This is a genomic window from Saccharothrix violaceirubra, assembly GCF_014203755.1.
GTDB lineage: Bacteria > Actinomycetota > Actinomycetes > Mycobacteriales > Pseudonocardiaceae > Actinosynnema > Actinosynnema violaceirubrum.
Map to the genome: position 1 here is coordinate 963,553 of NZ_JACHJS010000001.1, position 54,318 is coordinate 1,017,870.

The window sequence follows — 54,318 nt, forward strand, 5'->3', positions numbered from 1 at the left end:
TGCGCGGTGCTGTTGGCCGCTGCCGCAAACGAGGGTGACGGCCCGGCCCGGTGGCACGCGCCCCGGCCGTTGCTCGTCGCGACCGCGGTGGTGCTCGGTGCCGTGCTCGTCAGCGGCACGCTGGTCACGGGTGCCGGGCCGCACGCGGGCGACGCCGGCACGCCTCGGCTCGCGCTTCCGGTCTCGGTGCTCGCGCAGGTCCACGCCGACCTGCTGTTCCTGTTCCTGGGCCTGGTGGTGGCGCTGGGGTTCGTCGCGCGAAACCGTCGCTACCCGCTGCTGGTCGCGGCCGTCCTGGCACAGGCGGTGGTCGGCGTGGTGCAGTACCGGATCGGCGTGCCGATCGTGCTCGCCGCCCTGCACGTCCTGGGCGCCATGCTCACGGTCGCCGCGCTCGCCGCCGTGTGGACCGCGTCCCGGGAGCGCGGAGTCCTAGACGTCCCGCAGCACGAGCCGGGCCTCGGCGGCGTCGGCGGGGAAGACCAGGAGCCGGTGTCCGTGGTCGCGGTTGACGACCGTCACCCGGATGCGGGACCTGCGCAAGCGTGACGCGAGCACCTGCGCCGCCTCGGGCGTGGGCACGACCGCGACCTCGGTCAGCAACCCGAAGTCGGTCCCGGTGTGGTCCGGCACGCCCCGGCGGTCGCTGCCGAACGCCCACCGCAGCACCAGGGCCAGCAGGCCGAGCACGACGGTCAGGATCAGCAGCGGGGTGAGCGTGGTCACGACCGACCATGCTCCTCCCGCCGCCGTCCGGTGGGCAATCGGTCAGCCCGTGACGTCCTTCGTGGACACGATCTGCGCGAACCGGCCGCCGGCCAGGTTGGTCGCGGTGGCCTGGGCGAGCTGGTCCGCGGTGAGGTCGCCGAGGTCGAACGTGTAGGTGGCGTCCAGCACGACCTTCACCCGGTAGCCGAGGTTGTGGCCGAGGCGGGCCGTGGTCTCGACGCACATGTTGGTCTGGATGCCCGCCAGCACGATCTCCGTGATGCCCCGTCCGGTCAGCCAGGCGTGCAGGTCGACCTCGCCGTGGAACGCCGAGTGGACCTTCTTGCCGAACAGCAGGTGCGGCACGACGCCGTCGAGCACGGGCTTGAACGTGTTGCCCTCGGTGCCGGGTTCCAGGGGCGAGCCGGGCTCGACGGAGTCGTGGCGGACGAGCACGAGCGTGCCGGTCCACGCGCCGAGCAGGGCCGCGATGTTGGCTTCGGCGTCGGGGTTGTTGCGCGGGCCCAGGACGGGGTTGTCGAAGCCGCGCTGCACGTCGATGAGGATCAGGGCTGAGGTCATGGCTGTGATCGTGGCTTTCCGCCACCACGCCCGGACAGTGGCAGAAGTGGCGCGATCCGGTACTTTCCTGCCATGCGGACGATCGGGGTCCTGGTGTTGCCGGGCAGTCGGATGTTCGACGTCGCCGTGGTCGGCGAGGTGTGGGGCGTCGGGCGGGTGGACGCCGGGGTCGGGCCGTTCGAGGTGCGGATGTGCGCGCCGGACGGGGTGTCCACGCCCGTGCACCCGTTCGGCGTGATCCCGGCGACGCACGACCTGTCCGGGCTCGTCGACTGCGATCTCGTCGTGGTTCCGGGGCGGGTCGACCCGTTCCAGCCGGTGCCCGCGGTGGCGGTCGAGGCGTTGCGGGACTTTGGGGGCGCGATCGCGGCGTTGTGCTCCGGTGCGTTCACGCTCGCGGCGGCCGGACTGCTCGACGGGCTCCCGGCCACCACGCACTGGATGTTGCTCGACGCCTTGGCCGAGCGCGCCCCGGCGGTCGACGTGCGGCACGACGTGCTGTTCACGTCCGAGGGCCGGGTGCTCACGTCGGCGGGCGTGGTCGGCGGGTTCGACCTGTGCCTGCACCTGGTGCGCCGCGAACTCGGGGCGGACGCCGCCGCGACCCTGGCCCGCCGCCTGGTGATGCCGCCCGTGCGCCACGGCGACCAGCGCCAGTACGTGGAGCCGCCGTTGCCCAGTCGGCCCGGTTCGGGGATCGCGGCCACCGTGGACTGGGCGGTCGACCGGCTCGCGGACCCCATCGGCGTGGCCGACCTCGCCGCGCACGCCGGGCTGAGCGAACGCACCTTCCACCGGACGTGGCTCGCGGTCACCGGCAGCACGCCCGGCCGGTGGCTCCAGACCCAGCGCGTGCTGCTCGCCCAACGGCTGCTGGAGACCACGGACCTGCCGGTGGACCGCGTGGCCGAACGCGCCGGGCTCGGCACGGCCGCCAACCTGCGTCGACGGCTGCGTGCCGAACTCGGCGTGGCGCCCGACGCGTACCGCCGGACGTTCCGGGTGCCGGCCTGACCTACGGCGCGGTCGCGACGTCGAACACGCCGCCGCCGGTGTCGAGGACCAGCCTGTTCCCCACCGGCTTCGACAGCTCGATCTTGTACTTCTTCGTCTTGACCTCCTGGGTGCGCACGCACTCGCCCGGGTCGCCGACGGTCTTCACGGACAGGGTCACGGACAGGTCCGACTCGACCGCGACGGCCTCGTTCGTCGCGGGCTGGTGGCCGGGGCACGGTGCCGGGGCGTCGGGCAGCACGACGGTCAGCGTCGAGCCCTGGGCGATCGCGCCGTTGCCGAGCGTCGTGGCCTTCAGGTTGTCCGGGTTCCAGAACAGGCTCGGGTCGATCGCGGGCCACGTCACCTCCCCGCCGCCGGCCAGGTGGAAGGACCATGCCGGGATGTCGATCCGGCCGCGGTCGGTGGTGACGGTGGCCTTGATCCGTTCGATCTCGACGATCTCGATCGCCGTCGGGTCGTCGGGCAGCGACGTCATGGCCTGGTACGCCTCGGCCGCGTCGATCACCCGCGTGGTGACCTTCTCGCCGGTCGGCAGGAAGATCTCCTGGGGGCCGGGGGTCTGCGGCGCCTGGACGGTCGTGCTCAGCTTGAACGCGTGGCGCCGGGCGGCCTCCCGTTGTGCCTCGGAGAAGTCGCCGAGCAGGCCGAGCCGACCGCCGGGCATGACGATCGGACGCGGGGTCGCGGTCACCGGGAAACCCGTGTCGACGGGCGCGAAACCCGGTGGCGTCGAGGTGCCCGGCGCGGCGCTCGGCTCGACCGGGGTGGTCGTGGGGTTCGAACCCGCCGGGGGCAGGGCGTTCCCCGACGCGCACCCCGTGAGCAGGAGGGCCAGCACCACCAAGCGGATTCTCATGGTCATGGGACGGTGGGCGGGGTCCCGGCGGTTGCAAGCTTGTAGAACAGGGTGGTCGGCCGCAGGGCGCCGCCCGGGTCGGCGGCGAAGTCCGGGATGCGGCCCACCTCGGTCCAGCCCGCCGACCGGTACAGGTTCTCGGCGGGCGAGCCCGTCTCGGTGTCCAGGACCAGCAGCGTCCGACCCAGCCGGGCCGCGCCGCGTTCGGCCGTGTCGAGCAGGCGGCGGCCGACGCCCCAACCCCGGGCGGACGGGGCGACCATCAGCTTGGCCACCTCCGCGCGGTGCGTGCCGTTGGGCATCGTGCCGTGCCTGAGCTGCACCGTGCCGACGATCCGGCCCTCGGCGCGGGCGACCCACAGCGTCAGCGCGCCGTTGGCCAGCGGCGCGGCCAGGCCACGCCACCACGTCACGGCTTCGGCGTGCGTCAACGTCGCCAGGAACCCGACCGACGAGCCGCCCGCGACGACCGTGAGCAGCAGGTCGGCCAGTTCGTCCGCGTCGGCGAGCAGGCCGGCCGAGGTCGACTCGGTGATCACGGCTGCGCGTGTTCGTGCAGCAGGAGCAGGGTGTACGCGGCGATCGACTGCGCGTCGGTGATCTCGCCGCGCGCCATCATCGCCTCGACCTCGGCACGCGGGAACCACGCCGAGCGCATGTCCTGCTCCTCCTGCTCGCGCTCGTGGTCGCCCTCGGTCAGCTCGGTCGCCAGGAACACCCGGCCGCGCTGGCTGGACATGCCCGGTGCCACGTCCAGGTTGCCGAGTTCGACCAGCTTCCCGGCGCGCAGGCCGGTCTCCTCGCGCAGTTCGCGGGCGGCGAGTTCGAGGGGGTCGGCCTCGGCCCGGTCGGGCGCGGTGCCCTGCGGGAACTCCCAGCGCCGCAGGCCCAGTGGGTAGCGGTACTGCTCGACCAGCCGCAGCCGTTCGCCGTCGAGCGGGACGACCAACGCGTACGCGGGTTTGTCGACCACGCCGTAGATGCCCGTGGTGCCGTCCGCCCGTCGGATGTCGTCCTCGCGGACCGTCATCCACGGGTTCGCGTACACCTGACGTGAGCCGAGCTTCTCCACCATCACACTCCCTGTGGCCGCCTTACGTAGCCGAAGTACACCACCAGTCCTCCCTCGGTCCACGTGGCGGGCGTCGGGCCCTCGGCCGGTGGGGCTGCGGGAGCCTCGTCGCAGGTCGGGCCGGTGTCCACGCTCGGCCTCGCCCGGTCGCCCGGCCGCACGGGCATGGCGAGCGTGGCGACCACCACACCGACGATCACCGTGTTGGCCGTGGGGGCGGTACCTGTCCGTGATGTGCGGGCGTCACGTGCGTAACCTGTCGGCCGTGCGCCTCGTCATCGCTCGCTGCCAGGTCGACTACGTCGGACGACTCACCGCCCACCTGCCGATGGCGCAGCGGTTGCTGCTGGTCAAGGCCGACGGGTCGGTGTCGATCCACTCCGACGACCGCGCTTACAAGCCGTTGAACTGGATGAGCCCGCCGTGCTGGCTCATCGAGGAGCCGGACCTGTGGGTGGTGCAGAACAAGGCCGGCGAGAAGTTGATCATCAGCCTGGCCGAGGTGCTGCACGACTCGAAGCACGAACTCGGTCCGGAGCCCGGCCTGGTGAAGGACGGGGTGGAGGCGGACCTCCAGAAGTTGCTGGCCGAGCACGTGACCACGTTGGGGGAGGGGTGGACCCTCGTCCGTCGCGAGTTCCCGACGGCGATCGGTCCGGTGGACCTGATGTGCCGGGATTCCTCGGGTTCCTCGGTGGCCGTGGAGATCAAGCGGCGCGGCGAGATCGATGGGGTCGAGCAGTTGACCCGGTACCTGGAGCTGCTCAACCGGGACCCGTTGTTGGCGCCGGTGTCCGGGGTGTTCGCCGCCCAGCAGATCCGGCCGCAGGCGCGGACTTTGGCGGAGGACCGGGGCATCCGGTGCGTGGTGTTGGACTACGACGCGTTGCGCGGGATCGAGTCGGACGAGTTCCGGCTGTTCTGACCCGTCTGGTGGCGTTGATCGCGGCGTACGACCCCGACGGCCCCGTCGCGATTACGACGGTGGCCGAGTTGGATGCCGTCGTGGACCAGGTGGTCGGGTGGGGTCATCGTGCCGTCGTCGAACTCAAGATCGCCCGACCGGTGGAGCCGCGGGGGCGGCAGTTGTCGTTGACCGTCGGAATACACGGTGCGGCGGGGCTGGGGACGCTGATCTACTCGTCGCCGGACGGGGTGTGGTTCGGCAAGGCGACTCCCGGGCCGGAGTGGGCCGAGGTGGACGAGCGGGTCCTGTACTTCCTGATGTCCGCCGACACCGAGTATCCGCCCGAGTCCGAGATTCCTCTGGACGTTGTGCGGCGGGCGGCCCAGGAGTACTGGCATGGTGGAGGATCGCGGCCGGGTGGTGTCGGCTGGTGTGCGCCGCCTCCGTGGTATCCGACGGCGTTTCGGTGATGCGATCTTCGTTGGCTGGAGCCGCATCGGCAGCGAACGCCGACCGGTACGCATTTACCTGCCGGTAAGCAGACGTTGATCGTGGTCGGCTCTGCCGCACCGCAGGGCTGGGTGTTCGCCGGGGTTCATTCGGGTCCCTGTGGCGGTCGGTGGCCGGTTTGCCAGGGCACGGTTTCCGGGCGTTGGTTGGTGGCGAGGTAGGCCACTACCGCGTCTTCCACATCGGCGGCGGTCACCTCGGAGTCGGGTGGGAATTCCGTGTCCGCTGTGACGTAGTAGTAGATCACCGGTTCGGAATTGGAAGGCATTCGGCTGTGGCTGTAGGCACCGTCGGGGTGGTCCTCGCCGGAGTAGTGCAGGACGCCCACGTCGCCGTCGAGGCCTGCGTTGAGTTCCGAAGACCAGGGGTCTTCGGCGTGGACGATCGTGAGCAGGACCGCGTTTCCCGCCGGGTGCTTGTCCCGCACTGTGGCGAGCAGTTCTCGGACCTGTTGTGGTGTGGTCACGACGACAGGGTCGTCGGCGTGTCCGGCGTCGTAGTAGACCTTCAGTCCTTGCGCCACGGTGGTTTCGCTCCTCCCCGATAGGTCTTCTCGAAGCCGTTCGCGCCGTGCACGGTCAGGGTGGCGCCTGCGGGCAGCAGGACCGGTACGAGCCGGTCGCAGCCGAATTCGCCCACGCACGGAGTGTTGTTGATGACCAGTGTGGCTGAGTGGATGCCGTGGTTGCGCATGTGGGCGGCCAGCTTCATCTCGACGTCCGACGCGCGGGTCAGTTTCCTGCGGAATCCCAGGTCGGCCAATGCGGTTGCGGACTCCGGGTACATCCCGTCCTCCCCGCTCTGGACGGCGTGGGTTCGACCGTCCGGACCGATCCACCTTCCGTGGGTCTTGGGACGGGGTGCGCCTGGTGGGCGTCGATCGGCGGGCGGAACATCGTCGGGAAGTTCCCCGCGGAGCCGTTCGATCCGTTCGGGCGGGACGACCGAAGACGTGTCGTCGACTGATGGCGAGGCCGAGAACGGAGTCGGGTGTGGGTTTTCCGGTGTCCGCGCGAGTTGCGGGATCGTCGGTGACCTGGCGCTGCCGGTCAAGGTGGTCAGCAAGGTCGTCGCGTCGGAGATGATCTTCTCGACGACCGCGCACAGCCTGGCTGCTCCATCGACCACTTGGTGAAGGACGGCTTTCGCCTGCTCGGCCTCGGCTGCCAAGTCGTGCGCACCCGTCAATGCGGTCGACAACGTCGTTCGCGCGTCCTCCGCGAGTTCGCGGGCCGACACCAGCATGTTCAAGCACTGTGACGCTTTGTCAGAAGCTCGGGAAACCTGCTCGGCGACTTCCCCCAGGGATGACACCTCGCAGCGGCCTCCTCCCGCAGTGCCGGTGCGGCCATTTGGCCGTTTACGACACCGGCCGCAACGACTGTGCGCAACGCACTACTGCGGATATCGCCGGTTCGAGAGTCGGCGATATCCGCTCGTGCTGCGGCGTGCGACCCACGAAAGGGCGCCTGCCGAGCCGCCTCCGGATGTGTGCGGTCAGCGGTCGAGGGTGTGGAGGAAGCGGCGCCATTCGGTGGTACTGAAGGAGAGCGCCGGGCCGGTGGGGTTTTTCGAGTCCCGGGTCAGGACTTGTTCGTTCGTTGGGGTCACCTCTACGCACGACTGCCCGTTGGCGCTGTGGGTGCTCGTGTGCCAGCCGACTTCTACGCAGGATGCGCCGTTGCCGCTGTGCGTGCTGGTTCGCCAGGCCACTTCCACGCAGCTTGGGCCTTCGCCGCTGTGGCTGCTGGTGCGCCAGGTCGTGGTGGTCGGGGTGGCTGGCATTTGGGCCTCCCGGTGCGTTGTGGCCTACCTGGTCGAATGTAGTTCGGCGGCGGCCAGTACCTCGTCTGCCAGTTCAGTGGTGGTGAGGTGGTCCGAGCGGAGTTTCAGGGTTCCGCTTGGTTGGTGGGCGGCGGCTGTGATGGCTGCGGTCATGCGTTCCAGGGCCCACTCGCGGGCCGTTTGGCCGGTTACCGGGGTGTCGGTGACGGGGCCTCGGGCGTCCAGTCTGGCGATCAGGACGGTGGGGTCGGCTTCCAGGAAGACGTGGAGGACTTCCTCGCCTGCCGTTGCCAGGCCGCCGAGGATCTCTGCCTGGTAGGCGGTGTTGGTCAAGGTCATCGGGATGATGAGGGTGTCCGTGTGGTGTCTGCGTAGCGAGATCGCTGTGGCGACCACCAGTTCGCGCCAGGCCGCGAGGTTTTGGAAGTCGTCGTTGGGCGGGACCCACTTCCACAGGGTGATGCCGAGTTCCTCGGGGTCGAAGACGACCGCCTGGGGGAGTCGCCTGAGCAACTCCCCGGCCAGCGTCGTTTTTCCTGCCGCGAAACTGCCGTTGAGCCAGATGATCACGGTCGGACGCTACCCCCAGCGGTTGTTAGGGGCGGTCGGCCCCTGTGAGGCTGGTGCAGAAGGTGCGCCACTGGTCGGCGGTGAAGGTCAGGACCGGGCCCGTGGGGTTCTTGGAGTCGCGGGCGGCGACCCGATCGTCTACCGGGGCCACTTCGACGCAAGCCTCCCCGTTGCCGCTGTAGCTGCTCGTGCGCCAAGCTGCGCCTGACAGGTCTTCGTACTTCATGGCCGTGCCTCATTTCGTCGGTACTCGGATGCGATCTCGGCGATGAACGCCGACGAGTCGTTGGGGCTCATGGCCACGGCGACCAGGTGGTCGAAGTCGGAGCGGAAACGCTTGATATCCGTCTCGGACTCCAGGAGCGTCTCACCGGCCTGTCCGTCGACGTAGATCAGGTCGGCATCCATCGGGTCCTCGAACTCCATTACGACGAACTGGCCAGGCATGCCGGGATGGGAACCCGAGCTGAACGGGATGATCTGGATCTTCACGGTGGCGACCATCGCCGTCTGACGCAGGTGTTCCAGTTGGGCGTGCATGACCTCTCGACCACCGATCTCCCTGCGCAGTGCGGCCTCGTCGATGACCGCCCAGAGGTGGAGTGGCCGCTCCTTGGTCAGGACGGCCCGCCGCTCCATGCGCGTACGGACACGATCTTCGATCTGCTCCGTGGTCGCGGAGTGCAAGACGCCACCGATTACTGCACGGGCGTAGTCCTCGGTCTGAAGCAGGCCTGGCATGAATAGTCCCGAGTAGTTGCGCATGCCTTGCGCTTCGTCCTCGAAGCTGATGTAGGTCGTGTACTCCTCGGCCAGGCTCTCGTGCCACGGGCGGATCCAGCCCGGCTTGACCGACTCCTTCGACAGGGTCTTCAGACGTTCCTGCTCATCGGCCGGGGTGTCGTAGAGGTCGAGGAGGGTCAGCAGTGTGCGGGTCTGTGGGCGCGACTTGGCGGTCTCGATCCGGTAGAGGGTGGCGGCGTTGATGTTCGTCCGCTCGGCCACCTCCTCGCGGGTGAGGTCGGCGCCTTCGCGAAGACGGCGGAGCTGAGTGGCCAACCGCCGTAGTCGAACGGTCGGCATGCTCTTCTTCGCGGCCACGATGTCCAATCCTTCCTCAACTCCCCTTGGGAGCCACGTCAGTGTGGCTGTGATCCGAGTCGGGCTCAAGCTCATCCGCAAGTGCACGACATGTACTTGCACGACTTGCATATTCCGACGTGCAGAGGCATTCTGATGTCCGCGTACCGTAGCGGGTCGCTGCGGACAGTCACCATCGAGTGAGGGGTTGGCATGGAAATCGACTTCGACACGCTGTTGCACGAGGTGGCGAGCGAGAGTGCGCCGCGGAAGTTCGCGATCGTGGAGGAATGGGTGGACGGGGACGTCGTGGTCTCCGCCTACGGCCTTGCCTACGCGGATCGGGCCGAGGCGGCGTCGGTGAGCAGTGAGTTCGCGGCCCACGCGGACACCGCCGAAGGGGTTCGCGCGCTGTTCGCGGTCGACGGTCAGGCTTACCTGGTGTGGCTGGACGAGGAGATCAGCGCCCCCGCAGCAGGACGATGATCGCGATGGCGAGGGTGAGCGTTCCCCCGAACGCCACCCCGCCCGTGATGATCGAACCGGGCACGTCGGCGGTCGAGAGCCAGGACAGCCAGCCCGCGACGAAGGCGACGCCGACCGCCACGAGGAGCGCGAACGCCATCCACACGAGCAGGAACTGTTTTTGAGCCGTCGTCGCGGGCATGAGATCCTCTTCTCTGAGCGTCGACCGAGGAGAAAGGGTTCCGCCGGGGTGTCAGATCTGTACATCTGACACGTCTGACACGTAGGGTACGGCTCGTCCGACCCCGCACGCAATCAGGGTGAACCCCGAGGAGAACGACCGTGGAGTCAGCAGCCGCTCGACTGACCGAAGAGCTGCGTGACCTCCACCTGCGCGCGGGTGCGCCGAGCATGCGGACCCTGGCGTCGTCGGCGGATATGAGCCATACCAGCGCGCACGACGCGCTCAACGGCAAGCGGCTCCCGTCGTGGTCCGTCGTGGCGAACCTGGTCCGCGCCCTCGACGGCGACGTCGACTACTTCCGCGACCTCTGGAACCGGGCCAACGCCCCCTCGGACGATCTGGTGCCGCTGTACTTGCGACAGGAGGCGAACCGGCTCAGGCGGCTGCTCGGTGTGGACCTCATGCCATTGCGGGTCGATGGTCCGTACGGGCCGGAGGTGCTCGACGACTTCGACGAGCAGTTGCGCCGGGCCCTGTTCATCGGCGAGCCCGGTTCGGGCAACTTCACGCTGCTCCTGGTGTTCGCCCGGGGACTGATGAAGCGGACCGTCGACCACGTGCCATTCGTGGTGTCGTTGGCCCGGTTCGGCGACGAGTACCCCCCACACCGGTCGATCGCCGGATTCGTCGAGCACCATGTGCGCACGGTCAACCAGCTCGACGTGCCCGACGGGTGGGTGTCGGGGCTCTTCGCGTCCGGTAGGGCACTGGTGTTGTTCGACGGGCTCAGCAAGGTGCCGGACGAGCGACGGGCCAGGATCGCCGAGGTCGTCGAGAACTTCGTCCTCCGGTACCCGGACCTCAGGGTGGCGCTGACCCTGCGACCGCGCGACGTCGGCCTGATCGACGAGAAGATGTTCGCGCACTACCGGATGCTGCCGCCCGAAACCCGCGACGTCGACCGGTACTGCGACCGGGAGCGGGTTCCGGTACCGGCGCCGGACGAGCTGTTGATCACTCCCGGGTTGGTCGTCGAAGCCGTGCGCGACGCGCGACGTGGGCAACCGTGGGGCCACTGCGCGACAGTCGAGGCGTACCTGCGCACGGTGTTGGCCGACATGATCACCGACGACACGGTCCTGGCGTTGGCCGCCCTCGCGTCGGCCAGGACCGAGTTCCGACGGGCGCCCGCCGTCGCCATGCTCCGGGAAGTGCTCGGCGACTACGCGGTCGCGCAGGATTTGTTCGATGCCTGTGTGCAGTACCTGCTGCTGGGGGACGGCGAGGGGACCTACTGGTTCACGACGCCGGCGGTTCACAGTTACCTCGTGGCGGTCCGTCTGGTGGCGCACGCGGCCGACGTCGAAGACCTGGTGGTGAGCGGGCCTCAGGTGCGGAGGTTCGTGTTCGAACTCGCCGATCGGCGGTGGCCGGACGGCGCCGAACTGCTCCGTGAAGCGCTGACCCGAACGGATGCGTCCCAGGGGAAACGGCCGGGTTAGGCTGACGGCCCGGTAGCGCCTTCTGGAGGATTCCGTGCGAAGACCCTGGTTGCCCGCTGTGTTCGTGGTGGTGCTGAGCGGTTGTTCGGTCGAGGCGGCGTCCACGCCCCTTCCGGTCCGGCAGGCCGATCCCGCGTTCGTCGCGCCGGTGACCACGACACGGCTCGCGACCGGCGCCCGGCTGTCCGCGCTGCCCATGGCCGGCAAGGCCGGGGACAAGGTCAAACTCACGGGCCAGGGGTTTCCGCCCAACGCCCGCGTCGTGCTGTCCTTCCACGACACCAAGGTGGGCGAGGTGACGGCCGACGCCGTCGGTGGATTCGCCGACGCCGAGGTGGTCGTGCCCGATTCGTTCGGTGGGTCCGGTCCGGGGACACAGTTCTTCCTGCGTGCGGGGGCCGGTCCGTATCAGGCCGAAGCACCTTTCGTACTCACCGGGTGAACAGGTTTCCGTCCGGGTAGTCCCGCGTACTGGCGGCGCGACCCGGGAGGTGGGCGATGGTGCCCCTGGCGGAAGCGGACCTGCGCTTGGACGCGGGTCCGCTCGACTACGCCCTGTTGGCGCTGTACTTCGTGTTCGTGCTCGGCATCGGGTTCCTGGCCCGCCGGTCGGTCACCTCCAGCCTGGACTTCCTGCTGTCCGGGCGGTCGCTGCCCGCGTGGGTCACGGGCCTGGCGTTCGTGTCCGCGAACCTGGGCGCGATCGAATTGCTCGGCATGTCGGCGAACGGCGCCCAGTACGGCATGGCGACCGTGCACTACTACTGGATCGGCGCGATCCCGGCCATGGTGTTCCTCGGCCTGGTGATGATGCCGTTCTACTACGGCTCCAAGGTGCGCAGCGTCCCCGAGTTCCTGCGCCGCCGGTTCGGCACGGGCGCGCACCTGGTCAACGCGATCAGCTTCGCCGTCGCCCAGGTGCTGATCGCGGGCGTGAACCTGTACGCGCTGGCGTTGCTGCTCAACCTCCTGCTGGGCTGGCCGATCCCGCTGTCGGTGGTCGCCGCCGCCGCGATCGTGCTCGTGTACACCACGCTCGGCGGGCTGTCGGCCGCGATCTACAACGAGGTGTTGCAGTTCTTCGTGATCCTGGCCGCGCTGCTGCCGTTGACGATCGTCGGCCTGCACAAGGTCGGCGGGTGGCAGGGCCTGGTCGACAAGGTCACGGCCGGTCCCGGCGGCGCCGACCAGCTCTCGGCCTGGCCCGCCACCGAACTCACCGGCATCTCGAACCCCGTGCTCAGCGTGCTGGGCATCGTGTTCGGGCTCGGGTTCGTGCTGTCGTTCGGCTACTGGACGACGAACTTCGCCGAGGTCCAGCGCGCCCTGTCGGCCAAGAGCATGTCGGCGGCGAAGCGGACGCCGATCATCGGCGCGTTCCCCAAGGCGCTGATCCCGTTCGTGGTGATCATCCCGGGCATCATCGCGGCGGTCGTCGTCCCGGAGATGGCCGCGCTCAAGGGCGGCGAGGCCACCGGCGTCACCTACAACAACGCGTTGCCGCTGCTCATGCGCGACCTGCTGCCCAACGGCATGCTCGGCATCGCGATCACGGGTCTGCTGGCGTCGTTCATGGCGGGTGTGGCGGCGAACGTGTCGTCGTTCAACACCGTGTTCACCTACGACCTGTGGCAGAGCTACGTCCGCAAGGAGCGGCCGGACGGCTATTACCTCAAGGTCGGTCGGATCGCGACGGTCGTCGGCGTGCTGATCGCGATCGGCACGGCGTTCTTCGCGGCCGGCTACGGCAACATCATGGACTACCTGCAGGCGCTGTTCTCGTTCTTCAACGCGCCGCTGTTCGCCACGTTCATCCTCGGCATGTTCTGGAGGCGGATGTCGGCCGCCGCGGGCTGGTCGGGCCTGGTCGCGGGCACGCTCGCGGCCGTCGGCGTGTTCGTGCTCGCCGAGACCGGCGTGCTCGACCTGCCCGGCCAGGGCGCGAGTTTCCTGGGCGCGGGCGTGGCGTTCGCGGTCGACATCGTGGTGAGCGTGGCCGTCACGCTGGTCACGAAGCCCGTGCCACCCGAACGTCTCACGGGCCTGGTCTACGGACTGACGCCCAAGAAGGACCGGGAGCACGACACCTCCGGCGAGAACGCCGGGTGGTACCGGTCGCCCGCGTTGCTCGGCGGCGCGGTGCTCGTCCTGACCCTGCTGCTCAACATCGTCTTCGGCTGAGGAGGTCGTCGTGTCGGGACTGTCCGACCTGCGCGTGGTGATCGCCGCGCTGTTCGGGGTGTACGGGGTCGTGCTGGTCGTCGTCGGCCTGTGGTTCACGGCGGCCGACGACCTCGCCGCGGCGGACGGGTTCAACGTCAACCTGTGGGCGGGTGGCGGCATGGTCGCACTGGCGCTCGTGTTCACCGCGTGGGCGTTGCTGCGGCCGTTGCGGGTGCCGGAGGGCTGAATCGTTCCCGAATGCTGTGGCGAGGCTCAACCCCGTGATGTGACCCCTTTTCACACCTTTGGTCGCTACCGTGCACCCGTGCCCCGTCTCGTCGCCGTCCTGTGTGCGCTCCTGGTCCTGGCCGGCTGTGCCGGAACGGACCTCAGCAAGCAGCCCCCGTCCGCGCGCAGCACCATCCCGGCCAAGGACGCCGCGGACGCGGTGGCGACGAGCACCGGCGCGGCGCCGACCGGCACGGCGGGCGAGGGACCGGTCGACCCGGCGTTCGCGGTGGACAAACTGCGGTTGATCGACCCGTGCGCGTTGCTCGAACGCGACCTGCTCGCCCAGTTGGGCACGCCCGGCGAGACCTCGCGCAGCGGGTTCAGCCGGTGCTCGAACTTCATGAAGGACAAGAACAAGAAGGACCTCGCCGTCACGGTCGACGTCGGGCAGTCGCTGACCGCCGAGCTGAACAACGCCAAGAAGCAGCTCGCCGGGCTCAAGTCGCACGAGCAGGTGCTGCCCGGCAGCGCGTGCTTCGTCTCCGTGATCACGCAGGAGAAGCCGGGCCTGGGCATCACCGTGCAGATCGGGTCCAAGGAGGACGAACCGTGCGCGCCCGGCCGGGTCGTGGCCGAGGCCGTGGTCAAGAAGCTCAAGACCAAGCCGTCGCCGGTCACCCCGGCCAAGGGTTCGCTGCTGACGTTGGACGCGTGCTCGCTGCCGGACAAGGCGGCGGTCACGGCGGCGGCCGGCACCCAGGCCCGGACCTACCCGTACGGGCTGCACACGTGCTCGTGGCTGGGCGACAGCGAGGAGGCCGGGCTGGACTTCCGGCTCGGGTTCGTGCCGCGCGACAAGAAGTTCGACCCCAAGCAGACCGAGGTGGACCTCGGCAACGGGGTCGTCGGCTACCAGGTCGACGGGTCGACCGCGTTCCCCACGTGCACGATCAAGTGGGTGCAGCGCCTGGCCTCCGGCGACGAGGGCGAGACCGTCGAGGTGAAGTCGGCCGGACCGTCGAAGGCGACGTTCAACCGGTGCGAGCGGGCGCAGGCGTTGGCCAAGGCCGTCCTGCCCAAGATCCCCAGACCGTGAGGCACCCCCGTCGGCGTCCCCGCGAGTAGCCGAATACCCTTCGGAAACCCGTCGTGATCTGGAGGGACGCCCGATGGTCGATGCTTCCCGGTTCGCGTCCCTCGACCCGCGCACGGGCGAGGTCGTCGGCCACCACCAGGTCCACGACGCCGCCGACGTCCGTGCCGCCGTCGAGGCCGCCCGCGCGGCGGCGGTGTTCTGGGCCGACCTCGGGTTCGCCGGCCGCAAGGCCCGGCTCGACGCGTGGCGCCGGCTGCTGGTCAAGCGGCTCGGCGACCTCCAGACGTTGATCAGCGCCGAGACCGGGAAGTCTGCCGACGACGCGCGCACCGAGTCCGTGCTGGTCGTCGACCACCTGCACTGGGCGGCCCGCAACGCGGAGAAGGTGTTGCGGCGGCGCAAGGTCGCGTCCGGCGTGCTGGGGCACAACCACGCGGCGACCGTCGAGTACCGGCCGCTGGGTGTGGTCGGCGTGATCGGACCGTGGAACTACCCGGCGTTCACGCCCATGGGTTCGGCGGCGTACGCGCTCGCGGCGGGCAACGCGGTGGTGTTCAAACCCAGCGAGTTCACACCCGGCGTCGGTGAGTTCCTGGCGTCGGCGTTCGCCGAGGTCGTGCCCGAGTTCCCGGTGTTCACCGTCGTGACCGGGTACGGGAAGACCGGTGCGTCGCTGTGCGCGGCGGGCGTGGACAAGATCGCGTTCACCGGGTCGACCGCGACCGGGCGCAAGGTGCTCGCGGCGTGCGCCTCGTCGTTGACGCCCGTGCTGCTGGAGTGCGGCGGCAAGGACGCGTTGATCGTGGCCGAGGACGCGGATGTGCGCGCCGCCGCCCGGGGCGCGGTGTGGGGCGGGTTCTTCAACTCCGGGCAGACCTGCGCGGGCGTGGAACGGGTCTACGTCGCCGACGCGGTGTACGACGAGTTCGTGCGCGAGGTGACCGCCGCCGCGTCCAGGGTGCGTCCCGGCGGTGATCCCGACGCCGACTTCGGGCCGATCACCATGCCCGGTCAGGTGGACGTCATCCGGGCGCACGTGACCGAGGCGTTGGCGCGCGGCGCGCGGGCCGTCGTCGGCGGACCGGAGTCGATCCGGCCGCCGTTCGTCGAACCCGTCGTGCTGGTGGACGTGCCGGACGACGCGGCGGCGGCGACCGAGGAGACGTTCGGGCCGATCCTGGTGGTGCGCCGGGTCGCCGACGTCGACGAGGCCGTGGCGCTGGCGAACTCGTCGCGTTACGGCCTCGGCGCGGCCGTGTACTCGAAGGCCCGCGGCGAGGAGATCGCCGCCCGGCTGCGCTGCGGGATGGTGGCGGTGAACGGGGTCCTGGCGTACGCGTCGGTGCCCGGCCTGCCGTTCGGCGGTGTCGGCGACTCCGGGTTCGGGCGGATCCACGGGCCGGACGGGTTGCGCGAGTTCTGCTACGCGCGGTCGGTGACCCGGCGGCGGTTCCGGCCCTTGCTGGACGTGATGACCTACGACCGGGGTGCGCGGACCGTCCGCCGACTGGTGCGGCTGATCCGGGTGCTGCGCGGGCGCTGACGGCGTAGGAATGGGGTGACGGGAGGCGCTCCATGAAGAAGATCATCAACGAGCCGGCGACCGTGGTCGTCGACGCGTTGCGCGGGTTCGAGGTCGCGCACGCCGATCTGGTGCGTGTGTCGTACGACCCGGTGTTCGTGGTGCGGGCCGACGCGCCGGTGCGGGGCAAGGTCGCGCTCGTGTCCGGCGGCGGATCGGGGCACGAGCCGCTGCACATCGGGTTCGTGGGGCCGGGGATGTTGGACGCCGCCGTGCCCGGCGAGGTGTTCACCTCGCCCACACCCGACCAGATCGTGGCGGCTGTGCGGGCGGTCGGCGGTGGCGCGGGTGTGCTGCTGATCGTGAAGAACTACACCGGGGACGTGCTCAACTTCGAGTTGGCGGCCGAGATGGCTCTTGCCGAGGGGATCGAGGTGCGGACCCTGGTCGTGGCCGACGACGTCGTGGCGCAGCGCGGGGTGGCCGGGACCCTGGTCGTCGAGAAGATCCTCGGCGCGGCGGCGGCCGGTGGCGCGGACCTGGAGACCTGTCTGGAGATCGGCCGGCATGTGGCTTCGCACGCGTTCTCGATCGGCGTGGCGCTGGAGGCCGGGACCGTGCCGCACGTCGGCTCGCCGGGTTTCGTGCTCGGGCCCGCGGAGGTCGAGTACGGCGTCGGCATCCACGGCGAGCCGGGGCATGAGCGGCAGGAGCTGCGACCCGCTCGGGCGTTGGTGGAGGGGATGGCGTCCGAGGTGGCGGTCCAACTGCCGGTGGGTCGGGGCGACCGGGTGCTCGTGCTGACCAACGGGATGGGCGGGACGCCGCCGGTGGAGCTGTACCTGGCGCACGGGATCGCCGAGCGGTCGTTGGTCGAGCACTGGGGTGTGGTGGTGGAGCGGCGGCTGGTCGGGTCGTTCGTGACCAGTCTGGAGATGCGAGGGCTGAGCATCACGGTGGTGGTGCTGGACGGTGCGCGGATCTTCCTGCCGGAGGAGCGGTCGCGGCTGGCCCGGTTGGTCGAGTGGTGGGACGCGCCGGTGCGCACGGCGGCGTTGCGCTGGGGGATGTGATGGAGTGCCGGGCGGCGGTTCTGGCGGTGGCGGCCGTGGTCGCGGCGCACCGCGACGAGCTGGTGGAGCTGGACCGCGTGATCGGCGACGGTGACCACGGGGAGAACCTCCGGCGGGGATTCGCCGCCGCTGTGTCCACTGTGGATGGTTCCGGGCCGGTGCTGAGGCAGGTGGCCACGCTGTTGATCTCCAAGGTCGGGGGTGCGGCGGGGCCCTTGTACGGCACGGGGTTCCTGCGTGCGGCCGGTGCGGTGGAGGGGCGGCCGTTGGACGGGTTCGTGGTGGCCTCGGCGTTGGCTGCCGCGTTGGAGGGTGTCGTGGCTTTGGGCAAGGCCGCGGTGGGGGACAAGACGATGGTGGACGCGCTTGCTCCGGCTGTTGCCGCCGCCGAGTCCGCGGCGGCCAGTGGGGGGTCGGTCGCCGCGGTGTTGGAGGCGGCGGCCGTGGCGGCGGCGGAAGGGGCGGCTTCGACCGTGCCTTTGGTGGCGCGTAAGGGGCGTGCGGCCTACTTGGGGGCGCGGAGCGCGGGCCACCTCGATCCGGGGGCGCGGTCGACGGCGTTGGTGCTGCGGGCTTTCGCGGACGCGGCCCGATGATCTCGTTGGTGATCGTGTCGCACAGTCGGCTGTTGGCCGAGGGCGTGGTGGAGTTGGCCGCAGAGATGGCTCCGCACGTGTCGATCACGGCGTGCGGTGGGCTGTCCGGTCGGTTGGGTACCGACTTCGCGGCGGTGTCGGCGGCGGTGGGGCGGGCGTCCTCGGGGGTGGTGATCCTCTACGACCTGGGCAGTGCGCGGATGGTCGCGGAGTTGGCGGCCGAAGGGGCTTCGGTGCCGGTGGTGGTCGTGGCCGCGCCTGTGGTGGAGGGTGCCGTGGCCGCCGCCGTGGCGGCCGAGAGCGGTGCCTCCTTGCCCGAGGTGGCCACCGCCGCCGCCGAGAGCGTCCGCTGGCTGACCTGACCCCCACCCACCCCGCGAGTCGTGCCTTCAGACACCGCGAGTTGTGCACTCAGGCACTGCGAGTTGTGCGTTCAGACACCGCGAGACGGGTACTCGGGGGCATTCGACCCGGATCGGGGTGATGGAGCGTGGGGACACCTGGGCGCGGGCAGGGTTGGACCGTTTGGCATCGTGGTGGTATGCGACGTCTGGTGATCCCGTTCCTGGTGGCGGCCCTCGCGGTGGTCGGCGGGTGCTCGTACAAGGTCAACGGCGCGCCGGTGTCGACGGCGCCCCTGGAGGTCGAGCCGCCGTTCGGGGGCGAGGATCCGTCCTCGACCGAGGAGACGGACCCGTCGTCCACGGATTCGCCCGACCCGTCCGGTTCCGCCGAGCCGTCGGCGGTGGGCGACGTGTGTTCGCTGATCGGGTGGAAGGACCTGCCCTACGACGTGCCCGACAAGAACGCCAAGCCCACCGACACCGGGTACGACTCGTCGTTCGACCAGTCGTGCAAGTGGCAGACGCACGTGGACGACCTGGACGTCGGCGTGACCCTGCGGTTCCGGGAGAGCCGCACCATCACGCTCAAGGACGCGACCGGCGAGGTCGAGGTCGGCGGGCGCAAGGTCGCCTACAGCGATCGCACGACGGACACCGAGGTGCAGCCGTCGTGCGTGCTGGCGATGGACTACGCGGGTGGCGGGATCGGGATCATCGTGATCGACGGGTCGGCCCGGTTCGGTGCGATCTGCGACCAGGGCAAGAGGGTGGCCGAGCTGTTGCTGGGCAAGGAGCCTGCCTGACCGGGGTCAGCCGCAGCACCCGCCGCCGCAGCACCCGCCACCGCCCTGTCCGCCGCCCGTCGTCTTGCCGGCGAGACCGGCCATCGACAGCAGCTTCACGGTGTCGTCATGGCCCTCGGGGCAGGACGCGGGCGCCGAGGACTCGGCGAGGGGACGGTTCACGTCGAACGTCGAACCACACGTCTTGCAGCGGAACTCGTAGGTCGGCACGGGGTCATTGTCGCGGTCTGCCGGGCATGAGCACCAGCGTGGACACGGCGACCAGGCTCACGCCCGCCAGCGCCGCCACCGCCGGCAGCCCGTAGGACCAGGCCAGGCCCACCACCGCCACCCGCGTGCCGGCGAACGTCCCCAACCACGAGCGCGACCGGGGGCGGGCCAGGACGGTCGCCGCCGCCACCCCGGCGGTGACCATCAGGATCGTGATCGTGGCGACCCGGACACCGACGCGTGGGGCGTGTCGTCGTTTCGCCTCGGTCGCGGTCCGGTCCTCCGCCGAGACGGTGACCGCCTGGCGTTCAAGGTTGGTCAGCTCGTCCAGCACGCTCAGGGTCCGCGCGATCGGTAACAGGGTCACCGCTACTTCGGCCAGGAGCACGGTCACGACCGCGATCCGCTGCCACTTGTTCATCCGCCCGACCGTAGGCGATCGGGCGTCACCCGGCGGGATTACCCTGGGAAGCCGTGCCACGCCGCAACCGCCCCAAACGCCCGGACGACGAACCGCGCCCGCCCGCCGGACACGGCTGGGCGCGGGCCGAGCAGGCCGCGGACGGCGAGTGGTTGGTGCGCAACGTCAGCGGGGCGGGGACCACGAAGAACTACCGGTGTCCGGGGTGCGATCACGAGATCCGGCCCGGGACGCCGCACGTGGTGGCCTGGCCGTCCGGCGAGCACGGCTCGGTGGCCGACCGACGGCACTGGCACCCGTACTGCTGGTCGTCGCGGTCCCGCCGGACGCCCACTCGCCGCCGTTGGTGATCTGACACCGATGCCCTGACACCGGTGATGCGATGCCGATGGCCTGGCGTCGGCGATCCGCTGTCGGGTGGTCGGGGTGCCGCTCCCGACCTGCTGCCGCTGACCTGCCGGTGGAAGGCGACGCGTTCACGCACCGCAGCGGCCGGCCAAAGGATGCGCGAGCGGGGCGAGGATGACCGTCACGGGTTCTTCGACCTGTCCGCGGTATGTCCCGGGCGACCCCTGGAAAGGGCGGGTGCCCGCTGCCCGGTGATTGTCGAGTGGGGTTTACCGGGGTTCCCCTCCGGAAAGGCGGCGCCAGACCAGGACCGGGCCGTCGATCGTGATCGAGTCGGCCGTGTGGACGAATCCGAGTTTCTCCGCCACCCGTTGCGACGGTTTGTTGTCGACGTCGGTGATGATCACCACCGGGCGGTCGGGGGTGTTCGTGTCCGCCCAGGCGATGGCCGCCGCGGCCATTTCCGGGGCGTAGCCCTTGCCCCAGTGGATCGGTGTGAAGCGGTAGAAGAGGTTGAGGGTCTGTTCGCCGTCCTGGACGTGGTGGCGCAGGCCGCCGAAGCCGACCTGGTCGCCGGTCGTCCGCAGGGTCACCGACCAGTAGCCGATCCCGTCGCGCCGCCAGTGCTCCTGCCACTCGGCCACCTGGGCGGTGGCCTCCTCGGGAGTCGGAGCGCCCGCCGGGTTGTACCGGTTCGTCTCCGGGTCGCCCATGATCCTGATCGCCGCGGGGACGTCCGCGTCCGTCACGCGGCGCAGCACCAGGCGTTCCGTGCGCAGCTCCGTCGGGTCGGTGGTCATGGCACCACGGTAGGGACCGGGTCCGACAATCTTCGGCATGGGAATGCCTCCGGTGGTGCTGTTGCACGCGTTTCCGCTCGACTCGCGGATGTGGGACGGGGTGCGGGCCGAACTCGACGTCATCACGCCTGACCTGCGCGGATCAGGTCGGGAGCCCGATCTCGACGTGCTGGCGCGGGACGTGGTGGAGCTGATCGAGCCACTCGGTCGGGTGATTCTCGGCGGGTGTTCGATGGGCGGGTACGTCGCCATGGCCGTGCTGCGGCTCGCGCCGGAGCGGGTGGCCGGGTTGGTCCTCGCCGACACGCGGGCGGGTGCGGACACCGACACGGCCCGCGCCACCCGGCTCGCGGTCGCGCGGCGGGTGGAGGCCGAGGGGCTGGAGTGGCTGCCGGACGCGGTCGTGCCCGGACTGCTCGGACCCGAGCCGTCCGCCGACGTGGTGGCCGGGGTGCGCGGGTTCGTGCTCGACCAGGACCCGGTCGAGGTGGCGTGGGCGCAGCGGGCCATGGCCGCCCGACGCGATTCGGCCGAGGTGCTGCGCGGCGCGGACGTGCCCGCGCTCGTCCTCGTCGGCGAGCACGACGGCCTCGCGCCGCCCGCGGTGGGGCGGGAGTTGGCCGGGTCGCTGCCGCGGTCGACCTACGTCGAACTGCCCGGCGCCGGACACCTCACGCCGGTGGAGGCGCCGCAGGCGTTCGCCGCCGCGATCCGGACCTGGTGGGACGCCTGACGGCTCAGCGCTTGCCGGTGTGCGCGCGCGGGTTGGGGCGGGGGATCTTGCGGGTGGGGCCGTCGACCTTGGACGTCGGGGCCTCGTCAGCGGGCTTGGCCTTGGTCTCGGTGCGCTTGGTCGCGTCGGCGGCCGGCGCGGGACCGGGCTCGGACGGACCCGGCGTCGGCTGGGCGGGAGCGTTCTGCACCGGAGCGACCTGGGTCGTGGTGTTCCGCGCGGATTCGGGGTTCGGGCCACTCTTCGCCGGGCCGCCCTGGGCCGGCACGGCCTGGGCCGCGGCGGGCTCGACGACGGTGCCGGCGGCCGGCTGGATCGTGGTCGCGGGGACCGGACGCGGCTTCTCCTCTTCCAACGGGTCAAGGAGCGGCGTCACCTCCAGCAGGGCGGCACGCGCCGCGTGGAGCTGCTGCGACAGCCGGTTGCGCAGGTTGCGCAACGAGTCGACCTTCTGCGACGCCGCCGTCACCCGCCGGTTCGCCTCCTCGGTCGCCTCGCGCACCCGGCGGTTCGACTCGTCGACGGCCTCCTGCACGCGCGCGGTCGCCTCGCTGATCGAGTCGTGCCGACGCCGGTTGGCCTCCTCGGTCGCCTCGCGGACCAGGCGCTGGGCCTCGGCGTTGGCCGCCGCCTGCTCCTGCGCGACCTGGGTGCGGATGCGGGCGGCCTCGTCGGTCGCCTCCCGCACGCGCCGGTCCGCCTCGGCCTTCGACGACGCCTCGGTCTCGGCCAGGGTCCGCATCGACTCGACCCGGCGGGCGGCCATCGCGATCTCGAAGTCCTCCTCGACCGTGGTCCGGCGCTGGAGCGACTCCTCGTCCAGCCGGGCCGCCTCCTCGCGGGACGTGCCCACGATCCGGTCCGCCTCGGCGCGGGCGGTCTCCAGCACGCCCCGGTGCTCGGCCTCCATGTCGGCCCGTCGCCGGTCCAGGTCGGAGATCAACTGCTCGTAGCGGGTGCGCAACGTCAACGCCTCGGCCTCGGACCTGGCCCGGACGTGGCCCGCCTCGGCCTCGGCGCGGGCGTGGATCTCGTTGGCCTCCTCCTGGGCGAGGCGCAGCATGTGCTGCAACCGCTCGCTCAGGCCCTCCAGGGTCGTCGGCGGCAGCGACAGGCGCTCGACCTGGCCGCGCAGGTCCGCGATCTCCGACCGGGCGGCCTCGAGCTGACGGGCCAGGTCGTTGGTCTGCGACACGGCCGCGTCGCGGTCGGCGGCGAGCAGGCGCAGATCCGAGTCGATGCCGTGCAGGTGCTCCTCGACCTGCGCGCGGTCGTAGCCGCGTTTGACGATGTCGAAGCCGGTTCCCAGGGGGACGAGGTCACGGTCGTCGGCGAGGCCCATGGCCTCACGCTACCCGCATGCGCGACGCGGCCGGCACCCCGTGCGGCGCGGCGCGCGGCGGATTCGCTTGACCCACCTCGAAAACGGCAAATCCGGTACACCGTGGACGGTGTCGGTGCTACCCGTGGGTAACCGCCGTGCTGTGAGCCGTCGCACGCTGCGGTTACCCGAACGGGCTAGTCAGTGCGCGCCGGGCTCGACCAGTTCGACGAGCACGCCCCCCGCGTCCTTGGGGTGCACGAAGTTGACGCGGCTGCCCGCCGTGCCGCGCCGCGCCTCGGGGTAGAGGACGCGCAAGCCCTTGGCGCGCAACGCCGCCGTCGCCGCGTCCACATCGGACACCTGGTACGCGAGCTGCTGCAGGCCCGGACCCGACCGGTCGAGGAACTTCGCGATCGTCGACTCGGGGGTCAGCGGCGCGAGCAGCTGCACGGCCGCGCCCGACGGGTCGCCCGGCGCCCGCAGCATGGCCTCGCGCACGCCCTGCTCCTCGTTGACCTCCTCGTGCGCCACCTCCAGGCCGAAGTGCTCACGGTGGAACGCGATCGCCGCGTCCAGGTCCGGGACGGCGATGCCGACGTGGTCGATGGCGGTCACGTAGCCGCCCAGTTCTGCCCGCATGCCCGGCACTGTAGCCGGCGGAACCTGTGTCCGACCTCACCCGATCGCACTCTGGGACGCCTGAGTATCGTGTTTGGTTAACGACCGCTTACAACGCTGTGGAGGTTGCGGTGTCCGGTTCCGTCATCGTCGCCGGGGCGCGCACCCCGATGGGCAAGCTGCTCGGCTCGCTGAAGGACTTCTCCGGTGCCCGGCTCGGCGGCGTCGCGATCAAGGCCGCGCTGGAGCGCGCGGGCGTCGCACCGGAGCAGGTCCAGTACGTGATCATGGGCCAGGTGCTCACGGCCGGCGCGGGCCAGATCCCCGCCCGGCAGGCCGCCGTCGCCGCCGGCATCCCGATGACCGTGCCCGCGTTGACCGTCAACAAGGTCTGCCTGTCCGGCGTCGACGCGATCGCGCTCGCCGACCAGCTCATCCGCGCCGGCGAGTTCGACATCGTCGTGGCGGGCGGCCAGGAGTCCATGACCCAGGCGCCGCACCTGCTGCCCAAGTCGCGCGGCGGGTACAAGTTCGGCGACGTCACCGTGCAGGACCACATGCAGCTCGACGGTCTGTTCTGCGCGTTCGACCAGGTCGCCATGGGCGCCTCGACCGAGAAGGCCAACGCCCGCTACGACCTGACCCGCGAGGAGCAGGACGAGTTCGCCGCCCGCTCGCACCGGCTGGCCGCCGCGGCGATCGCGAACGGCGTGTTCGCCGAGGAGATCGCGCCCGTCGAGATTCCCCAGCGCAAGGGCGACCCGCTGCTGTTCGCCACCGACGAGGGCGTGCGCGCGGACACCACGGTCGAGGGCCTGGCCAGGCTGCGCCCGGCGTTCTCGGCCGACGGCACGATCACCGCCGGTTCCGCGTCGCAGATCTCCGACGGCGCGGCGGCCGTCGTCGTGATGAGCAAGGCCAAGGCCGAGGAGCTGGGCCTGACCTGGCTGGCCGAGATCGGGGCGCACGGCGTCGTCGCGGGCCCCGACGCGACCCTGCACGAGCAGCCGGCCAACGCGATCAAGGCGGCGTGCGCCAAGGCGGGCATCACCCCTGACGACCTCGACCTCGTCGAGATCAACGAGGCGTTCGCGGCCGTCGGCATCGTGTCCACGCGGCAGTTGGGCATCTCGCCGGACAAGGTCAACGTCAACGGCGGCGCGCTCGCCCTCGGCCACCCGATCGGCATGTCCGGCGCGCGGCTCGTGCTGCACCTGGCGCTGGAGCTGAAGCGGCGCGGCGGCGGGGTTGGCGCGGCGGCGTTGTGCGGCGGCGGCGGCCAGGGCGACGCGCTGATCGTGCGCGTGCCGAAGGCGTAGTGCCTTTCGGGGTGTACCGGGACCGCGGACGGTCCCGGTACACCCCGAAAGGAAAGGCTCTCAGGAGCGCTCTTGCGGCGCCGATAGGGGGACGACGGCGGAACCGCCGCCACCACCTGTCGTCGGGGGAGCGCCAGCATGTCGAGTTTCCGGTTGTCGAGTTTTCGGGGCCGTCTGCTCGCCGTGCTCGTTCCCGTCGTCGTGCTGGGGCTGGCCGTCCTGTCGGTGTTCGTCGTGGTCAGCGCCACGACGCTGGAGGAGGACGCGCAGCGCGGGCACGGTCGCGACGTCGCGGAGAGCCTCGCCCGGCAGGTGGAGACCCGGATCGCGGCGGCCCGCGCCGCCGAGCGCGCCATCGTCGCCACCGGCGGTGTGCTGCCGACGGAGAACCGCCCGCTGCTGGACGAGGTGGTCCGCGCGTCGCTCGCCGCCACGCCCGAGATCTTCGACATGTACCTGTGCTTCGAGGTCCCCGGCGACCCGCGCTACCCGCTCTCGGGCGTCCAGCAGTACCTCTGGGTCAAGGACGCGAACGGCACGCCCGTGCGCCAGGACCTCGACGACGCGGCGAACGCCGAGGCCATCAAGTACGACTGGTACACCCAGCCCAAGCGCACCAACGCCGAGAGCATCGTCGAGCCGTACTACGACGAGAACCTCAAGGCGCTCATGACCTCGGTGACGGCCCCGATCGTCCAGAACGGGAAGACGGTGGGCATCGCGGGCGTCGACGTCACGCTCGACCAGCTCTCCCAGCAGGTGAGCGCCGCGAAGGTGTCCGACAACGGCTACGCGGTCCTGCTCTCCCGGCAGGGCATGCTGCTCGCGGCGCCCGACGCGTCGGGCGTGGGGTCCAAGACGCTGGAGCAGGTCGCGTCCGAGCCCGCGCGCGACACCGCCGCCGCCCTGACGAGCGCGATCGCGGCCAACGGCAGCGGGACCCTCGACGGCCTCGACCCGCTCTCGGCGGAGGCGAGCGACGCGGTGGTGACCTGGGCGCCGGTCGAGGGCACGGGTTGGACGCTGGCGACGGTGACGCCGATGGACGACGTGCTCGCCCCGGTCGCCGCGCTGCGCACCAAGCTGATCGGTTTCGCGCTCGGTATCGCCCTGGTGCTGCTCGCGACCGTGTGGTTCACGACCCGCCGCCTGACCGCCCGCATGCCCGTGCTGCGCACCGCGGCGCTCGACATCGCCCGTGGTCGCCTGGACGTCACCCTGCCCCGCGCCGGGCGGGACGAGCTGGGCGAGCTGGCGGTCGCCTTCGGCGAGATGGTCGCGACGCTGCGCCGCACGGCCGACCACCTCCGCCGGATCGCCTCCGGCGACCTGGCCGCACCGGTCCGGCCCGCCGGTCCCGACGACGAACTCGGCAACGCGCTCGTGGAGATGCAGCGCGGGCTGACCTCGTCGGTGCGGGCCGTGGTGGAGACCGCCGGCACCCTCAGCGGATCGGCCGAGGCGCTGCGCGGCCAGGCCGGGGAGCTGCGGGAGAGCGCGGCGGTGACCTCCAGCCAGTCGGCGGCGGCCAGCGTCGGCGCGGCCGAGTTCAGCGCCAGCGTCGCGGAGATCGCCTCGACCATCTCGCGCGGCGCGGACCTGGCCATGGACGCGGAGCAGGCGACGGCCACCATGACCGCGCAGCTGCACAGCCTCGCCGGGTCCTCGGCCGCCATCGCGGACGTGGTCGACGTGATCACCAGGATCGCCGCCCAGACCCACCTGCTCGCGCTCAACGCGACCATCGAGGCGTCCCGCGCGGGCGAGGCGGGCCGCGGGTTCGCGGTCGTGGCCACCGAGGTGAAGAGCCTCGCCGAGTCGACGACGACCGCGACGGTGAGCGTCACCGAGCGCATCGCGGCGATCCAGTCCGATGTGGACGGAACCGTCCGGGTGATCGAGCGGATCGGTGCCTCGATCCGCGACATGACCGAGCTGCAGGGCGTCATCGTCGCCGCGGTCGAGGAGCAGTCGGCGGCGTCGCACTCGGTGCGGGAGAGCATCGGGCACGTCGCGGACGTGGCGGGTCGCACGGAGACCAACGTCCAGGCCGGCCTCGGCCTCGCCGACGACCTGGCCGACGCGGTCGGGCGGCTGGAAGAGGTGAGCAAGGGCTTCCGGCTGGGCGACTGACCCCGTCGGTGCCGCACCGCACCGAAGTGCCGGTCCGCCGGTCCGAGATGTCTCAACTGGGCTTTGTGCGAAATCGACGGGAATAGTCGTCCGCAGGGTTTCCGCTGGTCCCGGATGATCCACTGAAAAACGAGGTGTGCTCGGCGACACAGGGGGAATTCCTCCATCCGTGTGCGCAGACGAACGCGGGACTTCCGACCCTAGGCAAAACGCGGGGACAGACCGAACGTTTGTGTCCGGCAACTGGGGGATGAAGAGGTGCGATGTACGACTCGGTCGGACTTGAGGTGCTCTCCAGACAGGAGTGTCTCGAACTGCTGGGAGCGTCGTCCATAGGACGGCTGGTGTTCACGGACCGTGCGCTCCCGATGGTCCACCCGGTCGTGTTCGCGCTCGACGGCGAGTCGGTCGTGCTGCGGGTGCCCGAGGGCAGCGCCACGCTCGTCGCCCGCGACACGATCGTCGCGTTCGAGATCGACGAGATCGAGAAGGACCTGTCCCGGGGTTGGTCGGTGATGGCCGTCGGGCACGTCACCGAGGTCGACGACGAGGCGAGCCTGGAACGCCTGCGCGCCCTGCCGCTGGCGAGCCGGCCGCACGGCCGCGTCGACCACTACCTCGTGGTGGAGTTGGAGGTGCTCACCGGCCGTCGCATTCCGTAGCCGGAAGGTACTAATCTCGGAGCCGCGCTGTGGAGGTGTGGTTCCTTGGGCGGTTCCCCGGAGACGAACGCGATGCGGCTTGACGGCCTGTTGCGCGAGTTGACCGACCGCACGGCACAGGTGCTCATGTCCCAGGAACGGCTGCACCGGCTGCTCGGCGCGGTGATGTCGCTGGCCAGCGACCTGTCGCTGCCCGACGTGCTGCGCCGCATCGTCGAGTCGTCGTGCGGCCTGGTCGGCGCCCGTTACGGCGCGTTGGCGGTGATGGGACCGCACCGGCAGCTCCTGGAGTTCACCTACGGCGACGACGACCACCGCGCCGCGTTCGCGGGCACCACCTTCGACCCGGCCGCACCCGGTTTCCTGGGCGTGCCCGTGCACGTGCGCGGCGAGGTGTTCGGCAACCTCTACCTGACGGACAAGGAGGACGGCGCCGACTTCACGCGCGCCGACCAGGAGGTCGTCACGGCCATCGCCGCCGCCGCCGGCATCGCGATCGAGAACGCCCGCCTCTACGAGCAGTCCCGGCAGCGCGAGGTGTGGCTGCGCGCGTCCAACGAGGTGACGAACGCGCTGCTCACCGGCACGCCGGACCGCGACGCGCTGCGCCTGGTCGCCGTGCGCGCCCGGCTGGCCGCCGACGGGGCGTGCGCCGTGCTCGCGCTGCCCGACGAGCAGGGCGAGCTGCAGATCCGGGTCAACGACGGCGAACTTCGCGGCTTCACCATGTCGCGCGAGGGCAGTGCCAGCCGCGAGGTGTTCACGACCGGGCGGACCATGGTGCTCGACGGGCTGCCCGGCCACTTCGACCGGATCGGGCCCGTGGTGATCGTGCCGCTGGCCGCCGGCGACCGGCAGCTCGGCGTGCTCATGGTGGCCCGCGCCCGCGACCGGGCCGGGTTCGGCTCGTCGGACGTGATGCTGGTCGAGGCGTTCGCCCGGCAGGCGGCGTTGATCCTGGAGTTCACGCGGGCGTCCGGTGTCGGGCGGCGGCTGGCCGTGCTGGAGGACCGCGACCGGATCGCGCGGGACCTGCACGACCTCGTGGTGCAGCGGCTGTTCGGGCTGGGCCTGGGCTTGCAGAGCCTCAACGGGCTGGTGGAGCAGCCGCTGGTGGCCGACCGGCTGGCCGAGTTCGTGGCCGAGGTCGACCAGACGATCCGCGAGATCCGGCAGACGATCTTCTCGTTGCAGGAGCCGCCGGACGGGCCGAACAGCCTGCGCGGTCAGCTCGTGCGCGCGGTCCAGGACGCCAGCCGGCTGCTCGGGTACGAGCCGACGCTGGCGATCGAGGGGCCGGTCGACTCGGTGGTGCCCGACCACGTCCGGCCCGATCTGCTGGCGACCCTGCGCGAGGCGTTGGCCAACGCGGCGCGGCACGCGTCGGCGCGGATGGTCGAGGTGGCCATGCGGGTCGACCGGGACGCGACCGAGGCGACGTTGATCGTGCGGGACGATGGTGCCGGGCTGCCCGAGGGCGGGCCCCGGCACACGGGCGGGTTGGCGAACATGACCGCGCGGGCACGGCGGTGGAACGGCACGTGCGTGGTCGACTCGGCGGAGGGCCACGGGGTGACCGTCACGTGGTCCGTCCCGCTGGCGTCGGTGTGACCGCGCGGTCGGGTGTCACGGAAGGGAGAGGGATGTCCATCTCGGTACTGCTGGTCGACGACCACGAGATCGTCCGGCGGGGGTTGCAGCAACTGCTGGCGGTCGAGGCGGACATCACCGTGGTCGGCGAGGCGGACACGGCCGCGTCCGCGGTGACCGCCGCCGCCGAGCACCGGCCCGACGTGGCGGTGATCGACGTCCGCCTGCCCGACGGCGACGGGGTGACCGTGTGCCGGGAGATCCGGTCCGTGGTGGACCCGCCGCCCGCCTGCCTGATGCTGACCTCGTACTCGGACGACGAGGCGCTGTTCGGCGCGATCATGGCCGGTGCCGCCGGGTACATGCTCAAGCAGGTGTCCGGCAACGACCTGGTCTCCGCGATCCGGACCCTGGCCGCCGGCGGGTCGCTGCTGCACTCGGGGGTGACGGCCACCGTGTTGCAGCGGTTGCGGGGCGGGCCGGTCGAGGACCCCCGGTACGCCGCGCTGAGCCCGCAGGAGCGGCGGATCCTCGACCTCATCGCGGAGGGGTTGACCAACCGGCAGATCGCGCACCGGCTCTACCTCGCGGAGAAGACCGTGAAGAACTACGTGTCGTCCCTGCTGCACAAGCTGGGGTTTGACCGGCGGACCGAGGCCGGGGTGTACGCGGCCAAGCGCCGCCAGCGCGGCGCCGGCCTCTGACCCCGCGAGTCATACGTTCGGACACCGCGAAATGTGCACTCGGACACCGCGAACTGTGCGTTCAGGCACCCCCGATCGGGGTGCCGGGGCACGTGGTGTCGCGCGTGGGCAGCGTGCCGTCCACCAGGAAGTCCTCCACGGCGTCGTTGACGCACGCGTTGTCGTAGCCGTAGACGGTGTGGTCGCCGTCGTCGACGGTGAGCATGCGTGAACCCGCGAACCGGGCGTGCGTCCTGCGGGCGCCCTCGACCGGCGTGGCGGGGTCGCGTTCGGTCTGCACGAAGAGCACCGGCGGGACGCCCTGGCCCGTGGGCGTCTTCAAGGTGAGGCTGGGCCGGTCCCAGAAGGCGCACGGTGCCAACGGCTGGTAGTAGCCGTTCAACGGGTACCGCCCGCCCAGCCGCGCCGACTCCTCGGCCAGGAAGTCCGGCCCGCCGCGGAACGGGGTGTCGTTGCACATGATCATGTACGCCGTCGCCCGCGACGCGTCCGGGCTGCCCGGGTCGAACGCGGCGAACTCGCCCGCCAGGACCGCGGCGGCCTGCGGGAACGCCTCCTTGTGCCGGGTGGCCGCGGTCAGCGCGCGGTCCAGGGACATGGCCGTGAACAGGGTGCCGTCGGGCAGCTCCACCGGATCGGCGGCCAGGCTCGCGCGGGTGGTCTCGTAACGGCCGCGGACCTGCTCCGGGGTCGTGCCCAGGTGGTACGTGGCGTCGTTGCGCGCGATCCACGGCAGCAGGTCGGCGCGGAACCGGCGTTCGGTCGCGCGCGGGATCTCGGCGAAACCGCCCTGGAACGTGCCGGTGACGTCGAACGTCGAGTCGAGCACGAACCTGCCCACGCTGCGCGGGAAGTAGGCCGTGTAGTACGCGCCCAGCCACGTGCCGCCGGAGTAGCCCAGCCAGTCGACCTTGTCGACCTTCATCAAGCGGCGCAACAGGTCCAGGTCTTTCACAGTCTGCTCGGTGGTGATGTACCGACCCGCCTCGCCCGATCGTTGTCGGCACAGTCGGGCGTGGTCGCGGGCCTTGTCGTGCACGGCCCGGATGCCCCGCGGCGAGCGGTCGCGCGGGTCGGGGTGGTCGGCGAAGTCGTGGCCACCGCAGGAGATCCCGTGCGCGGGACTCGTGCCGCGCACGTCGATCCCCACGATCTCCAGGTTGTCGACGAGTCGGGCGCGGTGGGTCAGCTCCAACGGCAGTTCCCGGCCGAGGTCGCCCGGACCTCCCGGGTTGGTGAACAGCACGCCCTTGCCCGGCCCCTTGGGCTTGAGGCGGCTGACGGAGATCGTGAACCGCTTGCCGTCGTCCGGCCGGTTCCAGTCGCGTGGCACGTCGAACGTGGCGCACTCGAGGGCGCCGGGGTCCGGGATGTCGGTGCACGGCGCCCACACGAGCTGCTGGATGCCGAAACCCGCCGCGTGGGCGGGTGCGGGCAGGAATGCCGCGACCAAGGCGGCGGTCGACAGGACTGTGATCGTCTTACGCAACGGAGGTCCCCTCAAAGGTCGGTGCGCACACCTCACTCCTGTGAGGTGTGCGCGGACATCCGACCGGAGGTTGATCCGGACGTACGACCGGCCCGCGCCCCGGGCGGGGACGCGGGCCGGACCGACTACAGCGGGAAGAAGATCGGCCGCCGTACGGTGTCGTCCGCCTTGGCCTGCGGGGCCGTCGGGTCGGGCAGCGGCACGCCGGCGCACGTCAGGTCCTTGTCCGGGACCTTGGCGTCGACGAGGAACGCCTCCACGATGTCGTCCACGCACTTGTTGCCGAACGCGTAGATGCCGTGGTCGCCCTCGTCGGTCACGGTCAGCAGCCGCGAGCCGGCGAACTTTTCGTGCGACCGGCGGGCACCCTCGACCGGGGTGGCCGGGTCGCGTTCCGACTGCACCATCAGGATCGGCGGGACGCCCTTGCCCGTGGGCTTCTTGAGCTGCAACGCCGGCCGCTCCCAGAACGCGCACGCCGCGTCGATCTGGTAGTAGCCGATCAGCGGGTACTGCGCGCCCAGGCGTTCGGCCTTCTCCGCCAGGTACTTGCGACCGCCGAGGTAGCGGGTGTCGTTGCACGCTATGGCGTAGAACGTCGCGCTGGACGCGTCGCGGTACTGCGTCAGGCCGAGCGCGGCGTTCGCCGTGGTGGCGGGCACCGCGCCGGACGCGACCGCGGCGAGGAACTCCGCGCCGATCTGGAAGTAGTTCTTCGAGTACTGCACCTGGACCAGGAGGCTGTCGAGGTGGACGGCCTTCAGGTGCGAGCCGTCCGGCAGCGGGATCGGGTTGGCGGTGAGCGCCGCACGGGCCTTCTCGTACTGCTGCCGCACGGCCTCGGCCGTGGTGCCGAGGTGGAACACGTTGTCGTACTTGGCCACCCACGGCAGGAAGTCGGTGCGGAAGCGGCGCTCGAAGCCCCGGCCGAACTCGTCGAACACGTCCTGGAACGTGGTCGTGAACTCGGCGTTGGAGTCGAGCACGAACTTGTCGACGCGCTCGGGGAAGTACGTCGCGTAGTACGCGCCCATCCACGTGCCGCCGGAGTAGCCGACCCAGCTGATCTTGTCCCGCTTGAGCAGGCGGCGCAGCAGGTCGAGGTCCTTGACCGTCTGCTCGGTGTTGACGTACTTGCCGAAGTCGCCGGACAGCGTCTGGCACGTGGTGGCCTGGAACTCGGCGGCGTCGTAGAACAGCTTGACGTTGCGCGGGCTGCGGTCGCGCGGGTCGACCAGGTTCGACGAGTCGAAGTCGCCGCACGTGACGTTCGTGCTCGCGCCCGTGCCGCGCACGTCGATGCCGATCACCTCGGCGTTGTCGACGAGCTTGGTGCGGGACGCGAACGCCAGCGCGAACTCCCGGCCCGGCGCACCGGGGCCGCCGGGGTTGGTCAGCACGCTGGACTTGGTCGGGCCCTTGGGCTTGAGGCGGCTGATCGCGATCGTGATCTTGTTGCCGTCGTTCGGCCGGTTCCAGTCACGCGGTGCGCCGAAAGTGGCACACTCGAGCAGCGGAGGCGCGTTCGGGATGTCGGTACACGGCCCCCAGGCGAGCTTCTGGTCGTCGAACTGCTTCGCCGCCTTCACCGCTTCGGGTGCGGCGTCGGCGACCGCCGGCACGCTCGCGACGAGCGCGAGCGCGGAGACGGCCACCACCAGTTTTCTCATCCGTGGAACTCCCCTCGGTTGTGGACCGCCTCACCCCATCTGTCCGGCCCGTGGCTCCACAACCACCGGAAGAACCACCTTGCGATCCACCAAAGTGTTAGGCCGGACACCGATTCCGCTGTGCCGAATGGCTTCATCGCCTTGCTACCAAGGGAATCCCGGCTGTCGTCCCCGGTGTCGGCAGCGGAGTCGCCGCGCACGTCAGGTCGCGGTCGGGAGTCACGCCGTCCACGACGAACGATTCCACGATGTCGTCCACGCAACGATTCCCGCTCCCGTAGACACCGTGGTCCCCGTCGTCCACGACGGTCACCAGGCGTGATCCGGCGAGGCTCGCGTGCGCGCGGCGTGCGCCCTCGATCGGCGTGGCCGGATCGCGTTCCGACTGGACCAGGAGGATCGGCGGGGCGCCCTTGCCCGTCGGCTTGCGCAGCTTGAGCGGCGTGCGGTGCCAGAACGCGCACGGCGCGCTGATCTGGTGGTAGCCGACGAACGGGTACTTCCGGCCGCGTTCCTCGGCGCGGGCGGCGAGTTCGGCCCGGCCGCCGACGTACCTCGTGTCGTTGCAGATGATCGAGTAGAACAGCGCGTTCCCGGCGTCCGCGTACCGGGCGAACGCCGTCACGCCGGGTACTGCCGCACCCTGCCCTTCGACGGCGGCGACGACCCGCGCGAGCAGTTCCGTGCCTTGGGGGAACAGGGACTTGCCGTAGAGGATCCGGGCCACCAGGCCGTCGAGTTCCACGATCGTGAGCGGGCCGCCGGTCGCGAGCCGGGCGCGGACCGACTCGTACCGGGCGCGGACGGCCTCGGGCGTGGCGCCCAGGTGGTAGACGGAGTCGTACTTCGCCACCCACGGCAGGTAGTCCGTGACGAGTCGGCGTTCGAAGGCCATGGCCAGTTCGCCGAACGTGTCCTGCCAGGTCCTGGAGAAGTCGACGTTGGCGTCGAGCACGAACCTGCCGACGTGTCCGGGGAAGTACGCGGAGTAGTGCGCGCCCAGCCACGAGCCGCCCGAGCCGCCCAACCAGTCGATCCGGTCCCGGCCGAGCAGGCGGCGCAGCAGGTCGAGGTCCTTGACCGTCTGTTCGGTGTCGACGTACTTGCCGAAGTCGCCGGACAGCGTCTGGCACGTCTTGGCCTGGAACTCGGCCGCGTCGTAGATCAGGTCGACGTTGCGCGGGCTCCGGTCGCGCGGGTCGACGGGGAAGTCCGGGAACACGAACCCGCCGCACGTGACGTTCGTGCTCGCGCCCGTGCCGCGCACGTCGATGCCGACGATCTCGACGTTGTCGGCGAGTTTCGCCCGCGTGGCAAGGAAGAGCGGCATCGTCCGGCCCGGCTCACCGGGACCGCCGGGGTTGGTCAGCAGCGACCTGGCGTGCCGCGTGGGCGACTTGAGGCGGCTGATCGCGATCGTGATCCTGTTGCCGTCGTGCGGTCGGTTCCAGTCGCGCGGCGCGGAGAAAGCGGAACACTCCAACGGTTCCGAGTCCGGGATGTCGGTGCACGGTCCCCACGCGAGCACCTGGTCGCCGAACGGGTCTGGTGCGGCCTGGCCCGCGGCGGGTAGCGTCACGGCGAGCGTGGCCGTGATCACGACGGGTAACAGTCTTCTCATGGTTCCCCCTTTGAAGACGCGAGGGGTGTAGCACATCGTCCGGGTGCGGGGCGCCACAACCGACGAGAGTCGTCGACCTGTGTCTACGAAAGAGTTCGTCCGGTCGGCCCTGCGGAGAAGTAAGGTCGACGGGGTGGGGATGTTCCGGAGGAAGCGGCCTGCTGCGGTCGCCCGCGAGGTGGTGCGCGACCACACCTACGACGACGCGATCCTGGACATCGCGGCCGAGGAGATGGACGCGGGCCACCTGAGAGCGGCGACGACCGTGCTGGCCGAGTGCCGCGCCGAACCCGAGGTGCGCGCGCTGCGGGTCGAGGTGCTGGGGGAGCACGCCATCGGCCACGCGGACGAACTGCTGGAACTCGCGAAGACCAACACCGACCCCGACCTGTGGCTGCTGGCCGGCACGGCGTTCATCCGCGAGGCCTGGGCCATCCGGGGCGCCGGACGGGCGGACTCGGTGGGCAAGGACCGGTTCAAGGTCTTCTTCGCCACGTTGCGCAAGGCGGTCGGCCCGCTGCACGAGGCCGCGAAGCTGCTGCCCGAGGACGCCGTGCCGTGGGCCCAGCTCCAGACCGCCGGCCTGGGCCTGCAGGTCGACCGCGAGCAGAAGGACGAGGTGTGGCGGGAGATCGTGCGCCGCTGCGCCACCCTCTACCCGGCGCACTGGACCCGGTTGCAGATCCTGGCCGCCAAGTGGGGCGGCTCGGCCGAGGAGATGATGGCGTTCGCCCAGGGCAGCGCCGACCACGCGCCGCCCGGCGACCCGGTCGTCGCGATGCTGCCGCTGGCCCACTTCGAGATCTTCCTCGAGCAGTTCGAGGAGGCCGTCCAGGCACGCAGCGCGTTGAAGATCGCGACGTTGAAGATGCGGTACTTCAGCCGGGTGCGCGACGAGATCGCCCAGGCCGCCGACAAGTGGACCCGCACGCCCGGCGGCCCGCACCCGCGCGGGTTGCAGGCGCACAACCTGTTCGCGGCGGCGTTCGCGCTGGCCGACGACGCGCCCCGGGCCCGGCGGCACCTGCTGGGCATGCGCGACCACGTGCACGACGTGCCCTGGTCGTACGTCGCCTACCTGGCGGACGACCTGGAGAAGGAGTATTCGGAACTGGCGAACAAGTACCTCGACGCCTGAGTCCGATCGGGGTAAGTCTCTAGGTCGTACAGCGCACTCCAGGTTGGGCCAATAGCGTCATCGGGCCGGTCGCGTACGCGGCCATTCCCCGAAAGGACCGATGACGCATGTTCAGAACCGCGCTCGCCCTCGCCGCCGTCGCCACGTTCGCCACCGCGCCGACCGCCGGGGCGTCCGCCGCCCTCGAGTGGGTCGCGCTGGGCGACTCGTTCGCCGCCGGGGTCATCTCGTCGGCCGGGCCCGTGCTGGTCCGCGACGGGTGCGAGCGGACCAGGGGTGCCTACCCGCGGGTGCTGTCCGCCCGGCTCGGGTTCCTCTGGCGACTGGTCGACGTGAGCTGCGGGGGCGCGACCGTGGCCAACATGGTGGACGAGCCGCAGTACCCGACCGGCCGGCACCTGCCGTGGCTGGGCGTCGTGGACCCCGCGTACCCGTTCCCGCCGGTGTGGCCGCAGGTCCACGCGGTGAGCGCGGCGACCGACCTGGTGACCGTGTCCGGTGGCGCGGAGACGGTCGGGTTCCCGGAGCTGCTGTCGGCGTGCGAGAGCCTGGGGTCCGGGCACGACGGCGACGAGAGTCCGTGCCGCGACCTGTTCACGTCCGGTGCCGACGGGGTGCCCACGGTCGCGGAGCGGCTCGCGTACACCGGTGTGGCTGTGGACTACCTGCTGGACGTCGTGCGGGCACGGGCGCCGCTGGCGGCGTCGATCGTGGTGGGGTACCCGTCGATCATCCCGGTGGACACGGGGACGTGCCTGCGTGTCGGGGGTGAGTCGTACTTCGAGTTCGGGCACACCACCTACGCGGACCTGGACTGGTTGCGCACGGGTGTGTTGGAGCCGTTGAATGCCTTGCTCGCCGCCAAGGCCGCTGCGCACGGGGCGTTGTTCGTGGATCTGGACCTGGTCACGCGGGGGCACGACGTGTGCGCGTCCGAGCAGTGGGTCGAGGGGTTCGTGAGTCGGACCGGGGACTGGGCGTTCGTGCGGCCCAACCTGGCCGGCCACGCGGCCGCCGCCGACGCCATCCTGACCGGCGGCTCCCTCTGACCTCGCGAGTCCTCCACTCAGGCACCCCGAAATACGCACGCGGACAGTCCGGCGGGGACTCGTGGGGTGCCTGAACGCACAACTCGCGGTGTCTGAGTGCATAACTCGCGGGCTTGACGAGAAAAGTTGTCGGGGTGAGGGTGGCGGCGTGCACGACGTGGCGGTGATCGACGATCCGGGTGCGGCCGAGGTGCCCCTGGACCCGGTGCGGGCGCGACTGCCGGCCGGTGCCGTGACCGCGCTGGTCTCGAAATACCACGACGACGCCGGCCGGTCGCACCGGATCGTGGTCGCCGTGCACCCGACGGTTCGACGCGAGGAGAAGGACTGACATGTACGTCCCCGTGACCGGCATCCCGGTCGACGACCAGGACAAGGCCCTGGCCTTCTACACCGAGGTGCTGGGCTTCGTGAAGAAGCAGGACGTCCCGGTCGGCGACGCCAAGTGGCTGACCGTCGTCTCGCCCGAGGCGCCCGACGGCGTCGAGATCCTGCTCGAACCCGACGGCAACCCCGGCATCCGGATCGGGGACGAGCCCGCCGCCCGCGTCTACAAGAAGACCCTCTACGACGCGGGCATGCCTTACACCATGCTCGGCACCAAGGACCTCCAGAAGGACTACGAGCGGATGACCGCACACGGGGTCAGGTTCACCCTGGAACCGACGAAGACGCCTTTCGGCGCGCAGGCCGTGTTCGACGACACCTGCGGCAACCTGATCGTGCTCGTCCAGCTCGACTGACGGTCGAGCGGGAGGGATCGCCGCCGACCCCGGCCGGTCCACAGTGGATTCTCCGACACCGGCCGGGTGGGCGGGTACGACGGCTTCCGCGAAGGCCGTACGACCCGGCGGCGGCGAGGTCGGCCGCGCCGCCGCCGGGCCGGAACGTCAGCACTTCTGCTTGTAGAAGTACTTCTCCTGCAACGAGTCCTTGGTCAGCGCGACGAGTTCGGTCTGCACCTCGCGTTCCACCGCGCCGCCCTGGATGGCCTTGGCCGCCAGGTCCACGCCGGTCGAGCCGATGCCGGCCGGGTCCTGCGCGATGAGCGCCTGCACGACGCCGGACTTCAGGTCCTCGACCTGCTTGGGCGAGGCGTCGAAGCCGATCAGGTTCACCTGGCCGGTCTTGCCGGCGTTGCGCAGACCGGTGGCCGCACCTTCGCCGGTGTTGAGGTTGGTGGCGAACACGCCGATCAGGTCGGGGTTGCCGGCCAGGACGCCGGTGGTCTTCGACGCGGCCTGGTCGGGCTCGTTGTCGGTGAACTGGCGGCCGGTGTAGCGCAGGTTCGGGTACTTCTTCAGCTCGTCCTCGAAGCCCTTGGCGCGGGCGTCGGTCGTGGACGTCCCCGCCTTGGTGTCGAGCACGAGCACCGAACCGGACTTGTTCCCGACGAGCTTCGCCAGCGTCTGTGCCGCCAACCGCCCGCCCTGCTCGTTGTCCGACGACACGGTCGACACCGCGATCGACGTGTCGGCCAGCCGGGTGTCGACCTCCACGACCTTGATGCCCGCGTCCTTCAACTGGCGGATCGGACCGGCCATGGCCTTGTCGTCGGTCGGCGCGATCAGCACCGCGCCCGGCTTGTTGCCGAGCACGCCGGTCACGATCGGGGTCTGCAACGTCGAGTCGAACTTCGCCGGCGCCTGCACGTCCACGTCGAAGCCCTGGGCCTTGGCCGCCTCGCGGAAGCCGCACTCCATGGAGATGTAGAACGGCTCGGCCGCCACCCCCGGGATCAGCACCAGCCGCTTGGCGTCCGTGCCACCGCCGCCGGTGTCGCCGATCTGCCCACCGCCACCGCACGCGGTGAGCAGCAACAGCGCCGACAGAAGAGCCGCAGTCCTCGTTGACATGTCCCCTCCTCCTAGCGTTGGTCCCGCGCCTTGCGCCGCGACTGGTCGAACCAGACCGCCGCCACCAGCACGACCGCGACCGCGATCGGCTGCCAGTACACGTTCACGCCCACGATCACGAACCCCTTGCGCAGCACGGCGGGCACGAACACGCCCAGCACCGTGCCGATCACCGAGCCGGCGCCGCCGAACAGGCTCGTGCCGCCGAGCACCACGGCCGCGATCGCGTTCAGGTTGTCCGTGTCGTGCCCGGTGATCGACGCGACGCGGAAGTACGCCAGCGCCATGAACCCGGCCAGCCCCGCCAACGTCCCGGCCAGCAGGTACACCCGGACCAGGTGGCGGGTGACCCGGATGCCCGCCCGGCGCGCGGCCTCGGCGTTGGAGCCGATCGCGTAGGTGTGCCGGCCGAACCGGGTCGTGCCCAGGACCAGCGCGCCCAGCGCGGTCACCACCGCCGCCAGGAGCACCAGGTCGGGCACGCCGAACCAGGTGCCCGTGCCCAGGCTGTCCGCCAGCACCTCCGGCACACCGCCCACGTTCGAGCCGTTCGACAGCAACTGCCCGGCACCGAGCGCGGCACCGAACGACCCCAGCGTCACGATCAGCGGCGGGATGCCCGCACGGGCCACGAGCACCCCGTTGAGCAGGCCCCACGCCGCGCCGCTGACCACCGCGACGAGCAGTCCCACGACCACGACGCCCCAGCCGGCGTCGGTGGCGTCGCCACCGGACAGCGCGTTCATGGTCATCGCGGCCGTCACGCCGGAGAACACCAGCACCGAGCCGACGGACAGGTCGATCCCGGCGGTGATCACCACGTACGTCATGCCCACCGACAGCACCAGCAGCACCGCGGTCTCGACGAGCGTGGTCTGGAGCGTGAACACGGTCAGCACGGCATCGGGCCGCAGCGCGCCGAACACCGCGATCAGCACCAACAGGACGAGCCCGATCCACAGCGTGTTCGCGCCCAGCAGTCGCCTCACGACTCCACCGCCCCGGTCATCGCGCCGACGAGTTCCTCCACGGTGGTGTCCGCGGCGGTGAACCGCGCCACCCGCTGCCCCAGCCTCAGCACCTCGACGCGGTCCGACACGGCCAGCACCTCGGGCATGTTGTGGCTGATCAGCACCACGGCGATGCCCCGGTCGCGGACCCGGCGGATCACGTCGAGCACGCGTTCGCGCTGCACCACGCCCAACGCCGCGGTCGGCTCGTCCATGAACACCAGGTCGTTGGCCCACACCACGGACCGCGCCACGGCCACGCTCTGCCGCTGCCCGCCGGACAGCGCCCCGATCGGCACGTCCAGGCTCGGCAGCGACACGCCCAGGTCCTCGAACGCCATCGCCGCCCGCCGCCGCATCTCCCGGTGGTCCAGCACGCCCAACGCGCCCAGGAACCCCGACCGGCGCAGTTCCCGGCCCAGGAACAGGTTCGCGGCCGGGTCCAGGTCCGGTGCGACGGCCAGGTCCTGGTAGACGGTCTCGACCCCGGCCGCGCGGGCGTCCAGGGGCGAGGCGAAGGTGACCGGCGAGCCGCGCAGCAGGATCGTGCCCGCGTCCGGCCGTTCGGTGCCGGACAGGCACTTGACCAGCGTCGACTTGCCCGCGCCGTTGTCGCCGATCAACGCCACGACCTCGCCCGCGTGCGCGGTGAACGACGCGCCGCGCAACGCCTCCACGCCGCCGTACCGCTTGACCAGCCCGTCGGCGGCCAACAGGGGTTCGCTCATCGCCTCAGCTCCTCACCGGTGGGCGGCACCGCACCGCGACCAGGTCGCCGGTGAGCACCGGGGCGTCCGCGCCGTGCGGCACGACGACCGTGCTCCCGCGCCGCAGTGCCACCGGCCCGAGCGACCCCGTGCCCTCCAGCACGATCAACACCGCGAACGACGGGTCGAGGTCGACGTGCCCGGACACGTGCAGCCGGTCGGCCCGGAAGTACGGGTCGGCCACCGCGTCGAACAGCGCGACCGACGTCCGCACCGACCCGCGCGTGGCGCGCACCAGGGGAGCGACGTCGCGGGCGGACCGGTCGAGGCCGCGCAACGCCGCGGCGTAGCCCAGGCCGAGGTGACCGGCGTCCGCGTCGGGCAGGAAACCGCGCCACTCCAACGTGATCGAGAAGTCCGTCGGCTGCTGGAGTTCCACGATGAACACCCCGGCGCCGATCGCGTGCGGCGTGCCCGCCGGGACGAACACCGTGTCGCCGGGGGAGACCGGGAACCGGTTGAGCGCGGCCAGCATCGCCGCCGAGTCCTGTTCGGACACCCACCGCTCGACCACGCCGGGCGGCACGTCCTCGCGGAAACCCAGGTACACCACGGGGTCCGGGCCTTCCGTGCCGATCACCACCCACGCCTCGGTCTTGCCGTGCCGGCAGTCCAGGTGGGCCGCGGCGAACGCGTCGGAGGGGTGGTGGTGCACGGGCAGCCGTTGCCCGGCGTCGAGCAGTTTGACCAGCAACGCCGTGTCGTCGCCGAACGCCGCGACGTGCCCGGGTCCCAGCCACGGCACCGGGTCGGCCGCGATCGCGTCGCGCAGCAGCCGCCCGTCCGGCAACCGCGACAGCCCGGCGTCCGCGTCGCCGAACCGGGACGTCGTCGAGGCGACCCAGTCCTCGGGACCCGCCGCGTCGGCGGTGCCCCGGAACCGCGCGATGGCCGCGCCGCCCCGGTAGAACTGCCGGGGCTGGTTGGCCCCCACCGCCACCGCGTCCATGCGGCGGCCTCCTCTCCGCGGCTTCAGGGAGATGTCTCGCCCGACCCCCGCGCCACGAGGCGGACGGGCAGGACGACGCGTTTCGGCGGTCCGGTGTCACCGTCCAGCCGGGCGTACAGCAGGTCGGCGGCGGCCCGGCCCAGCGCGCTCGCGTCGTGCGCGATCACGGTCACCGGTGGCGAGAGCAGGTCCGCCAGCTCGAAGTCGTCGAAGCCGACCAGCGCGGGTCTTCGGGTCCACCCGGCCAGCGCGCGCACCGCGTGCACGGTGATCCGGTTGTTGCCGGTCACCACGGCCGTGGCCCGGTCCGCCAGCGACCGCAGGGCCGCCGCGACCGACGCCGCGTCGTGCGGACCCATCACGACCAGGTCCTCGTGCGGTCCGATGCCCGCGCGCACACAGCCCTCGCGGTAGCCGCGCAGGCGTTCGGCCGCCGTGAAGATGTCCGGCGCGTCGCCCAGGAAGGCGATCTTCCGGTGCCCGTGCGCCACGAGGTGCGCGACGGCCGCCGCCGTGCCGCCCACGTTGTCCACGAGCACGGTGTCCGCGGCGATGTCGCCCGCCGGCCGGTCCAGGAACACCACGGGCGTGCCCGCGCGCATCTCCGGTACGAGGTAGGCGTGCTGCGACCCGGCGGGCACGATCAGCAGCCCGTCCACCCGGCGCGAGCAGAAGTCCAGCGCCAGCTCGCGTTCCCGGTTCGGGTCCTCGTCGGACGAGCCGGTGATCACCTGGCGCCCGCGCAGTCGCGAGGTCTCCTCGACCGCGCGCGTCACGCCGGAGTAGAACGGGTTCGCGACGTCCTCCAGCACCAGACCGACCGCGCCGGTCGACGAGCCGCGTCGCAGGTTGCGGGCGCTGAGGTTGCGCCGGAAACCCAGTTGGTCGATCGCGGCGAGGACGCGTTCGGCGGTGGCCGGGTGCACGCCCACCTCGTCGTTCACCACGCGGGACACGGTCTTGATGCTCACGCCCGCCAACCGGGCCACGTCGTTCATCGTGGCCCGCCGCACCGCGCCGTTCGGGGACAACGTTGTCATGGTCGACGAATCACACACCTCGCGCCAGGTCGTGTCAACGCTTCGGACCGGACGACCAGCTTGACGCGCTGCGCACACCCTCGGCAAGGGTTTGACTACCCGCAGTCGGAAAGCGAGGAGCGTGTGGCATGCGGGTGAAGGTGCTGTCGGCGATCTGGTCGCTGCTGTCGGCCCTGGTTATCGTGGTTCCCGTGGCGGAAACGGCGGACACCGTCGAGTCGGTGGACACGTTCATCGGCACGCAGGACGAGGGCAACACGTTCCCCGGTGCCTCGATGCCGTTCGGCATGACGCACTCCAGTCCGATCGGGTCGCACTACGCGGGCTGGCGCTACGACGACCCGGCGATCCGGGGCTTCGGCCACTTCTTCCTGTCCGGCGCGGGCTGCTACGAGCAGGGCGGCCTGGTGTCGATCCTGCCCACGACGGGTCTGCCGCGTTCGTTCGACCACCGCCGCTACGCGGTGCCGTACTCGCACGAGGACGAGGTCGGCAAACCCGGCTACTACCGGGTGCGGCTCGGCTCGGGCGTGCTCGTCGAGTCGACGGCCACCACGCGCACCGGCGTCGAGCGGTTCACGTTCCCGGCCGGCACGACGGCGCACGTGCTCGTCAACGTCGGCCAGGCCAACGACAAGGAACCGGTCTCCGGCAGCTCGGTCCGCGTGGTCGGCGACCGCACGCTCACCGGAACCGTGACCGCGCAGGCGTTCTGCGGTGGACGGCCGTACACGACGTACTTCACCACGACGTTCGACCGGCCGTTCGCCCGCACGGGCAACTGGGGTGGTGAGTCGGGCGGCGCGGGGCTGCGCGGCCAGTGGGTCTCGTTCGCCGACGGCGCACCCGTGACGGCGTACACCGCACTGTCGCATGTGGACGCCGAAGGCGCGGACCGCAACCTGGCGGAGTCGCGCGGCATGACGTTCGACGCGGTGCGCGCGGCGGCGCGGGCGGCCTGGCGGCGTGAACTGGACAGCATCTCGATCTCCACCGCCGACGCGACCGACCGCACGGTCTTCTACACGGCGCTGTACCACGTGCTGTTGCAACCGCTGACCGGCAACGACATCGACGGCCGCTATCGGGGATTCGACAACCGGATCCACCACGCCGACGGCTGGACCTACTACGAGTACTTCTCGCTGTGGGACACCTATAGGGCGCAAAACCAACTCTTGGCGTTGCTGCGCCCCGAGCGTGCACGGGACATCGGCCGGTCGCTGCTGGCGATCGAGGAGCAGGGCGGGTGGCTGCCGCGCTGGGCCTACGCCAACCAGGAGACCAACACGATGACCGGCGACCCGGTCACCCCGTTCCTGGTCGACCTGTGGCGGTTCGGCGCGCTCGAAGGACTGGAGGAGCGGGCGTACGCGGCGCTCTGGCGCAACGCCACGTCGGTGCCGCCCGCGTCGTCGCCGTTCGAGGGGCGCTCCGGGAACCCGTCCTACCTGAGCCGGGGATTCGTCCAGTACGACAAGGCGTTCCCGAAGAAGGGCCAGGACGTCGACCCGCACCACGGCGCGTCCGCCACGTTCGAGTACGCACTGGCCGATTGCGCGTTGTCGATCATGGCGGCCGGGCTCGGGCACCACGAGGACGCCGCGGTGTTGCGCGGACGCGGCCGGAACTACCGCGTGCTGTGGGACCCGTCGGTCACCGACCGGGGCTTCACCGGCTTCCCCCGGCCACGCCTGGCCGACGGCCGGTGGCTGGAGCCCTACACCGCGCAGGGGCCCGAGGGCTTCCACGAGGGCACGGCGTGGCAGTACCAGTGGCTGGTCCAGCACGACATCCCCGGCCTGGTCGACCTCCTCGGCGGCCAGGACCGCGCACTGGCCAGGCTGGACGACTTCTTCGCGTACGCCGACCTGGTCGCCGACCCCGCGCGGACGGTCCGCGAGAAGTGGGTCGTCGGCCCGTACGACTACTACGACCAGTTCCGCTACAACCCGAACAACGAGCCGGACCTGCACGCGCCGTGGATGTACACGCTGATCGGGCAGCCGTGGAAGACCTCGGCCGTGGTCCGGGCCGCGCAGACCCTGTTCGTGGCCGGACCGTCCGGCGTCACCGGCAACGACGATCTCGGCCAGATGTCCGCGTGGTACGTGTTCTCCGCGCTCGGCCTCTACCCGGTCGAACCCGGCACCGGGCGGTACGTGCTGCACGCGCCCAGGTTCGAGGAGATCGTCGTCGAAGGCGGACCGACGATCACCGCGCCCGGCGCCGACCCGCGCGTCCTCCAGTACGTCGAGGGCGTGCGCGACCGGGTCTGGGTCGACCACGCCGAACTCGTCGCGGGCGTCCGGCTCGACTTCACCCTCACCGACGACCCCGCGCGGGCCCGGTGGGGGACCTCGCCGGAGAGCCGCCCGTCGGCGCCGTGCGGCTGACCGCGAACGATTAGTGTCTGAGGCATGACTGGGGTGGGCGAGCCGGCCGCCGTCGTCTCCGAGGTCCGGAAAAACTACGGTGCGTTGACCGCTGTGGACGGTGTGTCGTTCACGGTGGACCAGGGCGAGTTCTTCGGCATCCTCGGACCGAACGGCGCCGGCAAGACGACGACGTTGGAGATCGTGGAGGGACTGCGCCGTCCCGACAGCGGCACGGTGACGCTCCTGGGGGAGAACCCGTGGCCGCGCAACCCGCGCCTGCTGCCGCGCATCGGCGTGCAGCTCCAGGCGTCGAGCTTCTTCGAGAAGCTGACCGCGCGGGAACAGCTCCACACGTTCGGCTCGCTCTACGGCGTGACCGCACGCGCCGTGGACGAGATGCTCGACCTCGTCGGGCTCACCGAAAAGGCCGACGTGCGCGAGGACAAGCTGTCCGGCGGCCAGCGGCAGCGGCTGTCCATCGCGTGCGCGCTCGTGCACGACCCCGACGTGGTGTTCCTGGACGAGCCGACCGCCGCGCTCGACCCGCAGGCCCGCCGCAACCTGTGGGACGTGCTGCGCGCGATCCAGGCCCGGGGCAAGACGATCGTCTACACGACCCACTACCTCGACGAGGCCGAGATCCTCTGCGACCGGGTCGCGATCATGGATGCCGGTCGGATCATCGCGCTGGACACGCCCGCGTCGCTGGTGCGCGGGCTGGACGCGCCGACGCACGTGGTCGTGCAGAAGGGCGCGCTGAGCGTCGAGGACGCGCGGGGCATCGCGGGCGTCGAGTCCGTGCAGGAGAAGGACGGCGCGCTGACCATCTCGACCCGACGGCCGGCGCCCGTGCTGTCCGCGCTCGCCGAACGCGGCACGCTCGACGGCCTCCAGGTGCGCACCGCCACGCTGGAGGACGTCTTCCTCCGGCTGACCGGGCGGGAGTACCGCGCGTGACGTCCTTCCGCAGCCTGTCGGTCGCCATCCTCAAGGGTCTGGTCCGCGACCGGACCGCGTTGTTCTTCACGTTCCTGTTCCCGCTGATGTTCCTGGTCGTCTTCGGACTGATCTTCTCCTCGGGCGGCGCGTCCAAGACGAAGATCGCGGTGGCCGGCGACGGGCCGGTCGTGACCGCGCTGGGCGACACCGGCGTGCTGGAGCTGCTGCGGACCGACGCGGCGTCCGCGCGTCGGCAGGTCGACGACGGCGACGTGCCCGCCGCCGTGCTCGTCGACGGCGACGACGTCCGCGTGTTCTACGCGGCCAGTGACCAGGTCAAGGGGCAGACGGTGGTCGGCGTGGTGGCGAGCGTGGTCGACCGGGCCAACGTCGCCGCGACCGGGCAGCCGCCCCGGTTCACCCTCGACGTCGCCTCGGTCGAGGACGCCTCGCTCAAGCCGATCCAGTACCTGACGCCGGGCATCCTGTCGTGGGCGGTGTCGATCTCGGGGGTGATCGGCGCGGCGCTGACCCTGGTGTCGTGGCGGCGCAAGCAGGTGCTGCGCCGGATCAGGCTCGCGCCGGTGAGCCCGTTCACGGTGCTGTCGTCGCGGCTGTTGATCAGCGTCGGCACGGCGTTGGCGCAGGGCGTGCTGTTCGTGGGCATCGCGTCCACCAAGCCGTTCGGCCTGGTGCTGTCCGGGCAGTGGTGGCTGGCCATCCCGTTGCTGATGCTCGGCTCGGTGGCGTTCTTCTCGATCGGCATGTTCGTCGGGTCGTTCAGCAAGACCGAGGAGGCGGCCAACGGCGTGGCCAACATCATCGTGATGCCGATGGCCTTCCTGTCCGGGTCGTTCTTCCCGCTGGACGACGCGCCGGGCTGGCTCAAGGCGGTCTCGGCCGTGTTCCCGCTGCGGCACATGAACGACGGGATGCTCGACGTCCTGGTGCGCGGCAAGGGGATCGAGGCCCTGCTCGTGCCCGCCTCGGTGCTGATCGGCTTCACGCTGGTGATGAGCTTCCTGGCCGTGCGCCTGTTCCGCTGGGAGGAATGACCCGGATGTCCGGTGAGCGCGGTCACCTCGCACAATGGGACGCATGCTGAACACGCCCGTCGGTCGGTTCCGTCTGCTCGCGTTCGCCGAGGCCGTCTCCTGGGCCGGCCTGCTGCTGGGGATGTTCTTCAAGTACGTGGTCGTCGGCAACGAGATCGGCGTGAAGGTCTTCGGGCCGATCCACGGCGCGATCTTCGTGGGCTACGTGCTCGTGACGCTGATGATGGCGCAGAAGTGGAGCAAGGGCGTGCTGTTCGTGGCGCTGCTCGCGAGCATCCCGCCGTTCGGCACGGTGCTGTTCGAGCGCTGGGCGCAGCGTCAGGGCAAGCTGGCCTGAGCCTTCGCGCGCTCGGCCGCCGGGTCGCCCTCGTGGTAGACGCGTTCGCTGGGCTCGATGTGGTCGAGGAAGTCCTGGTAGACCAGCGCGCCGAGCAGGTGTGACGCGTGCCGGCCGTGCCGGATCGCCTGGTGCGGATCGCTGTCCGGTCGGTGTGCGAGCCACGCGTCGGCCCACGTCCGTTCGATCAGCGGGTGGCTGGCCGGGTCGACGAAGCCGAGCAGGCGGCCGACGTCGAGCGCGGGGTTGCCCCAGTGCGCGTCGGCCCAGTCGAGCACCACGCCCGACGACCGCCAGTTGCCGGGGTGGAAGTCGCCGTGCAGCAGCGTGTCCGGCAACCCGAAGTCGGGGACGTCGATGCCCCGAACCCGAGACCTCGCCGGTCCGGCCAGGGCGTGCTGGACGGCGACCAGGCGCGGGACGACGTCGGCGATCACCTCGGGCGTGGGGTTCCAGCAGTCCTCGCCGGGCACGTCGGCGAGCAGGACGCGGCCGGGCTCGCTCGCGATCACCTCGGGGACCAGGGTCGGGTCGACCTCGCGCACCAGGGCGATGACCGCGGCCTCGTCGGCGACGAACCCGGGGAACGCCTTGGCCCACACCGGGCCGCGATCGGTGGGCAGGCGGTACACGCACGACAGGTGCCAGGTCTTGACCTGCACCGCCGGACCGGTCCGGGTCACGTGCCGGTCGGCCCACTCGACCAGGGACCTCGGGCCGCCCGGCCGGGCCCACGGCACCCGCAGCGGGTGGTCCGGGAAGTCGTGGTCGACGCTCCGGTCGAGCGGGACGCGGGGCATCGCCTCCGCTTCGACCTGGTAGACGACGAGGTCGCCGGACCGGCGGGCTTCGGTGGTGCGCTCCAGCCTCAACACGCTGACCGGGACGCCCAGGACCGCTTCCAGGTGCGCGACCACGTCCTCGGTGGCGTTGAGCCAGAAGCTCTCGACGTCGAAGTCCGGCGCCGCACCGACGAACTCCCCGCCCACCGTCACCAACGCCCGGATCCGTCGCACCACCCCACTGTCCCGGTGGGCACAACCGGATTACTCAGTCGGTGAAGTCCCCGGCCGTGCGGCGGACCCGCGACAGCAGTTCGGTGAGCTGGTCGGTCTGCCGGTCGGTCAGGCCGACCAGGCCGAAGTCGACCTCGATGACCGAGCCGGTGGCGGCCTCGCGCCGCTCGTGGCCCTCGTCGGTGATCTCCACCAGGGTGGTTCGCCGGTCGGTCGGGTGCGGCAGCCGGCGCACCAGGCCGTCGGCCTCCAGGCGGTCGACGATGTTGGTCACACTCGTGGGGTGGAGTTGGAGCCGTTCGCCCATCACGCGCATCGGCAGGTGGCCCGCCCGGGAGAACGTGAGCAACACCAACGCCTCGAAGCGGGCGAACGTGAGCCCGTGCGGTTTGAGGGCGGCGTCCACGGCGGACTGGATGATTTGCTGTACGCGCATGACGCTGGTGACCGCCGCCATGGCGGTGGAAGGTCCGATCCGCTTCTCCCACAACTCGGCGGCACGAGCGATGGGGTCGAACGGAAGCGGCTGGGACGTCATGCGCCGAAGCTACCAGTGGGTACCCGCCAAGGAGGCAGCCATGCTCGTCGCGTTCAGTGTCAGCCCGGTCGGTGGCGAGTCCGACAGCGTCGCCGCCGCGGTGGCCGAAGCGGTCCGGGTCGTGCGCGACTCGGGCCTGCCCAACGAGACCAACGCGATGTTCACGCTGGTCGAGGGCGAGTGGGACGAGGTGATGGACGTGGTCCGCCGGGCGACCGAGGCGGTGGCCGCCGTGTCGACCCGGGTGGGCCTGGTGCTCAAGGCCGACATCCGTCCGGGGTACACCGGTCAGCTGACCGCCAAGGTGGAGCGCGTCGAACGGCACCTTGCCGGCGAATAGTCGGACGTCCTACTAATTGAACATGACGCCCCGGGACCTGTGGCTGCGGTTCGAGACCTACCACGACGTCACCTACTTCACGCCGGAGTCGCGCGCGGTCACCGACGCGCTCGGCTGCAAGGGCGGCTGGATGGGCTACTTCGGCATGCGGGCGGCACCCCTGGGTGAAGCCGCGCCGCAGACCGTGACGGCCGCGTTCTTCTCCTTCCACCCCCGGAAGGTCGAGCGCGCCCTGCCCGACGCGTGGCACGTCGCACCGGCCCGACGCTTCCTCCAGGCCCGGCTGGAAGGCGTCGACGGTGCGTTGCGCCGCATGCTGGGGGACGTGACCGTACCGGCCGAGCTGGTGGAGATCGCCGTGGCCGCGGCCTCGGCGATCCCGCTCGCCGGGCGACCGCTGGGCGCCGCCAACCAGGCGCTGCCGTTGCCCGACGAGCCGCATCTGGCCCTGTGGCAGGCGTGCACGACGCTGCGCGAGCACCGGGGCGACGGTCACATCGCGGCCCTCGTCGCAGCCGACCTCGACCCGTGCCAGACCCTTGTCCTGTTCGGTGCCGACAAGGGTCTCGACCCGGCGTACCTGAAGATCGCGCGCGGCTGGTCCGACGACGAGTGGCGGGCCGCCGTCCGTGCGCTCACCCACCGTGGTCTGTACTCCGAAGGGGTGCTCACCCCGGCAGGTCACGCGCTGCGTGCCGACATCGAAGCGCGCACGGATGCCGCCGCGGCGCACCCGTGGTCGGCCGTCGGCGACGACGCCACCCGGCGATTCCTCGATCTGATGACACCGATCGCGCGTCGGTTGGGCGTCGCCAACGACGCGATGCGCGTCAACCCCATGGGAATCGACCCGGTCCGCGAACTGCCCGGCTGAGGTCCGTGCCAGGATGGAACAGTGACGAGGCCAGACCCACGCAAGACCGCCGCACTGTCCGCCGCGTTGTCCGGGGCGGTCGACCTCGGTGCGCTGAAGGCTCGTGCGGACGCCGCACGTCAGCGGGCTTCCGCGCCGCCGCCGACCCCCTCCGACGCCGCCCCGAGCCCGTGGGTGCTCGAGGTCACCGAGGCGACCTTCCAGTCCGTCGTGGAACGCTCGCTCGAGGTGCCCGTCGTGGTCGAGTTGACCGCGTCGTGGAGCCCGGAGGCCGGGCAGTTGTCGCCGGTGCTGGAGAAGGCCGCGCGTGCGGCCGGCGGCGCCTGGCTGCTCGCCCGGGTCGACGTGGACGAGAGCCCGCGCATCGGGCAGCTGTTCCAGGTGCAGTCCGTGCCCACGGTCATCGCCGTGGCGGCCGGCCAGCCGGTGGACGGGTTCGCCGGGCCGTTGCCGGAGAAGGACTTCGCGCAGTGGATCGCGCGCATCCTCGACGCGTTGCGGGACCGGTTGCCCGGCATCCGCGAGGCCGAGGCGTCGGGCGACGGTGGCGCCGAGGTGGTCGAGGAACCGGCCGATCCGCGCTTCCTGGCCGCGGAGGACGCGTTCGAGGTCGGGGACTACGCCGCGGCCGAGGCGGCTTACGAGGCGATCCTGTCCGCCGAACCGGGCAACGAGGACGCCAAGGCGGCGTTGGCCCAGGTGCGGTTCGCCGCCCGTGCCGAGGCGGTGTCCGCGGACGCGATCACGGTGGCCGACGCGGCGCCGGACGATCTCGACGCGCAGTTGGCCGCCGCGGATTTCGAGGTCGCCACGCAGGCGGTCGAGCAGGCGTTCAAGCGGTTGGTCGACACGGTGCGGCGGGTGTACGGGGAGGACCGGGACCGGGTGCGCGGGCACCTGATCGCGTTGTTCGACCTGTTCCCGGCGGACGACCCCCGGGTGGCTGCCGCTCGGCGGAACCTCGCTTCCGCGCTGTACTGACCGTTTCGGCCTTGTGCCGGGGTTCGGGTGTCGGTTTCGTTGTCGGTCGCTTCGGGGAAGCTCTACAAGCGGTCGCTCGCCGCTGGGCAGGCCGCCAAGGAGGGCTTGTCCCTCCCTGTATGGCCTGCCGCTTCCGTGGTGGCTTGCCCGAGATGCTGCCCGTGCCTTGCCGCGCGAGTTATGCGTTCAGACACCGCGAAATGTGCACTCGTGCACCCCTGTGCCTCGCGAGTCCTCCGCTCGGACACCCTGAAATACGCGCTCAGGCACCGTCGAACGGGTGGCGTGTGGGGTGCGTGTCCGTCCGGGTCAGCCGGAGTACTTGCGGGTGCAGAGGCCGGAGCCCTCGAAGAAGCCGTCGCGGAAAGCCTCCACGCGGGCGAACCCCGACGGGACCACGGTGCCGTTCACGTCCGCGGCGATCAGGCTCTTGTCGGCGAGCAGTTCGGCGACCGCCTCGTCCAGGTCGCCGGACGACAGCCGCAACTGCACGCCCTCCTTGGTGGTCGTACCCGCCCAGGCCCCGGTCAGGCACGCGGTGCGCAGGCCGGCCGCCGGGCCCTCCAGCGCGTAGCCCGTGGCCTTCTGGATCGACAGCGCGAAGCGCGACGCGATCTCGGCGAACGCGGCGAAGTCGCCGATCCCGCCCTTCTGCCCGCGTTTCGGGGGGGTGCCGATCTTGACCAGTTCCGGCATGTCCACGGAGATCTCGTTGGTCGCCGGGCAGTACGACGCGGGCGACGTGGGCTGCGCGTCCGGGCACGAGGACTCGCCGACCTTCAGCGCCGGCGGGGTGGCGCCGGACTGCTTGTACGCGTCCCGCAGCGAACTCTCCAGCAGGTCGAGGGACTTGCGGTCGTTCACCGGCAGGTTGCCCTTGCCGAAGCCGAGATCACGCTCGTTCGGGTCGAAGACCTCCTGCGTGATGCGCGAACGGATCTCGTCCGGGTCGATTTGGGCACAGCGCTTCGGGTCCCCGGCGAAGCCGAACTGGAACGCGGCCACGCGGTCGAACGCCGAGCCGTGCGCGCCCTGCTTCTCCGCCGACGTGCCGGCCGCGTCCCGGATGAAGAACATCGTCGACAGGATCTGGTTCAGGCCCGGACCGGTCGAGATGCGGAAGTGCGCGGACTTGCCCTCGGCCACCCAGCGGAAGAAGTTGCCCGCGTAGCAGTCCGCCTGCTGCTCCTTCACGATCGACGGCGTGGCCTGCGTGATGCCGCCCTTGTCGCCGAGCTTGTACTGCACGGCGTGACCCATCTCGTGCGCGAGCACGGTCACCACCGACATCGGCCCGAACATGTCGTCGAGCATGGGCAGCAGTTCACCGCGATCCCACGCGATGCTGTCGTCCAACGAGCAGTAGAACGCGTTCGCCACACCCTTGGTGTTGGTGCGGCAGATCTCCACGCCCGCGCCGTTCGAGTCGTACGACACCAGCCGCTTCACCGACTCGAACCGGGTGCCGAACTGCTTCGGGAACTGCTCCGACCAGTACTCCTCGACGTCGGCCAGCGCGTTCGTCGACAGCCGGTCCATCTCGCCGCCGTCGCCGTTCTCCACGCGCAGGTCGGCGTCGGGCACGCCCGGCTTCGGGCCGCTCTCCCCGGTGGTGATGTCCAGGCCCGCGACCTTCGACACGTCCGGCCGTTCCGTGCGCGCCACACCGGCGATCTGCTGCGTGCACGCGCTGAGCAACCCGAGCACCGCCACCGCGGCAACCACCCTGCGGACCATGCCCAAGCCCCGTCCCGTACCCCGCCCGAATCGTCGTGAACAGTAACCCGACTAGGACAGCCCGCAGGCCCCGATCCCCTCGAAGACACCGGACCGGAACACGTCGACCCGCTTGAACCCCGGTCCCACGGTCGCGCCGCCGACACCGTCGCGCGCCGCGTAGTCGTACGCCAGCAGCACCTGCACGGCCTCGTCCAGGTCGCCCGGCGACAACCCGAACCCACGCCCGCGCGTGAACACCTCGCGCGTGTACGCACCGGCCAGGCACAACGCCGACGTCGCCGCCTTCTCGCCCTTGGTCTCCACGCCGAGCACGGACATCGCGACCAGGCCGAACCGCCCGGCCAGCAGCACGCCCGTGGCGTAGTCGCCGATCTCGGCGTGCAGTTCGGGCAGCTCCTCGGCGGTGTCGATCTCGATCGTCCGCCCGGTCGGGCAGAACGCGATCGGACCCTGGTCACCGGAGCACTCGGGCTCCTGCTCGGTGGCCTTGGTCTGCGGCGTGGTCCACGTCTTGCCGCCGGCCTCCACCACGCTCTTGAAATACGCGTCGAGGTCGGGCGTGATCAGCCGCAGCATCTCCTGGAACGGTAGGTTCCCGCCGTTGTCGCGGTCCTCGACGCTGGTGAACGCCTTCTGCGTGAACGCCCGGTTCTCCACGGACATGTCCGCGCAGAACTTCGTGCCCCGCTGGTAGCCGTCCTGGAACGCCGACACCCGGTCGAACGCGTTGCCGTGCGCCGACCGGTCGCCCGCGGACGTGCCGACCGGGTCGCGGAACGTGATCAGCGCGCCCAGCGCCGAGTCGAGCGTGTCCGAACCGATATCCAGGTTCTCCGACTTGCCGTCGTTGACCCACTTCACGAACGACCCGGCGAAGCAGTCGGCCATCGCCTCGGTGAGGATCGTGGGGTAGCGGGCCGGGTCGCGGCGCTCGGCCTCGGGCGTGATGCCCATCCGGCGCTGCACGGCGTGGCCCATCTCGTGCGCGAGCACGATCACGACCGCCGCGTCGCCGAAGCGGTCCTGGAGCACGGGCAGCAGCGCCGCCCGGTCCCAGGCGATCGCGTCGGCGCTCGGGCAGTAGAAGGCGTTGCCCTCGACGTCGCTCGCCTTCTCGGTGCACGGCGGCGGCTTGGCCTGCTTGTCGGCGGTGTCCACGGAGTAGATGCCGCCGGACAGGGGCGTCCACTGCTTGCCGAACGTCTCCGGGAACGACTGCTTCCAGAACGTCTCCACGTCGGTGATCGCGGTGGCGGCCAGGCGGTCGATCGGGCCGCCGTCCGTGCCCTTGATGAACGACGGGTCGACGCTGCCCTTGGCCACCGACGCGCCGGCGACCGGCCGTCCGGGCACGACCTGCGTGCAACCGGCCACCCCGAGTGCCGCCACGACGAGCACCGTCGTCTTCACCAGCCGTGTCGCTGCCTGCCGCATGAGGCCATTGTGCAGGCAGCCGACCCCTGCCCGGTCGGCTTTGCCCGCACGGCTCCTGTCCGTGGCCGTATGCCTGCGGTGCGGAGTCGGTCAGGTGCGGATCGACGCCAGGATGCGATCGGCCAGTGCGTGGAAGTGGCCGTAGGCGTCGCGTGCGGCTTGGAAGTGA

62 protein-coding genes and 2 pseudogenes (2 of these 64 cut by a window edge) are annotated in these 54,318 nt (G+C 71.0%); 33 read left to right on the plus strand and 31 right to left on the minus strand.

What is annotated here, in order from left to right; genetic code table 11:
- Positions 1-549 carry the 3' portion of a COX15/CtaA family protein gene (locus tag F4559_RS04720; protein ID WP_312865475.1) on the plus strand. It extends 372 nt beyond the left edge of the window, so the window shows 549 of its 921 coding nt (coding positions 373-921); its start codon lies beyond the left edge, outside the window; its stop codon occupies positions 547-549.
- Here F4559_RS04720 and F4559_RS04725 read toward each other — a convergent pair.
- Together F4559_RS04725 and F4559_RS04730 are read right to left on the minus strand one after the other, a co-directional pair.
- Positions 433-726 (minus strand): hypothetical protein, encoded by a 294-nt coding sequence (locus F4559_RS04725; protein WP_184666350.1) that lies wholly within the window; start codon positions 724-726, stop codon positions 433-435. The genes F4559_RS04720 and F4559_RS04725 overlap by 117 nt on opposite strands.
- A gap of 42 nt (positions 727-768) precedes the next feature.
- The gene (locus F4559_RS04730) at positions 769-1,290 is read right to left on the minus strand and encodes a cysteine hydrolase family protein (protein WP_184666351.1); all 522 of its coding nucleotides are present in this window, start codon (positions 1,288-1,290) and stop codon (positions 769-771) included.
- Positions 1,291-1,362: 72 nt separating this feature from the next.
- On the opposite strand from F4559_RS04730, the gene F4559_RS04735 reads away from it, so the two are divergent.
- A complete protein-coding gene (locus tag F4559_RS04735) occupies positions 1,363-2,304 on the plus strand; it encodes a GlxA family transcriptional regulator (protein ID WP_184666352.1) in 942 nt (313 codons plus the stop codon).
- 1 nt (position 2,305) lies between these two features.
- On the opposite strand, the gene F4559_RS04740 is transcribed toward F4559_RS04735, so the two are convergent.
- Genes F4559_RS04740 through F4559_RS04755 form a run of 4 tightly spaced genes read right to left on the minus strand, consistent with a single transcriptional unit; the run spans position 2,306 to position 4,435 of the window.
- The gene (locus tag F4559_RS04740; protein WP_184666353.1) at positions 2,306-3,163 is read right to left on the minus strand and encodes a hypothetical protein; all 858 of its coding nucleotides are present in this window, start codon (positions 3,161-3,163) and stop codon (positions 2,306-2,308) included.
- A 2-nt stretch (positions 3,164-3,165) separates the two neighbouring features.
- Positions 3,166-3,702 carry a GNAT family N-acetyltransferase gene (locus tag F4559_RS04745; protein ID WP_184666354.1) on the minus strand — a complete coding sequence of 179 codons (537 nt, stop codon included), beginning with the start codon at positions 3,700-3,702 and terminating at the stop codon, positions 3,166-3,168.
- Complete coding sequence (locus tag F4559_RS04750; RefSeq protein ID WP_184666355.1) at positions 3,699-4,238, minus strand: NUDIX domain-containing protein; 540 nt, start codon at positions 4,236-4,238, stop codon at positions 3,699-3,701. Before F4559_RS04750 ends, F4559_RS04745 begins: the two co-directional genes overlap by 4 nt.
- The gene (locus F4559_RS04755) at positions 4,238-4,435 is read right to left on the minus strand and encodes a hypothetical protein (RefSeq protein ID WP_184666356.1); all 198 of its coding nucleotides are present in this window, start codon (positions 4,433-4,435) and stop codon (positions 4,238-4,240) included. Before F4559_RS04755 ends, F4559_RS04750 begins: the two co-directional genes overlap by 1 nt.
- 65 nt (positions 4,436-4,500) lie before the next feature.
- Between F4559_RS04755 and nucS the strand changes: the two genes are divergently transcribed.
- Both nucS and F4559_RS04765 read left to right on the plus strand, forming a co-directional pair.
- The gene (nucS, locus tag F4559_RS04760; RefSeq protein ID WP_184666357.1) at positions 4,501-5,160 is read left to right on the plus strand and encodes an endonuclease NucS; all 660 of its coding nucleotides are present in this window, start codon (positions 4,501-4,503) and stop codon (positions 5,158-5,160) included.
- 8 nt (positions 5,161-5,168) lie between these two features.
- The gene (locus F4559_RS04765; RefSeq protein ID WP_184666358.1) at positions 5,169-5,612 is read left to right on the plus strand and encodes an Imm1 family immunity protein; all 444 of its coding nucleotides are present in this window, start codon (positions 5,169-5,171) and stop codon (positions 5,610-5,612) included.
- A gap of 125 nt (positions 5,613-5,737) precedes the next feature.
- On the opposite strand, the gene F4559_RS04770 is transcribed toward F4559_RS04765, so the two are convergent.
- The 6 genes from F4559_RS04770 to F4559_RS04795 all read right to left on the minus strand — a co-directional run bounded on the left by F4559_RS04770 (position 5,738) and on the right by F4559_RS04795 (position 9,108).
- A complete protein-coding gene (locus F4559_RS04770) occupies positions 5,738-6,175 on the minus strand; it encodes an Imm1 family immunity protein (RefSeq protein WP_184666359.1) in 438 nt (145 codons plus the stop codon).
- Positions 6,160-6,966: a DddA-like double-stranded DNA deaminase toxin gene (locus F4559_RS04775; RefSeq protein WP_184666360.1), complete on the minus strand. Its 807-nt coding sequence runs from the start codon at positions 6,964-6,966 to the stop codon at positions 6,160-6,162. The genes F4559_RS04770 and F4559_RS04775 overlap by 16 nt, the downstream gene beginning before the upstream one ends.
- Positions 6,967-7,149: 183 nt before the next feature.
- Positions 7,150-7,437 carry a DUF397 domain-containing protein gene (locus F4559_RS04780; protein WP_184666361.1) on the minus strand — a complete coding sequence of 96 codons (288 nt, stop codon included), beginning with the start codon at positions 7,435-7,437 and terminating at the stop codon, positions 7,150-7,152.
- A gap of 24 nt (positions 7,438-7,461) precedes the next feature.
- Positions 7,462-8,007 (minus strand): AAA family ATPase, encoded by a 546-nt coding sequence (locus tag F4559_RS04785; protein WP_184666362.1) that lies wholly within the window; start codon positions 8,005-8,007, stop codon positions 7,462-7,464.
- Positions 8,008-8,032: 25 nt separating this feature from the next.
- Positions 8,033-8,233, minus strand: a complete 201-nt coding sequence (locus tag F4559_RS04790) for a DUF397 domain-containing protein (protein ID WP_184666363.1) — start codon at positions 8,231-8,233, stop codon at positions 8,033-8,035.
- Positions 8,230-9,108, minus strand: coding sequence for a helix-turn-helix domain-containing protein (locus F4559_RS04795; protein WP_184666364.1), 879 nt, complete (start codon positions 9,106-9,108; stop codon positions 8,230-8,232). The genes F4559_RS04790 and F4559_RS04795 overlap by 4 nt, the downstream gene beginning before the upstream one ends.
- Positions 9,109-9,300: 192 nt before the next feature.
- Here F4559_RS04795 and F4559_RS04800 point away from each other — a divergent pair, with 192 nt between their 5' ends.
- Positions 9,301-9,573 (plus strand): hypothetical protein, encoded by a 273-nt coding sequence (locus F4559_RS04800; RefSeq protein WP_184666365.1) that lies wholly within the window; start codon positions 9,301-9,303, stop codon positions 9,571-9,573.
- On the opposite strand, the gene F4559_RS04805 is transcribed toward F4559_RS04800, so the two are convergent.
- Positions 9,548-9,754 (minus strand): hypothetical protein, encoded by a 207-nt coding sequence (locus F4559_RS04805; protein ID WP_184666366.1) that lies wholly within the window; start codon positions 9,752-9,754, stop codon positions 9,548-9,550. The two genes, F4559_RS04800 and F4559_RS04805, sit on opposite strands and share 26 nt — an antisense overlap.
- A gap of 140 nt (positions 9,755-9,894) precedes the next feature.
- Here F4559_RS04805 and F4559_RS04810 point away from each other — a divergent pair, with 140 nt between their 5' ends.
- The 10 genes from F4559_RS04810 (at position 9,895) to F4559_RS04855 (ending at position 19,066) form a co-directional block, all read left to right on the plus strand.
- Positions 9,895-11,238, plus strand: coding sequence for an NACHT domain-containing protein (locus tag F4559_RS04810; RefSeq protein WP_184666367.1), 1,344 nt, complete (start codon positions 9,895-9,897; stop codon positions 11,236-11,238).
- Between the two features lie 34 nt (positions 11,239-11,272).
- Entirely contained in the window at positions 11,273-11,680 is a 408-nt protein-coding gene (locus F4559_RS04815) for a hypothetical protein (protein WP_184666368.1), read from the plus strand.
- A 56-nt stretch (positions 11,681-11,736) separates the two neighbouring features.
- Positions 11,737-13,419 (plus strand): sodium:solute symporter family protein, encoded by a 1,683-nt coding sequence (locus F4559_RS04820; RefSeq protein WP_184666369.1) that lies wholly within the window; start codon positions 11,737-11,739, stop codon positions 13,417-13,419.
- 10 nt (positions 13,420-13,429) lie between these two features.
- Positions 13,430-13,648, plus strand: coding sequence for a hypothetical protein (locus F4559_RS04825; RefSeq protein WP_184666370.1), 219 nt, complete (start codon positions 13,430-13,432; stop codon positions 13,646-13,648).
- A gap of 78 nt (positions 13,649-13,726) precedes the next feature.
- Positions 13,727-14,728: a hypothetical protein gene (locus tag F4559_RS04830; protein WP_184666371.1), complete on the plus strand. Its 1,002-nt coding sequence runs from the start codon at positions 13,727-13,729 to the stop codon at positions 14,726-14,728.
- A 73-nt stretch (positions 14,729-14,801) separates the two neighbouring features.
- Positions 14,802-16,271, plus strand: coding sequence for an aldehyde dehydrogenase family protein (locus F4559_RS04835; RefSeq protein WP_184666372.1), 1,470 nt, complete (start codon positions 14,802-14,804; stop codon positions 16,269-16,271).
- Between the two features lie 32 nt (positions 16,272-16,303).
- Positions 16,304-17,323: a dihydroxyacetone kinase subunit DhaK gene (locus F4559_RS04840; protein WP_184666373.1), complete on the plus strand. Its 1,020-nt coding sequence runs from the start codon at positions 16,304-16,306 to the stop codon at positions 17,321-17,323.
- A complete protein-coding gene (dhaL, locus tag F4559_RS04845) occupies positions 17,323-17,919 on the plus strand; it encodes a dihydroxyacetone kinase subunit DhaL (protein WP_184666374.1) in 597 nt (198 codons plus the stop codon). Before F4559_RS04840 ends, dhaL begins: the two co-directional genes overlap by 1 nt.
- Entirely contained in the window at positions 17,916-18,281 is a 366-nt protein-coding gene (gene dhaM, locus F4559_RS04850) for a dihydroxyacetone kinase phosphoryl donor subunit DhaM (RefSeq protein WP_184666375.1), read from the plus strand. The genes dhaL and dhaM overlap by 4 nt, the downstream gene beginning before the upstream one ends.
- A 179-nt stretch (positions 18,282-18,460) precedes the next feature.
- Positions 18,461-19,066: a DUF3558 family protein gene (locus F4559_RS04855; RefSeq protein WP_184666376.1), complete on the plus strand. Its 606-nt coding sequence runs from the start codon at positions 18,461-18,463 to the stop codon at positions 19,064-19,066.
- Positions 19,067-19,072: 6 nt separating this feature from the next.
- On the opposite strand, the gene F4559_RS04860 is transcribed toward F4559_RS04855, so the two are convergent.
- Together F4559_RS04860 and F4559_RS04865 are read right to left on the minus strand one after the other, a co-directional pair.
- Positions 19,073-19,276, minus strand: coding sequence for an FmdB family zinc ribbon protein (locus F4559_RS04860; RefSeq protein ID WP_184666377.1), 204 nt, complete (start codon positions 19,274-19,276; stop codon positions 19,073-19,075).
- A 4-nt stretch (positions 19,277-19,280) separates the two neighbouring features.
- Entirely contained in the window at positions 19,281-19,697 is a 417-nt protein-coding gene (locus tag F4559_RS04865) for a hypothetical protein (RefSeq protein WP_184666378.1), read from the minus strand.
- 53 nt (positions 19,698-19,750) lie between these two features.
- On the opposite strand from F4559_RS04865, the gene F4559_RS04870 reads away from it, so the two are divergent.
- Positions 19,751-20,047, plus strand: a complete 297-nt coding sequence (locus F4559_RS04870) for an Rv1322 family protein (protein ID WP_184666379.1) — start codon at positions 19,751-19,753, stop codon at positions 20,045-20,047.
- A 267-nt stretch (positions 20,048-20,314) separates the two neighbouring features.
- Here F4559_RS04870 and F4559_RS04875 read toward each other — a convergent pair whose 3' ends face one another.
- A complete protein-coding gene (locus F4559_RS04875) occupies positions 20,315-20,845 on the minus strand; it encodes a GNAT family N-acetyltransferase (protein ID WP_184666380.1) in 531 nt (176 codons plus the stop codon).
- A gap of 37 nt (positions 20,846-20,882) precedes the next feature.
- Here F4559_RS04875 and F4559_RS04880 point away from each other — a divergent pair, with 37 nt between their 5' ends.
- A complete protein-coding gene (locus tag F4559_RS04880) occupies positions 20,883-21,578 on the plus strand; it encodes an alpha/beta fold hydrolase (RefSeq protein ID WP_184666381.1) in 696 nt (231 codons plus the stop codon).
- A 4-nt stretch (positions 21,579-21,582) separates the two neighbouring features.
- Here F4559_RS04880 and F4559_RS04885 read toward each other — a convergent pair whose 3' ends face one another.
- Together F4559_RS04885 and mce are read right to left on the minus strand one after the other, a co-directional pair.
- Entirely contained in the window at positions 21,583-22,920 is a 1,338-nt protein-coding gene (locus tag F4559_RS04885; protein ID WP_184666382.1) for a chromosome segregation protein, read from the minus strand.
- A 180-nt stretch (positions 22,921-23,100) separates the two neighbouring features.
- Entirely contained in the window at positions 23,101-23,541 is a 441-nt protein-coding gene (gene mce, locus F4559_RS04890; protein ID WP_184666383.1) for a methylmalonyl-CoA epimerase, read from the minus strand.
- A 110-nt stretch (positions 23,542-23,651) separates the two neighbouring features.
- Here mce and F4559_RS04895 point away from each other — a divergent pair, with 110 nt between their 5' ends.
- From F4559_RS04895 to F4559_RS04915, 5 genes are all read left to right on the plus strand, one after another.
- Positions 23,652-24,839 carry an acetyl-CoA C-acetyltransferase gene (locus F4559_RS04895; protein WP_184666384.1) on the plus strand — a complete coding sequence of 396 codons (1,188 nt, stop codon included), beginning with the start codon at positions 23,652-23,654 and terminating at the stop codon, positions 24,837-24,839.
- A 138-nt stretch (positions 24,840-24,977) separates the two neighbouring features.
- Positions 24,978-26,972 carry a methyl-accepting chemotaxis protein gene (locus F4559_RS04900; RefSeq protein WP_184666385.1) on the plus strand — a complete coding sequence of 665 codons (1,995 nt, stop codon included), beginning with the start codon at positions 24,978-24,980 and terminating at the stop codon, positions 26,970-26,972.
- Between the two features lie 263 nt (positions 26,973-27,235).
- Positions 27,236-27,634, plus strand: coding sequence for a pyridoxamine 5'-phosphate oxidase family protein (locus F4559_RS04905; RefSeq protein WP_184666386.1), 399 nt, complete (start codon positions 27,236-27,238; stop codon positions 27,632-27,634).
- 45 nt (positions 27,635-27,679) lie between these two features.
- Entirely contained in the window at positions 27,680-29,245 is a 1,566-nt protein-coding gene (locus tag F4559_RS04910) for a sensor histidine kinase (protein ID WP_184666387.1), read from the plus strand.
- A gap of 32 nt (positions 29,246-29,277) precedes the next feature.
- A complete protein-coding gene (locus F4559_RS04915) occupies positions 29,278-29,928 on the plus strand; it encodes a response regulator (RefSeq protein ID WP_184666388.1) in 651 nt (216 codons plus the stop codon).
- Positions 29,929-29,989: 61 nt separating this feature from the next.
- Here F4559_RS04915 and F4559_RS04920 read toward each other — a convergent pair whose 3' ends face one another.
- The 3 genes from F4559_RS04920 to F4559_RS04930 all read right to left on the minus strand — a co-directional run bounded on the left by F4559_RS04920 (position 29,990) and on the right by F4559_RS04930 (position 34,708).
- Positions 29,990-31,417, minus strand: coding sequence for an alpha/beta hydrolase (locus tag F4559_RS04920; RefSeq protein ID WP_184666389.1), 1,428 nt, complete (start codon positions 31,415-31,417; stop codon positions 29,990-29,992).
- A 125-nt stretch (positions 31,418-31,542) separates the two neighbouring features.
- Positions 31,543-33,087 carry an alpha/beta hydrolase gene (locus F4559_RS04925; protein WP_184666390.1) on the minus strand — a complete coding sequence of 515 codons (1,545 nt, stop codon included), beginning with the start codon at positions 33,085-33,087 and terminating at the stop codon, positions 31,543-31,545.
- Positions 33,088-33,220: 133 nt separating this feature from the next.
- On the minus strand, positions 33,221-34,708 hold the full coding sequence (locus F4559_RS04930; protein WP_184666391.1) for an alpha/beta hydrolase: 1,488 nt from the start codon (positions 34,706-34,708) through the stop codon (positions 33,221-33,223).
- Between the two features lie 139 nt (positions 34,709-34,847).
- Between F4559_RS04930 and F4559_RS04935 the strand changes: the two genes are divergently transcribed.
- The 4 genes and pseudogenes from F4559_RS04935 to F4559_RS04950 all read left to right on the plus strand — a co-directional run bounded on the left by F4559_RS04935 (position 34,848) and on the right by F4559_RS04950 (position 37,638).
- Positions 34,848-35,846: a hypothetical protein gene (locus F4559_RS04935; protein ID WP_221447655.1), complete on the plus strand. Its 999-nt coding sequence runs from the start codon at positions 34,848-34,850 to the stop codon at positions 35,844-35,846.
- 107 nt (positions 35,847-35,953) lie between these two features.
- Entirely contained in the window at positions 35,954-36,895 is a 942-nt protein-coding gene (locus F4559_RS04940) for an SGNH/GDSL hydrolase family protein (protein WP_184666392.1), read from the plus strand.
- A gap of 229 nt (positions 36,896-37,124) precedes the next feature.
- Positions 37,125-37,226: pseudogene (locus F4559_RS04945) on the plus strand (ArsR family transcriptional regulator); the annotation flags it as partial.
- 1 nt (position 37,227) lies between these two features.
- Positions 37,228-37,638 (plus strand): VOC family protein, encoded by a 411-nt coding sequence (locus F4559_RS04950; RefSeq protein ID WP_184666393.1) that lies wholly within the window; start codon positions 37,228-37,230, stop codon positions 37,636-37,638.
- Between the two features lie 147 nt (positions 37,639-37,785).
- Here the strand turns inward: F4559_RS04950 and F4559_RS04955 are convergent, their stop codons facing one another.
- The 5 genes from F4559_RS04955 to F4559_RS04975 are packed head-to-tail and all read right to left on the minus strand — an operon-like array spanning position 37,786 to position 42,475.
- Positions 37,786-38,751: an ABC transporter substrate-binding protein gene (locus tag F4559_RS04955; protein WP_184666394.1), complete on the minus strand. Its 966-nt coding sequence runs from the start codon at positions 38,749-38,751 to the stop codon at positions 37,786-37,788.
- 11 nt (positions 38,752-38,762) lie between these two features.
- Positions 38,763-39,740, minus strand: a complete 978-nt coding sequence (locus tag F4559_RS04960; RefSeq protein ID WP_184666395.1) for an ABC transporter permease — start codon at positions 39,738-39,740, stop codon at positions 38,763-38,765.
- The gene (locus tag F4559_RS04965; RefSeq protein ID WP_184666396.1) at positions 39,737-40,489 is read right to left on the minus strand and encodes an ATP-binding cassette domain-containing protein; all 753 of its coding nucleotides are present in this window, start codon (positions 40,487-40,489) and stop codon (positions 39,737-39,739) included. Before F4559_RS04965 ends, F4559_RS04960 begins: the two co-directional genes overlap by 4 nt.
- 4 nt (positions 40,490-40,493) lie before the next feature.
- Positions 40,494-41,477 (minus strand): class I mannose-6-phosphate isomerase, encoded by a 984-nt coding sequence (locus F4559_RS04970; protein ID WP_184666397.1) that lies wholly within the window; start codon positions 41,475-41,477, stop codon positions 40,494-40,496.
- A 23-nt stretch (positions 41,478-41,500) separates the two neighbouring features.
- Positions 41,501-42,475, minus strand: a complete 975-nt coding sequence (locus F4559_RS04975) for a LacI family DNA-binding transcriptional regulator (RefSeq protein ID WP_184675469.1) — start codon at positions 42,473-42,475, stop codon at positions 41,501-41,503.
- Positions 42,476-42,645: 170 nt separating this feature from the next.
- Here F4559_RS04975 and F4559_RS04980 point away from each other — a divergent pair, with 170 nt between their 5' ends.
- Genes F4559_RS04980 through F4559_RS04995 form a run of 4 tightly spaced genes read left to right on the plus strand, consistent with a single transcriptional unit; the run spans position 42,646 to position 47,226 of the window.
- Complete coding sequence (locus F4559_RS04980) at positions 42,646-44,913, plus strand: GH92 family glycosyl hydrolase (protein WP_184666398.1); 2,268 nt, start codon at positions 42,646-42,648, stop codon at positions 44,911-44,913.
- A 24-nt stretch (positions 44,914-44,937) separates the two neighbouring features.
- Positions 44,938-45,852 carry an ABC transporter ATP-binding protein gene (locus tag F4559_RS04985; protein ID WP_184666399.1) on the plus strand — a complete coding sequence of 305 codons (915 nt, stop codon included), beginning with the start codon at positions 44,938-44,940 and terminating at the stop codon, positions 45,850-45,852.
- Positions 45,849-46,889: an ABC transporter permease gene (locus F4559_RS04990; protein WP_184666400.1), complete on the plus strand. Its 1,041-nt coding sequence runs from the start codon at positions 45,849-45,851 to the stop codon at positions 46,887-46,889. Before F4559_RS04985 ends, F4559_RS04990 begins: the two co-directional genes overlap by 4 nt.
- Before the next feature lie 43 nt (positions 46,890-46,932).
- Positions 46,933-47,226 (plus strand): DUF3817 domain-containing protein, encoded by a 294-nt coding sequence (locus F4559_RS04995; protein ID WP_184666401.1) that lies wholly within the window; start codon positions 46,933-46,935, stop codon positions 47,224-47,226.
- On the opposite strand, the gene F4559_RS05000 is transcribed toward F4559_RS04995, so the two are convergent.
- Entirely contained in the window at positions 47,208-48,242 is a 1,035-nt protein-coding gene (locus tag F4559_RS05000; protein ID WP_184666402.1) for a phosphotransferase, read from the minus strand. The genes F4559_RS04995 and F4559_RS05000 overlap by 19 nt on opposite strands.
- Positions 48,243-48,276: 34 nt before the next feature.
- Entirely contained in the window at positions 48,277-48,780 is a 504-nt protein-coding gene (locus F4559_RS05005; protein WP_184666403.1) for a MarR family winged helix-turn-helix transcriptional regulator, read from the minus strand.
- A gap of 40 nt (positions 48,781-48,820) precedes the next feature.
- On the opposite strand from F4559_RS05005, the gene F4559_RS05010 reads away from it, so the two are divergent.
- Genes F4559_RS05010 through F4559_RS05020 form a run of 3 tightly spaced genes read left to right on the plus strand, consistent with a single transcriptional unit; the run spans position 48,821 to position 50,975 of the window.
- A complete protein-coding gene (locus F4559_RS05010; RefSeq protein ID WP_184666404.1) occupies positions 48,821-49,120 on the plus strand; it encodes an MTH1187 family thiamine-binding protein in 300 nt (99 codons plus the stop codon).
- Positions 49,121-49,142: 22 nt separating this feature from the next.
- Positions 49,143-49,994, plus strand: a complete 852-nt coding sequence (locus tag F4559_RS05015) for an SCO6745 family protein (RefSeq protein ID WP_184666405.1) — start codon at positions 49,143-49,145, stop codon at positions 49,992-49,994.
- A 21-nt stretch (positions 49,995-50,015) separates the two neighbouring features.
- Entirely contained in the window at positions 50,016-50,975 is a 960-nt protein-coding gene (locus tag F4559_RS05020; RefSeq protein ID WP_184666406.1) for a tetratricopeptide repeat protein, read from the plus strand.
- A 309-nt stretch (positions 50,976-51,284) separates the two neighbouring features.
- Here F4559_RS05020 and F4559_RS05025 read toward each other — a convergent pair whose 3' ends face one another.
- The 3 genes and pseudogenes from F4559_RS05025 to F4559_RS05035 form a co-directional block, all read right to left on the minus strand.
- Positions 51,285-52,712 (minus strand): neutral zinc metallopeptidase, encoded by a 1,428-nt coding sequence (locus F4559_RS05025; RefSeq protein ID WP_184666407.1) that lies wholly within the window; start codon positions 52,710-52,712, stop codon positions 51,285-51,287.
- Between the two features lie 51 nt (positions 52,713-52,763).
- Positions 52,764-54,188, minus strand: a pseudogene (locus tag F4559_RS05030) (neutral zinc metallopeptidase); the annotation flags it as partial.
- A 51-nt stretch (positions 54,189-54,239) separates the two neighbouring features.
- Positions 54,240-54,318 carry the final stretch of a hypothetical protein gene (locus tag F4559_RS05035; RefSeq protein ID WP_184666408.1) on the minus strand. It continues 128 nt past the right edge of the window, so 79 of the gene's 207 nt are visible here — the last part of the coding sequence; its start codon lies beyond the right edge, outside the window — the gene reads right to left on this strand; its stop codon occupies positions 54,240-54,242.

Coding starts and splice junctions, on each gene's coding strand:
- F4559_RS04780 (WP_184666361.1), bottom strand. CDS start 7,437: ATGCCAGCCACCCCGACCACCACGACCTGGCGCACCAGCAGCCACAGC.
- F4559_RS04875 (WP_184666380.1), bottom strand. CDS start 20,845: ATGACCACCGACCCGACGGAGCTGCGCACGGAACGCCTGGTGCTGCGC.
- F4559_RS04820 (WP_184666369.1), top strand. CDS start 11,737: ATGGTGCCCCTGGCGGAAGCGGACCTGCGCTTGGACGCGGGTCCGCTC.
- F4559_RS04935 (WP_221447655.1), top strand. CDS start 34,848: ATGTTCCGGAGGAAGCGGCCTGCTGCGGTCGCCCGCGAGGTGGTGCGC.
- F4559_RS04730 (WP_184666351.1), bottom strand. CDS start 1,290: ATGACCTCAGCCCTGATCCTCATCGACGTGCAGCGCGGCTTCGACAAC.
- F4559_RS04965 (WP_184666396.1), bottom strand. CDS start 40,489: ATGAGCGAACCCCTGTTGGCCGCCGACGGGCTGGTCAAGCGGTACGGC.
- F4559_RS04735 (WP_184666352.1), top strand. CDS start 1,363: ATGCGGACGATCGGGGTCCTGGTGTTGCCGGGCAGTCGGATGTTCGAC.
- F4559_RS05025 (WP_184666407.1), bottom strand. CDS start 52,712: ATGGTCCGCAGGGTGGTTGCCGCGGTGGCGGTGCTCGGGTTGCTCAGC.
- dhaL (WP_184666374.1), top strand. CDS start 17,323: ATGGAGTGCCGGGCGGCGGTTCTGGCGGTGGCGGCCGTGGTCGCGGCG.
- dhaM (WP_184666375.1), top strand. CDS start 17,916: ATGATCTCGTTGGTGATCGTGTCGCACAGTCGGCTGTTGGCCGAGGGC.
- F4559_RS04750 (WP_184666355.1), bottom strand. CDS start 4,238: ATGGTGGAGAAGCTCGGCTCACGTCAGGTGTACGCGAACCCGTGGATG.
- F4559_RS04915 (WP_184666388.1), top strand. CDS start 29,278: ATGTCCATCTCGGTACTGCTGGTCGACGACCACGAGATCGTCCGGCGG.
- F4559_RS04790 (WP_184666363.1), bottom strand. CDS start 8,233: ATGAAGTACGAAGACCTGTCAGGCGCAGCTTGGCGCACGAGCAGCTAC.
- F4559_RS04800 (WP_184666365.1), top strand. CDS start 9,301: ATGGAAATCGACTTCGACACGCTGTTGCACGAGGTGGCGAGCGAGAGT.
- F4559_RS04975 (WP_184675469.1), bottom strand. CDS start 42,475: ATGAACGACGTGGCCCGGTTGGCGGGCGTGAGCATCAAGACCGTGTCC.
- F4559_RS04885 (WP_184666382.1), bottom strand. CDS start 22,920: ATGGGCCTCGCCGACGACCGTGACCTCGTCCCCCTGGGAACCGGCTTC.
- F4559_RS04955 (WP_184666394.1), bottom strand. CDS start 38,751: ATGTCAACGAGGACTGCGGCTCTTCTGTCGGCGCTGTTGCTGCTCACC.
- F4559_RS05015 (WP_184666405.1), top strand. CDS start 49,143: ATGACGCCCCGGGACCTGTGGCTGCGGTTCGAGACCTACCACGACGTC.
- F4559_RS04855 (WP_184666376.1), top strand. CDS start 18,461: ATGCGACGTCTGGTGATCCCGTTCCTGGTGGCGGCCCTCGCGGTGGTC.
- F4559_RS04880 (WP_184666381.1), top strand. CDS start 20,883: ATGGGAATGCCTCCGGTGGTGCTGTTGCACGCGTTTCCGCTCGACTCG.
- F4559_RS04930 (WP_184666391.1), bottom strand. CDS start 34,708: ATGAGAAGACTGTTACCCGTCGTGATCACGGCCACGCTCGCCGTGACG.
- F4559_RS04970 (WP_184666397.1), bottom strand. CDS start 41,477: ATGGACGCGGTGGCGGTGGGGGCCAACCAGCCCCGGCAGTTCTACCGG.
- F4559_RS04925 (WP_184666390.1), bottom strand. CDS start 33,087: ATGAGAAAACTGGTGGTGGCCGTCTCCGCGCTCGCGCTCGTCGCGAGC.
- F4559_RS04805 (WP_184666366.1), bottom strand. CDS start 9,754: ATGCCCGCGACGACGGCTCAAAAACAGTTCCTGCTCGTGTGGATGGCG.
- F4559_RS04980 (WP_184666398.1), top strand. CDS start 42,646: ATGCGGGTGAAGGTGCTGTCGGCGATCTGGTCGCTGCTGTCGGCCCTG.
- F4559_RS04995 (WP_184666401.1), top strand. CDS start 46,933: ATGCTGAACACGCCCGTCGGTCGGTTCCGTCTGCTCGCGTTCGCCGAG.
- F4559_RS04865 (WP_184666378.1), bottom strand. CDS start 19,697: ATGAACAAGTGGCAGCGGATCGCGGTCGTGACCGTGCTCCTGGCCGAA.
- F4559_RS04950 (WP_184666393.1), top strand. CDS start 37,228: ATGTACGTCCCCGTGACCGGCATCCCGGTCGACGACCAGGACAAGGCC.
- F4559_RS04985 (WP_184666399.1), top strand. CDS start 44,938: ATGACTGGGGTGGGCGAGCCGGCCGCCGTCGTCTCCGAGGTCCGGAAA.
- mce (WP_184666383.1), bottom strand. CDS start 23,541: ATGCGGGCAGAACTGGGCGGCTACGTGACCGCCATCGACCACGTCGGC.
- F4559_RS04835 (WP_184666372.1), top strand. CDS start 14,802: ATGGTCGATGCTTCCCGGTTCGCGTCCCTCGACCCGCGCACGGGCGAG.
- F4559_RS04900 (WP_184666385.1), top strand. CDS start 24,978: ATGTCGAGTTTCCGGTTGTCGAGTTTTCGGGGCCGTCTGCTCGCCGTG.
- F4559_RS04905 (WP_184666386.1), top strand. CDS start 27,236: ATGTACGACTCGGTCGGACTTGAGGTGCTCTCCAGACAGGAGTGTCTC.
- F4559_RS04740 (WP_184666353.1), bottom strand. CDS start 3,163: ATGAGAATCCGCTTGGTGGTGCTGGCCCTCCTGCTCACGGGGTGCGCG.
- F4559_RS04940 (WP_184666392.1), top strand. CDS start 35,954: ATGTTCAGAACCGCGCTCGCCCTCGCCGCCGTCGCCACGTTCGCCACC.
- F4559_RS04840 (WP_184666373.1), top strand. CDS start 16,304: ATGAAGAAGATCATCAACGAGCCGGCGACCGTGGTCGTCGACGCGTTG.
- F4559_RS05010 (WP_184666404.1), top strand. CDS start 48,821: ATGCTCGTCGCGTTCAGTGTCAGCCCGGTCGGTGGCGAGTCCGACAGC.
- F4559_RS05005 (WP_184666403.1), bottom strand. CDS start 48,780: ATGACGTCCCAGCCGCTTCCGTTCGACCCCATCGCTCGTGCCGCCGAG.